At 62.1% G+C, this 57,040-nt stretch carries 48 protein-coding genes (2 of these 48 only partly in view); 25 read left to right on the top strand and 23 right to left on the bottom strand.

From position 1 onward, the window contains the following. From DWF74_RS03840 to DWF74_RS03830, 3 genes are all read right to left on the bottom strand, one after another. Positions 1 to 1,430 carry the 5' portion of a hypothetical protein gene (locus DWF74_RS03840; RefSeq protein ID WP_115580384.1) on the bottom strand. It extends 595 nt beyond the left edge of the window, so the window shows 1,430 of its 2,025 coding nt (coding positions 1-1,430); the start codon lies at positions 1,428 to 1,430; its stop codon lies off the left edge, out of view. 85 nt (positions 1,431 to 1,515) lie between these two features. Beyond that, positions 1,516 to 3,252, bottom strand: coding sequence for a thiamine pyrophosphate-binding protein (locus tag DWF74_RS03835; protein ID WP_115580383.1), 1,737 nt, complete (start codon positions 3,250 to 3,252; stop codon positions 1,516 to 1,518). Then, on the bottom strand, positions 3,239 to 4,996 hold the full coding sequence (locus tag DWF74_RS03830) for a flavin monoamine oxidase family protein (RefSeq protein ID WP_102864893.1): 1,758 nt from the start codon (positions 4,994 to 4,996) through the stop codon (positions 3,239 to 3,241). The genes DWF74_RS03835 and DWF74_RS03830 overlap by 14 nt, the downstream gene beginning before the upstream one ends. Before the next feature lie 250 nt (positions 4,997 to 5,246). Between DWF74_RS03830 and DWF74_RS03825 the strand changes: the two genes are divergently transcribed. The 7 genes from DWF74_RS03825 (at position 5,247) to DWF74_RS03795 (ending at position 12,205) form a co-directional block, all read left to right on the top strand. Beyond that, on the top strand, positions 5,247 to 6,149 hold the full coding sequence (locus DWF74_RS03825) for a LysR family transcriptional regulator (RefSeq protein WP_102864894.1): 903 nt from the start codon (positions 5,247 to 5,249) through the stop codon (positions 6,147 to 6,149). A gap of 161 nt (positions 6,150 to 6,310) precedes the next feature. Next, positions 6,311 to 7,423: a tartrate dehydrogenase gene (locus DWF74_RS03820; RefSeq protein ID WP_060839957.1), complete on the top strand. Its 1,113-nt coding sequence runs from the start codon at positions 6,311 to 6,313 to the stop codon at positions 7,421 to 7,423. 5 nt (positions 7,424 to 7,428) lie between these two features. Further along, complete coding sequence (locus DWF74_RS03815) at positions 7,429 to 8,877, top strand: aldehyde dehydrogenase family protein (protein WP_115580382.1); 1,449 nt, start codon at positions 7,429 to 7,431, stop codon at positions 8,875 to 8,877. Between the two features lie 48 nt (positions 8,878 to 8,925). After that, a complete protein-coding gene (locus DWF74_RS03810; protein WP_115580381.1) occupies positions 8,926 to 9,684 on the top strand; it encodes an SDR family oxidoreductase in 759 nt (252 codons plus the stop codon). A gap of 339 nt (positions 9,685 to 10,023) precedes the next feature. Then, the gene (locus DWF74_RS03805) at positions 10,024 to 10,998 is read left to right on the top strand and encodes a cyclase family protein (RefSeq protein ID WP_115580380.1); all 975 of its coding nucleotides are present in this window, start codon (positions 10,024 to 10,026) and stop codon (positions 10,996 to 10,998) included. Positions 10,999 to 11,079: 81 nt separating this feature from the next. Beyond that, the gene (locus DWF74_RS03800; RefSeq protein ID WP_102864898.1) at positions 11,080 to 11,592 is read left to right on the top strand and encodes a hypothetical protein; all 513 of its coding nucleotides are present in this window, start codon (positions 11,080 to 11,082) and stop codon (positions 11,590 to 11,592) included. An 82-nt stretch (positions 11,593 to 11,674) separates the two neighbouring features. Beyond that, positions 11,675 to 12,205, top strand: a complete 531-nt coding sequence (locus tag DWF74_RS03795) for a hypothetical protein (RefSeq protein ID WP_115580379.1) — start codon at positions 11,675 to 11,677, stop codon at positions 12,203 to 12,205. Here DWF74_RS03795 and DWF74_RS03790 read toward each other — a convergent pair. Continuing rightward, positions 12,198 to 12,770, bottom strand: a complete 573-nt coding sequence (locus DWF74_RS03790; RefSeq protein ID WP_016967597.1) for a LuxR C-terminal-related transcriptional regulator — start codon at positions 12,768 to 12,770, stop codon at positions 12,198 to 12,200. The two genes, DWF74_RS03795 and DWF74_RS03790, sit on opposite strands and share 8 nt — an antisense overlap. A 145-nt stretch (positions 12,771 to 12,915) precedes the next feature. On the opposite strand from DWF74_RS03790, the gene DWF74_RS03785 reads away from it, so the two are divergent. From DWF74_RS03785 to DWF74_RS03775, 3 genes are read left to right on the top strand one after another with little or no spacing between them, the layout of a single operon-like run. Then, a complete protein-coding gene (locus DWF74_RS03785) occupies positions 12,916 to 14,094 on the top strand; it encodes an acetyl-CoA acetyltransferase (protein WP_115580378.1) in 1,179 nt (392 codons plus the stop codon). A gap of 2 nt (positions 14,095 to 14,096) precedes the next feature. Then, positions 14,097 to 15,638 (top strand): class I adenylate-forming enzyme family protein, encoded by a 1,542-nt coding sequence (locus tag DWF74_RS03780; RefSeq protein WP_115580377.1) that lies wholly within the window; start codon positions 14,097 to 14,099, stop codon positions 15,636 to 15,638. A 43-nt stretch (positions 15,639 to 15,681) separates the two neighbouring features. Next, positions 15,682 to 17,022, top strand: coding sequence for an MFS transporter (locus DWF74_RS03775; RefSeq protein ID WP_115580376.1), 1,341 nt, complete (start codon positions 15,682 to 15,684; stop codon positions 17,020 to 17,022). 58 nt (positions 17,023 to 17,080) lie between these two features. On the opposite strand, the gene DWF74_RS03770 is transcribed toward DWF74_RS03775, so the two are convergent. The 4 genes from DWF74_RS03770 to DWF74_RS03755 all read right to left on the bottom strand — a co-directional run bounded on the left by DWF74_RS03770 (position 17,081) and on the right by DWF74_RS03755 (position 22,098). Next, on the bottom strand, positions 17,081 to 18,250 hold the full coding sequence (locus DWF74_RS03770) for a hypothetical protein (RefSeq protein ID WP_115580375.1): 1,170 nt from the start codon (positions 18,248 to 18,250) through the stop codon (positions 17,081 to 17,083). Positions 18,251 to 18,379: 129 nt separating this feature from the next. Next, positions 18,380 to 19,795 carry an amino acid permease gene (locus DWF74_RS03765; protein ID WP_115580374.1) on the bottom strand — a complete coding sequence of 472 codons (1,416 nt, stop codon included), beginning with the start codon at positions 19,793 to 19,795 and terminating at the stop codon, positions 18,380 to 18,382. A gap of 155 nt (positions 19,796 to 19,950) precedes the next feature. Then, on the bottom strand, positions 19,951 to 21,012 hold the full coding sequence (locus tag DWF74_RS03760) for an ornithine cyclodeaminase (RefSeq protein WP_115580373.1): 1,062 nt from the start codon (positions 21,010 to 21,012) through the stop codon (positions 19,951 to 19,953). A gap of 57 nt (positions 21,013 to 21,069) precedes the next feature. Continuing rightward, positions 21,070 to 22,098, bottom strand: coding sequence for a histone deacetylase family protein (locus DWF74_RS03755; protein ID WP_205413478.1), 1,029 nt, complete (start codon positions 22,096 to 22,098; stop codon positions 21,070 to 21,072). A 133-nt stretch (positions 22,099 to 22,231) separates the two neighbouring features. Between DWF74_RS03755 and DWF74_RS03750 the strand changes: the two genes are divergently transcribed. After that, entirely contained in the window at positions 22,232 to 22,720 is a 489-nt protein-coding gene (locus DWF74_RS03750; RefSeq protein ID WP_170004083.1) for an Lrp/AsnC family transcriptional regulator, read from the top strand. Positions 22,721 to 22,777: 57 nt separating this feature from the next. On the opposite strand, the gene DWF74_RS03745 is transcribed toward DWF74_RS03750, so the two are convergent. Then, positions 22,778 to 23,023, bottom strand: coding sequence for a hypothetical protein (locus tag DWF74_RS03745; protein ID WP_115580371.1), 246 nt, complete (start codon positions 23,021 to 23,023; stop codon positions 22,778 to 22,780). Positions 23,024 to 23,274: 251 nt separating this feature from the next. Here DWF74_RS03745 and DWF74_RS03740 point away from each other — a divergent pair, with 251 nt between their 5' ends. After that, a complete protein-coding gene (locus DWF74_RS03740; RefSeq protein WP_115580370.1) occupies positions 23,275 to 24,894 on the top strand; it encodes a serine hydrolase domain-containing protein in 1,620 nt (539 codons plus the stop codon). A 119-nt stretch (positions 24,895 to 25,013) separates the two neighbouring features. Here DWF74_RS03740 and DWF74_RS03735 read toward each other — a convergent pair whose 3' ends face one another. After that, positions 25,014 to 25,994, bottom strand: a complete 981-nt coding sequence (locus tag DWF74_RS03735; protein ID WP_115580369.1) for a PTS sugar transporter subunit IIA — start codon at positions 25,992 to 25,994, stop codon at positions 25,014 to 25,016. A gap of 12 nt (positions 25,995 to 26,006) precedes the next feature. Between DWF74_RS03735 and DWF74_RS03730 the strand changes: the two genes are divergently transcribed. Continuing rightward, entirely contained in the window at positions 26,007 to 26,255 is a 249-nt protein-coding gene (locus DWF74_RS03730; protein ID WP_115580368.1) for a hypothetical protein, read from the top strand. A 646-nt stretch (positions 26,256 to 26,901) separates the two neighbouring features. Here DWF74_RS03730 and DWF74_RS03725 read toward each other — a convergent pair. The 7 genes from DWF74_RS03725 to DWF74_RS03695 all read right to left on the bottom strand — a co-directional run bounded on the left by DWF74_RS03725 (position 26,902) and on the right by DWF74_RS03695 (position 38,879). Then, positions 26,902 to 27,405, bottom strand: a complete 504-nt coding sequence (locus tag DWF74_RS03725; protein ID WP_115580367.1) for a hypothetical protein — start codon at positions 27,403 to 27,405, stop codon at positions 26,902 to 26,904. Between the two features lie 3 nt (positions 27,406 to 27,408). After that, positions 27,409 to 32,310: an RHS repeat-associated core domain-containing protein gene (locus DWF74_RS03720; RefSeq protein WP_115580366.1), complete on the bottom strand. Its 4,902-nt coding sequence runs from the start codon at positions 32,308 to 32,310 to the stop codon at positions 27,409 to 27,411. A 2-nt stretch (positions 32,311 to 32,312) separates the two neighbouring features. After that, positions 32,313 to 33,422, bottom strand: a complete 1,110-nt coding sequence (locus DWF74_RS03715) for a DUF2169 family type VI secretion system accessory protein (protein WP_115580365.1) — start codon at positions 33,420 to 33,422, stop codon at positions 32,313 to 32,315. After that, entirely contained in the window at positions 33,422 to 35,617 is a 2,196-nt protein-coding gene (locus tag DWF74_RS03710; protein WP_115580364.1) for a type VI secretion system tip protein VgrG, read from the bottom strand. The genes DWF74_RS03715 and DWF74_RS03710 overlap by 1 nt, the downstream gene beginning before the upstream one ends. Before the next feature lie 259 nt (positions 35,618 to 35,876). Next, on the bottom strand, positions 35,877 to 36,941 hold the full coding sequence (locus tag DWF74_RS03705) for an NAD(P)/FAD-dependent oxidoreductase (RefSeq protein ID WP_240322024.1): 1,065 nt from the start codon (positions 36,939 to 36,941) through the stop codon (positions 35,877 to 35,879). Between the two features lie 139 nt (positions 36,942 to 37,080). Next, the gene (locus DWF74_RS03700) at positions 37,081 to 38,622 is read right to left on the bottom strand and encodes an MFS transporter (protein WP_115580362.1); all 1,542 of its coding nucleotides are present in this window, start codon (positions 38,620 to 38,622) and stop codon (positions 37,081 to 37,083) included. Then, positions 38,619 to 38,879, bottom strand: a complete 261-nt coding sequence (locus DWF74_RS03695; protein ID WP_115580361.1) for a hypothetical protein — start codon at positions 38,877 to 38,879, stop codon at positions 38,619 to 38,621. The genes DWF74_RS03700 and DWF74_RS03695 overlap by 4 nt, the downstream gene beginning before the upstream one ends. A 104-nt stretch (positions 38,880 to 38,983) precedes the next feature. Between DWF74_RS03695 and DWF74_RS03690 the strand changes: the two genes are divergently transcribed. The 3 genes from DWF74_RS03690 (at position 38,984) to DWF74_RS03680 (ending at position 42,228) form a co-directional block, all read left to right on the top strand. After that, positions 38,984 to 39,865, top strand: a complete 882-nt coding sequence (locus tag DWF74_RS03690) for a LysR family transcriptional regulator (RefSeq protein WP_205413477.1) — start codon at positions 38,984 to 38,986, stop codon at positions 39,863 to 39,865. A 76-nt stretch (positions 39,866 to 39,941) separates the two neighbouring features. Further along, entirely contained in the window at positions 39,942 to 40,319 is a 378-nt protein-coding gene (locus DWF74_RS03685) for a VOC family protein (protein WP_102864918.1), read from the top strand. A 346-nt stretch (positions 40,320 to 40,665) separates the two neighbouring features. Further along, positions 40,666 to 42,228, top strand: coding sequence for a TerC family protein (locus tag DWF74_RS03680; RefSeq protein WP_102864919.1), 1,563 nt, complete (start codon positions 40,666 to 40,668; stop codon positions 42,226 to 42,228). Between the two features lie 76 nt (positions 42,229 to 42,304). Here the strand turns inward: DWF74_RS03680 and wecB are convergent, their stop codons facing one another. Next, complete coding sequence (gene wecB, locus DWF74_RS03675; protein WP_115580359.1) at positions 42,305 to 43,456, bottom strand: non-hydrolyzing UDP-N-acetylglucosamine 2-epimerase; 1,152 nt, start codon at positions 43,454 to 43,456, stop codon at positions 42,305 to 42,307. A 295-nt stretch (positions 43,457 to 43,751) separates the two neighbouring features. On the opposite strand from wecB, the gene DWF74_RS03670 reads away from it, so the two are divergent. Then, the gene (locus DWF74_RS03670; protein ID WP_115580358.1) at positions 43,752 to 44,219 is read left to right on the top strand and encodes a DUF6368 family protein; all 468 of its coding nucleotides are present in this window, start codon (positions 43,752 to 43,754) and stop codon (positions 44,217 to 44,219) included. Between the two features lie 109 nt (positions 44,220 to 44,328). On the opposite strand, the gene DWF74_RS03665 is transcribed toward DWF74_RS03670, so the two are convergent. After that, complete coding sequence (locus DWF74_RS03665) at positions 44,329 to 44,901, bottom strand: type 1 glutamine amidotransferase family protein (protein ID WP_115580357.1); 573 nt, start codon at positions 44,899 to 44,901, stop codon at positions 44,329 to 44,331. A 354-nt stretch (positions 44,902 to 45,255) separates the two neighbouring features. Between DWF74_RS03665 and DWF74_RS03660 the strand changes: the two genes are divergently transcribed. The 4 genes from DWF74_RS03660 to DWF74_RS03645 all read left to right on the top strand — a co-directional run bounded on the left by DWF74_RS03660 (position 45,256) and on the right by DWF74_RS03645 (position 49,345). Next, the gene (locus DWF74_RS03660) at positions 45,256 to 46,080 is read left to right on the top strand and encodes a hypothetical protein (RefSeq protein WP_102864923.1); all 825 of its coding nucleotides are present in this window, start codon (positions 45,256 to 45,258) and stop codon (positions 46,078 to 46,080) included. 136 nt (positions 46,081 to 46,216) lie between these two features. Continuing rightward, the gene (locus DWF74_RS03655; RefSeq protein ID WP_146036434.1) at positions 46,217 to 46,999 is read left to right on the top strand and encodes a hypothetical protein; all 783 of its coding nucleotides are present in this window, start codon (positions 46,217 to 46,219) and stop codon (positions 46,997 to 46,999) included. 177 nt (positions 47,000 to 47,176) lie between these two features. Continuing rightward, entirely contained in the window at positions 47,177 to 48,610 is a 1,434-nt protein-coding gene (locus tag DWF74_RS03650) for an RtcB family protein (protein ID WP_115580356.1), read from the top strand. Positions 48,611 to 48,799: 189 nt separating this feature from the next. After that, on the top strand, positions 48,800 to 49,345 hold the full coding sequence (locus DWF74_RS03645) for a hypothetical protein (RefSeq protein WP_162884067.1): 546 nt from the start codon (positions 48,800 to 48,802) through the stop codon (positions 49,343 to 49,345). A 667-nt stretch (positions 49,346 to 50,012) separates the two neighbouring features. Here DWF74_RS03645 and DWF74_RS03640 read toward each other — a convergent pair. From DWF74_RS03640 to DWF74_RS03630, 3 genes are all read right to left on the bottom strand, one after another. Next, positions 50,013 to 50,285: a hypothetical protein gene (locus DWF74_RS03640; protein ID WP_115580354.1), complete on the bottom strand. Its 273-nt coding sequence runs from the start codon at positions 50,283 to 50,285 to the stop codon at positions 50,013 to 50,015. A gap of 410 nt (positions 50,286 to 50,695) precedes the next feature. Continuing rightward, positions 50,696 to 51,571, bottom strand: a complete 876-nt coding sequence (locus DWF74_RS03635; protein ID WP_115580353.1) for a DUF4435 domain-containing protein — start codon at positions 51,569 to 51,571, stop codon at positions 50,696 to 50,698. Beyond that, positions 51,568 to 52,830, bottom strand: a complete 1,263-nt coding sequence (locus DWF74_RS03630; protein WP_162884066.1) for an AAA family ATPase — start codon at positions 52,828 to 52,830, stop codon at positions 51,568 to 51,570. Before DWF74_RS03630 ends, DWF74_RS03635 begins: the two co-directional genes overlap by 4 nt. A 468-nt stretch (positions 52,831 to 53,298) precedes the next feature. On the opposite strand from DWF74_RS03630, the gene DWF74_RS03625 reads away from it, so the two are divergent. The 4 genes from DWF74_RS03625 (at position 53,299) to DWF74_RS03610 (ending at position 56,917) form a co-directional block, all read left to right on the top strand. Next, positions 53,299 to 53,688 (top strand): RidA family protein, encoded by a 390-nt coding sequence (locus DWF74_RS03625; RefSeq protein WP_102864930.1) that lies wholly within the window; start codon positions 53,299 to 53,301, stop codon positions 53,686 to 53,688. Between the two features lie 164 nt (positions 53,689 to 53,852). Further along, positions 53,853 to 54,617 (top strand): IclR family transcriptional regulator, encoded by a 765-nt coding sequence (locus DWF74_RS03620; RefSeq protein WP_102864931.1) that lies wholly within the window; start codon positions 53,853 to 53,855, stop codon positions 54,615 to 54,617. A gap of 47 nt (positions 54,618 to 54,664) precedes the next feature. Further along, positions 54,665 to 55,882 (top strand): amino acid deaminase, encoded by a 1,218-nt coding sequence (locus DWF74_RS03615; RefSeq protein ID WP_115580351.1) that lies wholly within the window; start codon positions 54,665 to 54,667, stop codon positions 55,880 to 55,882. Positions 55,883 to 55,999: 117 nt separating this feature from the next. Continuing rightward, a complete protein-coding gene (locus tag DWF74_RS03610; protein ID WP_115580350.1) occupies positions 56,000 to 56,917 on the top strand; it encodes a sugar kinase in 918 nt (305 codons plus the stop codon). Positions 56,918 to 57,002: 85 nt separating this feature from the next. On the opposite strand, the gene DWF74_RS03605 is transcribed toward DWF74_RS03610, so the two are convergent. Then, a protein-coding gene (locus DWF74_RS03605) for a peptidylprolyl isomerase (protein WP_011061856.1) crosses the window boundary here: on the bottom strand, positions 57,003 to 57,040 show its 3' end. It continues 238 nt past the right edge of the window; 38 of the gene's 276 nt are visible here — the last part of the coding sequence; the start codon falls outside the window, past its right edge — the gene reads right to left on this strand; the stop codon is at positions 57,003 to 57,005.

Raw genomic sequence — 57,040 nt, 5'->3', positions numbered from 1 at the left:
CTCAGTTGCCGGTACGCCAGGGCATAGGCCTTCATCAGCTGGGTGTAGGGCTTGGTCAAGTCCTGCCAGGGCTTGTCCGTTCCCTGGTTGGCCTCGCGGCAGGTCTGGTTGAGGGTGGCCAGGCCGGCGTCGATCTTCGGCTCGATCCGTGCCAGGGCGTCCCAGTCCTCGAAGCGCACGGCGAAGTAGTAGGGCACCGCGTAGAAGTAGTCGCTCTTGGTCTTGAGCTCTTCGGGGTACTGCTGGCAAAGGAAGGGCACGGCCGCGTAGCGGGTGGTGTTCTCCACCAGTTCCTCGGCCATGTTCATGGATTCGTTCTGCCGGCCTTCGATGGACAGTGTCCAGGTCAGGAAGTGGATGTTGTGCCCCAGGTAGTGCAAGGCATAGGGGCTTTGCGGCTGGACCTGATGGGCGTAAGCGCGGTCCACCGAGACGGCGGTGTAGTTGGCCACGCTGGCCAGGTTGTTGTTGCCGGTGCGCTGGTAGATGTGCGAGGCCATGTGCACCAGATGGCCGATGGCCGGGTTCTGGTCGCGGAAGCGATTGGCCATGGGCAGGCCGCTGTCGGGGAAGGGTGATTCCTCGATGGCGTGGATGTAGAAGTGATTGGCCCCGGTGTGCTGCTGGTCCTGGACCAGCACCCGGTTGAGCACTTGCAGGGCCTCGTAGGCGGCGTCGGTCGGCTTGACCTGATTGGATACGGCCTCGGTGCCGTCCCACCATTTCCACGGGTCGCGGCTGAGCAGGGCGTCGGCGTACAGGGTCGCGGCATCGAGGTCGTCAAAGTAGTCTTCCGACAGTTTTTTCATGGAGTCGGCGTAGCGCTTGTTGCCCTCATCGCCGAGGCTGACCTGGCCGTCCTTTTCGCTATACAGGCTCAGCAGCGCCTTGGCGTAGTCCACCTCGCGCTGCAGCTGACGCTGGCTGAAGGCGGCTTGTGCGGCGCTGTCCTTGAGCCGGGCGCTGGCGTGCTCCAGGGCGATCTGAACCGAGCGGTAGGCCAACTGGTTGCAACCGGTGGTGGCGACACTGTTGATGTTGGAGTTGGCCGACAGCGCGATGCCCCAATAGGGCATGGCCGAGCCTTCGTCGAAGCGGCTGGCCTGATAGAAGGCGCGGATCGCTGCCGAGAAATTGAAACCGTATTGCAGGGCCATGCCCTGGCTGTAGAAGGCCTGGACCTGCTCCGGCTGCTTGAGGCTGACCAGGGGGTAACGGGTGCCGCCCAGGCCCGAGAGCAGTTGGTCGCCCTCGGTGTCCTGGGGGCTGACGCATTTGTGCAGCACTTGCAGGTAGGGCGTGTCCGGCGGCACCGGGGTGAAGCCGCCACTGTGTTCATCGCTGCCGTGGTTCATGGTGTGGGCCAGGGCGCTGGCGCTGGCCAGCAGCAGGCCGGCGGCCAGGGTCGAGCGCAGGAAGGGGACGTCCATGCTGTGTTGCTCCTTGCAGGAATCGCTGGGTGGAGCCGGCTTGCCGAGGCGTGGGCGGGCAAGCCGGCTCCTGCAGCGCGAGGGTTCAGTCGTTGTCGTTGTCGTGGCTGTGACGGGCGACGAACGACGGGCCGTCCGGCTTGGCCAGGCGCTTGATCTGCGGTGCCAGGTCCTGCCGGGGAATCACCACCTGGATCAGCGCCGGGCGGTCCTTGATCTGCAGCAGTTGCGGCAGCAACTGTTCCAGCCCGGCCCGGGTCGAGACCTTGAAACCCTCGGCGCCAAACCCCTTGGCCAGGGCCAGGTAGTCCCAGGTCGGCAGGGTGTCGAACGGGGCGAACTGGCCGCCGGGTTCGAAGGCGTCGATATCGACGAAAGCCTGTTCGATGGCGTAGACCTCGTTGCTCATGACGAACACCAGGGCGTTGATCCGGTTGCGTGCCAGGGTCGACAGCGACTGGCAGATCATCATGAAGCCGCCGTCGCCGGCCACCACGATCGGCCGCCGACCGCTGCCCATGGCCACCCCCAGGGCGCAGCCGGTTTCGTGGCCCAGGGAACCCCAGATGGCATCGGCGACAAAGCTGTCCCGAGGCAGGCCGTTGATGTTGCTGGCGGCATACAGGGCCGAGCTTTCACCGAGGATCAGGCTGCTGCCCGGCCACAGGTTCTGTTGCCGGGCAAAACCGTCGAGGATCTCCAGGAACAGGTCATAACCCAGTGCATCGTCGGGTGCGCCCTGTTGCAGTTGCGGCGGGCGCGCGGGTTCCGGAGCGTGGTTGCGCAGGGGGTAGTCGCTGTCCAGGCCCAGGGCCCCCAGCAGCCGTTGCACGTACTCCGGCAGCGGTACGTGGGGGTAGTACTGCAGGCCGGTGCGGGCCAGTTGGCTGTTGACCAGGATGATCCGGCTGAAGTCCTGGTTCAGCAGTTGCAGGTAGTCGTCGGTGAAGATCACCCCCAGGGCGAGGATGCAGTCCACGTCCCGCATGAAGGCCTGGGTCCACAGGCGCGAAGCGGTGCCGGCGTAGGTGCCGATGAACTGCGGGTGACTTTCGTCGACCACGGTCTTGGCTTCCAGGCTGGTGGTGAAGGGCAGGCCGCTGGCCTCGATCAGGCGCATTACCTGCTCCTGCAGGCCGTAGCGGGCCACCTCGATGCCGAGCATGATCAGCGGCGAGCGGGCGCTGCCCAGGCGCAGCAGGCTGGCCTCGATGGCGGCGCGCATCGAGTCCTCGTCGCAGCGGGCGGGCAGCGGTTGCAGTTCGCCCTGAGGGCGCGGGCAAGGTTCGCCCCAGACGTTCTGCCAGGCTTCCAGGTAGATCGGCCGGCGCTCGCTGATGGCCTTGACCAGCGCCTCGTCGATCAGCGCCGGGGCGCGCAGGCTGTCGTCAAGAATCAGGCTGGCCACGGTCACCGGCTCGAAGACCTTGCGGCCCACGTCCAGATCACCGGTGGAGTGGTGGAACAGCACGTCCTGGGACCAGATCAGGTCGCGGTTCTGCGCCGACGGGCTGGCGCTGATCAGCACCAGCGGATTGCGTTCGACATAGGCGCCGGCAATGGCATTCAGAGCACTGAAGGTGCCGACGCTGTATTGCAGCGATACCGCGCCGATCCCGGTGTAACGGGCATAGCCGTCGGCCGCGTAGGCGGCGGCCATCTCGTTGACTTCGCCCACCGCGTCGATGCCGTCGAAGTCGTCCAGGGCCGACATGAAGTGCGAGACGTAGTCCCCCGGCACCTGGAACACCTTGGTCAGGCCCAGTTGCTGCAGGCGGGTCAGCAGGTAGTCGGCGACGCTGAAGGGGTCATTGCTGGCCATGGGCGATCCCCTCGTAGGCGAACTGGGTGACGCCGTCCAGGGTCTTGGCGCAGTTCTGGCAGGGCAGCGGCTGGTCGCCGGGCAGGGTGCAGCCGTCCGGGGTCGGCACCGGCAGCAGGGCATAGTCCTTGGGCAGCCAGTTGGGGCGCTTGAGGCCAAAGAAATCCTGCAGGGTCGACTCGGCCACGGTCAGCGCGCCTTCCACCCAGCCCTGGCCCATGGAGTAGGCCTCGCCGACGATATGGATCTGCTGGTCGGCCACCGGCTTGCGCATGCGGCACAGGATCTGGTCGATCCGGTAGTTGGCCTTCCATTCGTGCCAGCCGCCGCCATAGGGATCGGCATCCCAGGCATGGTAGACCGCCGAGTAGGGGCGTGGCAGCTCCACCTGGTCATGCAGTTGAGTGACTTGCATCTGCGCCACCCGGACCATTTCGTCGCTGACCTGGAACTCGCTTTTGGGCACCACTGCTGCGGCTTGCAACTGCCCGGCGAGGCTGGCCGGTACATGGCCGACAAAGGGCGCACCGCCTTCGAGGCCTTTCCAGAAGGGCACGGTGCCGATGTCGTTGTAGGAGGCCATCAACAGCGAGTTGAGATTCGGCTGGCCGCCGGGCTGTTCGCACTCGGTACCCATGTAGTAGACCTGGCGCACCGGCAGGTCGGTGACCGAGCGCCCGGCCACCAGCCCGAGGCTGCGCCACCAGGGCTGTTCGTAGGCCAGAAACAGCTTGAACGCCGACTGCATCAGCACCGAGCCGAGGTTCTCCTTGAGCCAGGGATCGTCGAACAGCGGCGCATCGATCAGCTCCAGGGCACGACGGGGCATGGCCAGGATGATCTGCTTCGCCTTGACCACCTGGCTGCCGTCGATGTCCCGGGTGCTGCCCTGTTCGGTGACGGTGCTCTGGAAATGCAGGCGATAGGGGAAGTCGCGGTCCTTGGCGTAGCTGATCTGCACCAGGCGCTGGTTCATCTGCACCCGTTGCGCACCGGGCAAGATTCCCGGCAGCTTGCGGAACTTGGCCTCGAGGGTCAGGGGCAGGCTCTGGAAACCCTTGGTCAGGGTGAGGAACTCGGTGTCGTCGCTGTATTCGGTGGCGGGCAACTGGGTGACCGCGCTGGCGTTGGCGACGTTGGCGTCGTAGCCGCCGGCGTCCTTCATGAACTGGTAGCCCTCATTGCTCATGACCCGGTACAGCAGGTCCCAGAAGCCGTAGCGCCAGATTTCCTTGCCGAACACCTTGACCTGCATCTGCTGGCACAGGCTGAGCTGGTCGAAGCCCGGGTAGACGTAGTTCATCACCTTGACTTGCAGGTCCTCGGGGCCGAAGCCGCGCTCGGACCAGGCCAGGTCGTAGGGGATCTTGTGTGGCGCTTCCTTGAAGTCGCGATAACGAAAGCGCTTGCCCCGCAGGTAGAACAGGTTGTTCAGCGAGCCCACCGGGGGCGGCGCGCCCATGGGGAATTTCTGGCTTGGCAAGCGCAACTGCTTGACCAGGCTGTCCACCAGCACATGGCCGGTGGGGCCGGGGATATAGCGCATGCCGCCGACTTCCGCGACCACGTTGGGCAGCCCCGGCAGGTTGATGCTGAACAGCCGGCCGCCGATCCGGTCGCCGTATTCGAACAGGCCGATACGCAGTTTTTCACCTTGTTCATGCTGCAGGCGCCAGGCGCTGTAGGTGCCGGACACACCCCCACCGACCACCGCGACATCGAGTTCGAGTTCTTGAGGTTTCATGCTGAAGTCCTTTTCGCTGGGAGGCGGACAGGGAGGTCCGTCGCGACCAGTATTGTCCAGTTTTGGCGAAATGCCAGTTTGCCATTAGTGCATGTTTCGGCCCGTGTGTACGGGGCTTTTACGATGATTGTCGGACAATATGCGGGCCTGCTGGCGGGGCGCTCTGGGAGGGGCTTGAAGCGTCGCAGCAGCGTTGGACAGGGCGGCGCCAACTGCGTAGTTTTCACACACTGCGCACAAGGACTCCGCCATGTCTCCGGACCTGACTTCCATCGAGCTGTTTCTCAAGGCCCTGACCCTGGGCAACCTGTCCCGGGCCGCCGAGCAGTCGCACCTGTCGCTGTCGGCCGCCAGCCGGCGTCTGTCGCTGCTGGAGCAACACTTCAAGGTGGCGCTGCTGACCCGCACCTCCACCGGGGTGCAACCGACGGCGGCGGGGCAGGCGCTGGCCGAACATGCCCGCAGCCTCCTGCGGGCGGTGGATGTGATGCACGCTGACCTGGCCGACTTTGCCAAGGGCGCCACCGGCCGGGTCAGCCTGTACGCCAACAGCTCGGCGATGAGCCAGGAACTGCCCCGGCAATTGACCCAGTGGAGCGAGCTGCACCCGGGGATTCGCGTGGACATCCGCGAAGAGCGCAGCCGCGAGATTCTTCTGGCGGTGCGCGACGGCATCGCGGATGTGGGCATCGTCACCACCTTGCCCCAGGCCCGGGACCTGCACTTCAAGCCCTATTGCCGTGACCGTCTGTGCCTGATCGTGCCCCAGGCTCATCCGTTCAAGATGAGCCATGCGCGCTTCCAGGACTTGCTGGGCTACGACTTCGTCGGCCTGGAAGACAACGCCGCCATCACCCCATTGATCACCGAGGCTGCGGCCGCGGTGAGCATGCCCTTGCGCCTGCGGGTGCAGGTGCGCAGCTTCGAGGCGGTGTGCCGGCTGATCGCCGCCGGGCAGGGCGTGGGGGTGCTACCCCAGGGCGCGGTGCAGATCTTTCGCAAGGAGATGGCCTTGCGTTTTATCGAAATCGACGATGCCTGGGCCGATCGTCAGATGTTCCTCTGCCGACGCCGGGAGCAACCGTCCCTGGCCAGCCGCGAGCTGTTCGACTACCTGGCTGACTGCGATCGCAGCGCGGCGCCGCCGCCCTAGTCGCGGCCCCCTGGCTGCCTGGCGCCGCGAGCCTTCGAATTTTGCGAAGGCGGTTTCCACAATGAGCAATTCCCCTGGGCGCTTCCCCATGCCCAGAATGGGCTCGCCCGTACGCTTGACCTGCCTCGATAACAACAACACGTCAGACCAGGAGAGACGGCTTGTCCAGGATCAATCCCGCTGTAAAACCTCCCCATCGCATCGCGGTGATCGCCGGTGACGGCATCGGCCGCGAGGTGGTTCCCGAAGGCTTGCGCGTGCTGGAAGCCGTCAGCCGGCGCTTCGGCATCGCCTTGCAGTTCGATCATTTCAATTGGTGCAGCGAGCACTACCAGGCCCACGGCAGCATGATGCCCGAGGACTGGGCCGAGCAGATCGGCGACCACGAGGCGATCTTCTTCGGCGCCGTCGGCGCGCCGGATATCGTCCCTGACCATATTGCAGTCTGGGATTCGCTGCTGAAGATCCGCCGCCAGTTCGATCAATACGTGAATATCCGTCCGGTGCGGCTGATGCCCGGGGTGCCGTGCCCGCTGGCCGGGCGGGTGCCGGGGGATATTGATTTCATCGTGGTGCGGGAAAACACCGAAGGCGAATACTCCAGCGTCGGCGGGCGGATGTGGGAGGGCACCCCGCGGGAGATTGCCTTGCAGGAGTCGGTGTTCTCCCGTCACGGCGTGGACCGGGTGGTGAAGTACGCCTTCGAGCTGGCCAGCCGCCGGCCCCGGCGCAACCTGGTGGCGGCCACCAAGTCCAATGGCATCGCCATCACCATGCCGTTCTGGGACGAGCGGGTGGAGGCGCTGGCCAAGGCCTACCCCGAGGTCGACACGCGCAAGTTCCACATCGACATCCTCTGCGCGCATTTCGTCCAGCACCCGGACTGGTTCGATGTGGTGGTGGCTTCCAATCTGTTCGGCGACATCCTCTCCGACCTGGGCCCGGCCTGCACCGGCACCATCGGCATCGCGCCCTCGGCCAACCTCAACCCGGAGCGTCTGTACCCTTCGCTGTTCGAGCCGGTGCATGGCTCGGCGCCGGATATCGCCGGGCTGGGGGTGGCCAACCCGATTGGTCAGATCTGGTCGGCGGCGCTGATGATCGAGCACCTGGGGCAGGGGGATGAGCTTTACCAGCGAGCCGCGGCGGCGATTGTCCAGAGCATCGAGACGGTGCTCGCCGAAGGCCCGCGCACCCGGGAAATGGGTGGCAACGCCAGCACCGTGGAAGTCGGGCGGGCGATTGCCGAGTGTCTGGCTGGCAACAGGAGCTGATGAAAATGAGCCTCGAACACTACATCGACAACCAATGGCAAGCCTCGTCCTGGGCCGAGGACATTCCGGTACTCGACCCCAGCACCGGCATCGCCTACGCGCGTATCGCCCGGGGCACCGCCGAGGACATCGACCTGGCGGTGCAGGCCGCGCAACGGGCCCTGGGTGACAACTTCGATGGGCCTTGGGGCGGCCTGTCGGCCCTGGAGCGCGGGCGCTTGCTGGCGCGCCTGGGCCAGGCGGTGCTGGAGCACCACGAAGAGCTGGCGCAGATCGAGGCCCGGGACACCGGCAAGGCGCTGAAGGTGGCCCGGGCCGACGCCACGGCCCTGGCGCGCTACTTCGAGTACTACGCCGGGGCCGCCGACAAGCTTCACGGCGACACCTTGCCCTACCAGGCCGGCTACACCGTGCTCACGGTTCGCGAGCCCCATGGCGTCACCGGGCACATCATTCCCTGGAACTACCCGATGCAGATCTTCGGCCGCAGTGTCGGTGCCGCCCTGGCGGCGGGCAACGCCTGCGTGGTCAAGCCCGCCGAGGACGCCAGCCTGTCGCTGCTGCGCCTGGCGGAACTGGCGGCCCAGGTGGGGTTTCCGGCGGGCACGATCAACGTGGTCAGCGGCTACGGCCACGAAGCCGGCGCGGCGTTGTGCGCTCATCCCGGCATTGCGCATATCTCCTTTACCGGTTCCACCGGCACCGGCGCCCGGGTGGCCAAGGCGGCGGCCGAACGGCATTGCCCGGTGACCCTGGAACTGGGGGGCAAGTCGCCGCAGATCGTCTTTGCCGACGCCGATGTGGAGCGCGCGCTGCCGGTGCTGATCAACGCCATCGTGCAGAACTGCGGGCAGACCTGTTCCGCCGGCAGCCGCCTGCTGGTGCAGCGCAGCCTCTATGAACCGCTGCTGGAACGCCTGGCCCAGTGCTTTGGCCAACTGCGCGCCGGGCCCTCGGAGCTGGACCTGGACATGGGCCCGCTGATCAATCAGAAGCAGCTGCGCCAGGTGCGCGAATTCGTCCGCGAAGCCGAGGCCGCCGGCATCCCGGTGGCGGCGCGCGGGCAGGTGGTGGCCGAGGCCGGCAGCGGCGGCTACTTCCACGAGGCGGTGCTGTTTCGCGATGTGCCGCCAGACAGCCGCCTGGCCCGAGAGGAGGTGTTCGGCCCGGTGCTGGCGGTGCTGCCCTTCGAGGACGAGGCCGAAGCCATTCGCCTGGCCAACGACAGCGCCTTCGGCCTGGTGGCCGGGGTCTGGACCCGGGACGGTGCGCGGCAGTTGCGCATGGCCCACAAGCTGCGCTGCGGCCAGGTGTTCATCAACAACTACGGCGCCGGTGGCGGTGTCGAACTGCCCTTCGGCGGGGTCAAGGCCAGTGGGTATGGCCGGGAGAAGGGCTTCGAGGCACTGCTGGGTTTCACCACCTTGAAGACCATCGCCATTCGCCACGACTGACGGCCGCCACGACGGCGGCCCATAACAACAAAAACAGGAGTCACTTCCATGCGTCTAGCCAACAAGACTGCCATCGTCACCGGCGCCGGTTCCGGCTTTGGTGAGGGGATCGCCAAGACCTTCGCCCAGCAGGGCGCCCGGGTCATCGTCGCCGACATGAACGCCACGGGCGGCCAGCGGGTAGTGGACGAGATCCGCGCCGCCGGCGGTCAGGCCCACTTCATCGAGGTCAACGTGGCCCAGGACGCCAGCGTTGGCGCCTTGCTGCGCAACACCCTGGAGCACTACGGCGGCCTGGACATCGTGGTCAACAACGCCGGCACCACCCACCGCAACCGGCCGATGCTGGAAGTCGACGAGGCCGAGTTCGACCGGGTGTTTGCGGTCAACGTGAAAAGCATCTATCTGAGCGCCAAGCACTTCGTGCCGCATTTTCGCGGCCAGGGCGGCGGGGTGTTCATCAACATTGCCTCCACCGCGGCGATCCGGCCGCGCCCGGGGCTGGTCTGGTACAACGGCAGCAAGGGCGCGGTGGTAGTGATGAGCAAGACCATGGCCGCCGAGCTCGGGCCGGACAACATCCGTGTCAACTGCGTCAACCCGGTGGTCGGCGCCACGGCCCTGCTCAGTGAGTTCATGGGCGTGCCGGACACCCCGGAAAACCGCCAGAAATTCATGGCCACCATTCCCCTGGGGCGCTTCTCCACCCCCCAGGACGTGGCCAACGCCTGCCTGTACCTGGCCTCTGATGAAGCGGCGTTCATCACCGGCACCTGCCTGGAAGTGGATGGTGGACGTTGCGTCTGATGATCTGTAAAACCCTCCAGGCCCGCGGGTAATCCGTGCTTTGTGTAGCCGCTGCCGCAGGCTGCGAACGGCCCGCAGGGCCGCACAGTTCCAGCGGGCGCCGGGGCTTGACGGTTGATCGCCAGGCAAGGCCCTGCGGGCCTTTTCGCAGCCTCGCCGTGGCTCGGCAGCGGCTACAGCCAGTGTCAATCCGGGCTGGTGTAGCCGCTGCCGCAGGCTGCGAACGGCCCGCAGGGCCGCACAGTTCCAGAGGGCGCCTGGGCTTGACGGTTGATCACCCAAGCAAGGCCCTGCGGGCATTTTCGCCCGCTTCAACCCAATCAATGGAGTGCATTCGACATGTGTGGGATCGATAACGACAAGCACCACCCCAATACCAAGCAGCTGCTTGAAGGCCTGCCAAAGAACTGGGGCAAGTGGGGCCCGGACGACGAGGTCGGTGCCCTCAACTACCTGCAACAGGCCGAGGTGCTGCGCGGTGTCGCCGCGGTGCGCCAGGGCAAGACCTTCACCCTGCAGGTGCAGATCGGCCACCCCGGCGGCGACCCGATGTGGCCGGCGCGCAACCCCTCGATGCGCTTCAACACCCTGGACCGCAGCCACTATCAGGCCGGCAAGCAGCCGTCGATGACCGGCGGTGCCGAGTACTGCGACGACGTGATCTTCATGCAACTGCAGGGCTCGACCCAGTACGACGCCTTGGGCCACGCCTGGTACGACAACCAGTTGTGGAACGGCTACGACGCCAGCAGCACCGTCGGCGGCATGGCCAAGGCCAGCGTGCTGCCGATTGCCGAGCGCGGCGTGGTGGGCCGCGCAGTGCTGATCGACATGGCCCGGCACCGCGGCAAGAAGTACCTGGGCCGCGGCGAGACCTTCAATCACCTGGATCTGCTGGCCGCCGCCAAGGCCCAGGGCGTGGCCATCGAGAAGCGCGACATCCTGATCATCCGCACCGGCTCCATGGGCGCCTTCTACGAGTACGGCAAGACCGAGTTCTTCAAGGACCTGGTGGAGCCCGGGCTGACCTACAGCCGCGAACTGGTGGACTGGTTCAACCAGATGGAGATCCCCAACCTGGTCACCGACACCATCGCCAACGAAGTGATCACCGACCCGGTGTCCGGTGTGCAGATCCCGCTGCACTGCGCGCTGATGCGCAACCTGGGGATCGCCTTCACCGAGATCGTGCTGCTCGAAGACCTGGCCGAGGATTGCGCCGCCGACGGCCAGTGGACCTTCCTCTACACCGCTGCGCCGTTGAAGATCGTCGGCGGCAGCGGGGCACCGGTGAACCCCATCGTCATCAAGTAGGCGGCGCTTGCTGGTGGAGAGGCGGGCGCAGGGTTTATCCTGCGCGCCCTCACCAAGACCGATAGGGATCATCGACCGATCATGCATGACGATTCGCACTCGCCGGACTGCAGCTGCTGCCTGGATCACGCCAATGCCCATCAGGGCGTACTCGATACCCTGGAGTTGATGGCCGACCACCCCGAGGCCAGCGAGGACGACATCGTCCAACTGCTGCAGGCGCGTGGCTACTCGGCCATCGCCGCGGAAAAACTCAACGCCTTCGTGCCATCGGCCCTGGCCTGGATCGTGCTCAAGCGCCTGGGGGTGAAACACCTGCCCAACCACTTCATCGCCCTGGATGAGGAGGGTGAGGAGGTCCGGGTTCCGGTGGCCGACCAGCATTACTTCACCGCCGCGCTGACCTTGGCCTACAACACCTTCGAAAACGGCTGGAGCGAGGTGCTGCCGCGCAAGACCTACGAAATGGTGGCTGGCCGCAGCGCCGAAATGGCCATGGCCAACGAGGCGCTGTATGCCGGGGAGTCCCTGCAGGGGTCCACCCTGGAGCCCGTGCAACTGCTGCGTCTGGATGCCCGGGCGGCGCTTGAGTAAGCGCCCGGACACTGGCGGGCCGCAGGTCATGGGGTTACCCTGCGGCTGTTTTTTTTGAGACCGATATGGACCTTCGCCTCCCGTGACCGATACCTGCCCGCCCAACTGCGCGCATTGCGCCGAATACCCCGACCACCAGACCGCCCACCAGGCCGTGGTCGAAGCCCTGCAAGTGATGGGCGCCCACCCCAAGGCCAGCGAAGACGAGATCGTGCAGATGCTCCAGGCCCGTGGCTACTCGGCCATCGTCGCCGAGAAGCTCAACGCCTTCGTGCCCTCGGCCCTGAGCTGGCCGCTGCTCAAGCGCCTGGGGGTGGAGACCTTCGTCGGTCACTTCGTCGCCTACGACGACAATGACCAGGAGGTGCAGATCCCGGTTTCCAGCCAGCACTATTTCACCGCCGCGCTGATGCTGGCCTACAACACGCTCGAAGCCGGCTGGAGCGAGGAGTTGCCCCACGGCACCTTTGTCAGCGTGACGCAACACAGCGCCGAGATGAACGCGGCGAACAAGGTGCTGAACCAGGGCGGCAGCCTGGAGGGCGGGACGATCGGGCCCTTGAAGTTGCTGCGGCTGAGCGCCAGCGAGGTGCTGGGGCAAGCCCCTAGCTGATGTAGATGATCTTCGACACCAGCTCGGCGCTGTTCTTGGCCTGCAGCTTCTTCATCAGGCGGGCGCGGTGTACCTCCACCGTGCGGTGGGAAATCGCCAGTTTGCGCGCCACTTCCTTGCAGGTCAGGCCGTTGACGATGTGCAGCGATATCTCGCGCTCGCGTGGGGTCAGGCGCACGGTTGGCGCCAGTTGCCGGTCCAGGCGTTCGAAGTGCCAGATCATCAGCCCGAACGGATCGTCCGGGGTCAGGGAAAAGCCGTGGGCCCGGGCCCAGAACACCTCGCCATTGCGGTGCTGCATGAAGCGTTCGTCGGTATAGGACGCGCCCTGGCCGTTGCGCAGCCAGTGTTCGCTGCGTTCGCCAATGCTCTGGTAATCGGCCTGGGAGGGGTACAGCAACAGGGTCAGGTGATCCAGCAGCTGTTCGCGCTCATAGCCGAACAGGCGCAGGAAGGCCTGGTTGCAATCGAGCATGCGCCGATGCCCGGTGATCAACTGCGGTGCGGGGGAAACCTGGAAGGCCAGGCGCTCTAGGTCCTGGAGCTGCTGGGCATATACGGTCATGGGGCATCCTGCCTCGTGGAAGTCGGTGCGCCGCTCTGGCGAGCGGGGTACTACTTACTGCTGTACGTAGTTGCCCCAACTAGCGTCTGATTTCGGCGCTCGCCATTGTAGGGAATGCCCGCTTCAAGCACAGAAGAAAATCACCATGACCCATGCTTCCGTATCCATTGTTGCTGCTGCCCACATGTCTTTCGGCCGTCTGCAGGGCTCGACCCTCGAGGACCTGATTGTCCAGGTCACTCGTGAAGCCCTGGCGGATGCCGCGATTGACGCCGCCGAGATCGACGCCCTGTTCCTCGGACACTTCAACTCAGGCCTGGTGCCGGACGGTTTTCCGGCCTCGCTGATGCTGCAGGCCGATCCGCAATTGCGCTTCAAACCGGCCACCCGCTGCGAGAACGCCTGCGCCTCGGGCTCGGCGGCGATTCAGGCCGGGGTCAACGCGATCCGCAGCGGCGCCGCTGAACTGGTGCTGGTGGTGGGGGCGGAAAAGATGACCGGCAACTCCACCGCCGAGGTCACCCAAGCCCTGGCCGGAGCCGGTTACCAGAATGATCCGCAGGAGGCCGGCCTGAGCTTTGCGCAGCTGTTTGCCCGGGTCGCGCAGCAGTACACCGAGCGCTACCACAGCCCGCTGGCCTCGATGGCGGCGATTGCGGTGAAGAACCACAGCAATGCCATGGCCAACCCGCTGGCGCAGATGCATCGGCCGATGGACTTCGAGCATTGCAACAATGTGTCCCAGAGCAATCCGCTGATTGCGCCGTCGCTGCGCCTCACCGACTGCTCGCTGATCAGCGACGGCGCGGCGGCCATTGTCCTGGCGTCACCGCAGCGCGCCCGCTCGTTCCGGCGCGAGGTGGCGATCCGCTCCCTGAGCCAGGTCAATGACCTGCTGCCGATGGCCAGTCGCGACATCCTCGCCTTCGACGGCCCGCAGCGGGCCATCCACGGCGCCTTGCGCGAGGCCGGGGTGAGCCTGGGGGACATGAACTTCGCCGAGGTCCACGACTGCTTCACCATCGCCGAGCTGTTGATCTACGAGGCCATGGGCCTGGCGCCCAAGGGCGAAGGCCATCGGGCGCTGGACGAGGGCATCGTGCGCCAGGGCGGTCGTTTGCCGGTCAACCTGTCCGGTGGGCTCAAGGCCAAGGGCCACCCGGTGGGCGCCACCGGGGTCTCGATGCATGCCCTGGGCTTTCGCCAATTGATCGGCGAGCCCATTGGCCTGGGCGTGCCCCGTGCCGAGTTCGGCTTGCTGTTCAACATGGGCGGGATGGCGGTAGCCAACTACGCCTCGGTCCTGCAAGCGGTCAGGACCTGAGCATGAACATCGCTCATTGGCTGCTGGATGCGGCTCAACGCTGGCCCCAGCGTCCAGCGCTGTTCGCGGGCTGTCGCCAGGTGGCCGACTATCAGGACTTCGCAACCCGGGTCCGGGCTCGGGCCCTGCACCTGCGTCAAGGTCACGGCATCGCCCCGGGGGAGCGGGTGGCGTTGCTGATGAAGAACAGTTGCGACTACCTGGAACTGCTCTACGCCATCTGGTGGAGCGGGGCGGTGGCGGTGCCGGTCAACAGCAAGCTGCATCCGCGGGAGGCGGCTTGGATTGTCGGCAACGCCGGGGCTCGGGCGATCTATACCGACAGCGGGCGGACTTTCGAGCTTAAGGACTTGCCGGACAACTGCCGCGAGTTGCCCGGTTACGCCAGCCCCGCGCCGGCGCCAGCCCCGGGCCACGAGCTGCTGGAGCCCTGTCCGCGCAGGGACGATGATCTGGCCTGGCTGTTCTACACCTCGGGCACCACCGGCCGCTCCAAGGGGGTGATGCTGTCCCATGGCAACCTGATGGCCATGTCGCTGTGCTACCCGCTGGATGTGGACCCGGTGCAGGCCACTGATGCGGTGGTCTATGCCGCGCCGATGTCGCACGGGGCCGGGCTCTACAACTTCATTCACGTGCGCTGCGGGGCCCGGCATGTGGTGCCGGAGTCACGGGGGTTCGACGCGCAGGAGCTGTTCGGGTTGGCGCAGGAACTGGGGCAGGTCAGCCTGTTTGCCGCCCCGACCATGGTCAAGCGCATGGTCGAGCAGGCCCGGCAGCAAGGCTATGACGGCGCGGGGATCAAGACCCTTGTCTACGGTGGGGCCCCCATGTACCTGGCGGACCTGGGCCAGGCCCTGGAGACCTTCGGCCCGCGGTTGGTGCAGATCTACGGCCAGGGCGAGTGCCCGATGACCATCAGCGCCCTGTCCCGGGAGCTGATCGCCGACCGCGAGCATCCCGACTGGCCCGCAATCGCGGCCTCGGTGGGGCGGCCGCAGTCCTGTGTGGAGGTGCGGATAGTCGATGCCGATGGACAGCGCCTGGGCCCCGGCGAACCCGGGGAAATCGCTGTGCGCGGGGCCCCGGTGATGCACGGCTACTGGGACAACCCATTAGCCACTCAGGCGGCCCTGGTGGACGGCTGGTTGCTCACCGGCGATATCGGCTTTCTCGACAGTCGCGGGATGCTGACCCTCACGGACCGCTCCAAGGATGTGATCATTTCCGGCGGCAGCAATATCTACCCACGGGAAGTGGAAGAGGTGCTGATGCAGCATCCCGGGGTGTTCGAGGTCTGCGTGGTGGGGCAGGCGGATGCCGAGTGGGGCGAATCGGTGGTGGCTTTCGTGGTGCTGCGCTGCCCTGGCGGCCTCGATGCTCAGGCACTCAACCAATGGTTCGTGACCCGCATGGCCTCGTTCAAGAAGCCCAGGAAATACCTGTTTTGCCGCGAGCTGCCCAAGAACAGCTACGGCAAGATTCTCAAGACCCGCTTGCGCCAGTGGTTGCAGGACCCCACAGGGTCCATCGCCGACCTCTGAAAGATTTTTTCCATGGACAGCAATACGACAGGAGTCTCCCAACATGGACATGACCTCTTGCAATCCCCAGCGCCAGCGGCGCCGGGCCTTTATCGGCGCGACCTCGGGCCACTTGATTGAGTGGTACGACTACGGCGTCTATGGGTTCCTGGCGCTGTACATCGGCAAGGCGTTCTTCGTCTCCGATGACCCCACCAGCAGCCTCTTGGCGAGCTTTGCGGCCTTTGCCCTGAGCTTTTTCATCCGTCCCCTGGGCGGGCTGTTCTTCGGCCCCCTGGCGGACAAGATCGGTCGGCGCAAGACCCTGATCACCGTACTGATGCTGATGGCCGGTTCCACCTGCCTGCTGGGCCTGCTGCCGACCTACGCCAGCATCGGCATCGCCGCGCCGATCCTCCTGGTGCTGATCCGCTGCGTGCAGGGGTTTTCCGCCGGAGGCGAGATCGGCACCATCACCAGCTTCATTTCCGAATACGCCGGGCCCGGGCGCCGGGGCTTTGCCACCTGCTGGCTGATGGTCACCGCGGTGCTCGGCCTGTTGCTGGGCGGCGCCGTGGCCAATGGCATGACCTGGGCCCTGGGGGCCGAGTTGATGCAGGACTGGGGCTGGCGAATTCCGTTCCTGATCGCCGGACCCCTGGGGTTCATCTCGCTGTACATCCGCCTGAAGCTCGAAGACAGCCCGGAGTTCCTGGCCCTGGTGCACGCTGGAGAGACCTCCAAGGCACCGCTGCGGGAGGTCTGGCAGTGGAAGCGCTCGATTGCCCTGGTGTTCTTCATCATCACCCTGCACAGCTCGATCTTTTACCTGGTGCTGACCTTCGCCTCGACCTACATGTCCAACACCCTCAAGTTCGACAGCGGCACTACCTTGCTTTACGTGTTCGTCGCCAGCCTCTCGGCGGCCCTGGTCATGCCCCTGGGCGGCGCCTTCACCGACCGCTACGGACGCAAGCCGTTCCTGATGGTGATCGGCACCCTGGCCACCCTGGCCATGTACTGGTTCTTCAAGACCGCGCCCAACGCCACCCCGGCCACGCTGTTCTGGCCGCTGATGGCGGTGGCGATCCTGTTCGGACTCTACGCCTCCTCGACCTACGCCCTGATGAGCGAACTGCTGCCGACCCGCATCCGCTCCACCGGAATTGCCGTGGCCTACAACATTCCCGTGGCAGTGTTCGGTGGCAGTGCACCGTTGATCTCCACCTGGCTGATCAAGCTCACCGGCGACATCACCTCGCCCTGGTATTTCTACGTGGCCACCGGGGTGGTGTCGTTGATTGCCCTGGTGGTGCTGCGCAAGGAGGACTTTGTCGCCTGCGCTCCCGGCTCGCACACCCCAGGCAGCCTGGCACCCCCGTTGCTGGTCAACCCGGCGCCCTGAGCCAGCAGGCCGTCTGCGGCCTGGGGGTTCAGCAGGTGGGGGGCAGCTGGTGCGGGATTCAGGAGCCCTGGGGTTTCCAGCATGCCGCCGGTGGCGCGGCACCGGCACAGGCGCGGTTTTGGCCATACAGCGGTTTTGCCGGCTTGCGGGTTACCGCGCTGTTGCGGGTCCTGATGCAGGTGCGGGTATAGCGGTGCATCTGGTTCAGCGCCAGGTTGCGCAGCCCCTTGGGGCAGATCAACAGGGCCTCGCCGAAAGAGAAGAGTTGAAAGCCCTGAACTTCCAGGCGCTGCTTCGAGGTCAGGCGGGTGTTCCACATCAGTGGGTCCAGGTCATGCAGTTCGAGGTCATCGTGCAGCACGAATCGTTCGACTCCGTCCTGACGCACATCCAGGCTGCCGGCGGCCTTGTAGGTGATCTGGCTCATGGCCCCGGGCAGCACCAGAAGAAAGGCTGCGGCCAGGAGCAGGGTGCACATCAGGGCATAGAAGACCCGTTTGTAGGGACTACCGGCCTTGCAGTAGAAGAACACGATGGGCAGCAAGGAGAAGAGCAGCCCCAGGAAGTTCAACAAGGCTGGTAAGTGTGGCGAGTCATTGGACACTTCGTTGCTGTAGGCATTGATGATCAGCAGGCTGGTGAAGATCCCCGAGATCACCGTGCCCAGCAGGCAGAGTGTCAGGGTCACGAACAGGCCACCCCAGGTGCCCCTGCCCGCAACGGGGTGTTTCTCCAGACTGCTGTGGATCACGCGTTTGAACGCGGGGCGTGACATCACCAGCCCTGTCACCAGTACCACCACCGCCACCAGTATCAGCGACGCCAGTGCCTCACCCAGATGCACGTAGTAGCTGAGCACGATCAGAGTCAGGAAGCCTGCCAGGACCGGCAAGGTCAGCCATACCACCACATCGTTCATGTGTTCTGGAGTGTTGCGAAACACATCGTTTGCCAGCCCGAACAGCAGGGTGGTGACCGTAAGCAGCAGCAAGTAGATCAGCATGAGAAACAGCACCATGACCAGCCAGACCACCAGCGCCGATCTGGCATCGATGGAGGCCATGAACAGGTCGGTGCGGCCGATGGCCCGGGTGTACATGTACAGGCTGAACAGCCCCAGCGCGGCGGCGCTCAGGCCGATGACGGTGCCGATCTGGCTCCAGTAGTTGAGGACGCGTTTGAGGTTTTTCCTGAACACCTCTTCAAAGGTGGGTCCTGCGACTTGCATGTGGGCACTCCCTGGCAACGGCGATGGCGGCGGGAGTAGAACAAGACGAGGGGGCTCTGTCGATGCTTTTGCACGCAGGACCGGGCTCCGACAGTGCCGCTCCCTGGCCCAGTCTTTCAGGCTCGCGCCTCAGCGATATTGCGCCGCCGCTTGCAGCGGTGTCCGCCCCTTGCGCCCGGCCGTCAGGCGATAGGCAATGGCCAGCCAGACGAACCACGCCGGCATCACGCACAGGGCCATGCGGGTATCCGGGCGCAGGGCCAGCAAGGCCAGGACGAACAGCAGGAACGCCAGGGCGAACCAGGCCATGGGCACGCCGCCGGGCATCTTGTACTGGGAACCGGCGTGCAGTTCAGGGTGCTTTTTGCGGTAGGCGATGTAGGACGCGAGGATGGTCGACCAGGTGAAGATCACCAGGATCGCCGACACCGTCGACACCAGGGTGAAGGCGGTCATCACCTCCGGAACCACGTACAGCAACAGCACCCCCAGCAGCATCAGCAGGCTGGTGAAGGCCAGGCTGATCACCGGAACGCTATGCCCTGACAGGCGTTTGAACAAGCGTGGTGCGTTGCCCTGGTCCGCCAGGCCGAAGAGCATGCGACTGGCGGAGAACACGCCGCTGTTGGCCGAGGAAGCCGCGGAGGTCAGCACCACGAAATTGACGATGCCCGCCGCAGCCGGAAAGCCGGCGATCAGGAACAACTCCACGAACGGGCTCTTGCTCGGCGACACCTGCTGCCAGGAGGTCACGGCGATGATGCATGCCAGGGCCAGCACATAGAACAGGATGATGCGCAGCGGAATCGCGTTGATGGCCCGGGGCAGGGTCCGGCGCGGGTCGCGGGTCTCCGCCGCTGCGGTGCCGATCAGCTCGGTGCCGGCAAAGGAGAAGATCGCCATCTGGAAACCGGCGAAGAAGCCCAGCAGGCCGTTGGGAAAGGCGGCCTGGCGTTCCAGCAGGTGGTTCAGGGAGGCGCTCACCCCGGACGGCGAGACAAAGGCGGTGGCGATCAGCACCAGGCTCACCGCGATCAGGGTGACCACGGCGATGATCTTGATGATGGCGAACCAGAACTCCACCTCGCCGAACAGTTTCACCGTCAGCACGTTGAGGGCGAACAGGGTCAGCATCATGGCGATGGCGGGAACCCAGGCCGGCACATCGGGGAACCAGTACTGGAAGAAGCCGCCCACCACCACGGCATCGCCCACCACCGCGACACTCCAGCTCAGCCAGTAGGACCAGCCGAGGAAGAACGCCGCCTGGGGCCCCAGGTAGGCACCGGCGAAATCGGCAAAGCTCTTGAAGTTCAGGTTCGACAGCAGCAGCTCGCCCATGGCGCGCATCACCAGGTACACGAACAGGCCGATGATCATGTAGATCAGGATGATCGAGGTGCCGGACATGGCGATGATCTTGCCCGAGCCCATGAACAGCCCGGTGCCGATGGCGCCGCCCATGGCCATGAGCTGGATATGACGGTTATGCAGGGTGCGTTGCAGCGTCGGGTACTCGGAGGCCCCGAAGGTATCTGGATTCATCACAAAACCTCTTGATTTTATAGTTGTCGAGTTTTGGCAGTGGAAGGTTGTTGGGGGCTGCGGTCTGTGATTGTTGTGGTGCAGCCGGGTCAGGTATTGCCCGTGAACAGGGGCACGAGGCCGGTTCCCTGTTCATGGGCCACAGGAGTGCTCTTTCAGCCGGCGGTGATCCGTCGTGGTGCCGTCGCCAGGGAGGCGGGGCGCTGTTGCAGCAACTGGTACAGGTCCTTGATATTGGCCGGCGTGGGCACCAGCTGAATCTGCTCGCCGATGCCGTGCTGGCGTGCCAGGTCATGCAGGTAGCGCAGGGACGCGAAGTCTTCCAGGGCGAAACCCACCGAGTCGAACACCGTGACCTGGGCCTCATGCTCGCGGCCCGGCGCCAGGCCCTGGGCAATGCGGAAGTACTCGGTGACCGGGAAGTGCGCCGGCATCTGCTGGATATCGCCCTCGATGCGGGTCTGGGGTTCGAACTCGACGATCACCCGGGCGTTGCGCAGGATGTCCGCGTGCAGCTCGGTCTTGCCCGGGCAATCGCCGCCCACGGCGTTGAGGTGCATGCCTGGCTCGATCAGTTCGGGGGTGAGGATGGTGGCGTAGGCCTTGTCCGCGGTGACCGTGGTCACGATGTCCGCGCCCTTGACCGCATCGGCCACCGAGTCGGCGATGCGCACCTCGAGCCCTGGCCAGGCCTGCAGGTTGTGCTTGAGCTTGTGGGACGCTTCAACGTCGATGTCGAAGATCCGCAGCTCGCTGATGCCGAGCATTTCATGGAAGGCGATGGCCTGGAATTCACTCTGGGCGCCGTTGCCGATGAGTGCCATGCTGCGGGCGTCCTTGCGGGCCAGGGATTGCGCCACCAGCGCTGAAGTGGCGGCGGTGCGCACCGCGGTGGTCAGGGTCAGTTCGCTGAGCAGCACCGGGTAGCCGCTGTCGACCTGGGCCAGCACGCCGAAAGCCATCACCGTCAGCAGGTGCCGGGCGGGATTGCCGGGGTGGCCATTGACGTACTTGAACGCGTACTGCTGGCCATCGTCGGCGGGCATCAGCTCGATGACGCCAGTGGCGGAGTGATTGGCGGTGCGCGGGGATTTCTCGAAGGCTTGCCAGCGCTGGTAGTCGGCCTGGATGTAGCCGGCCATTTCCCGGATCGCCCGGCCTATGCCCAGGCGCGAATACAGGTCCGCTGCGTGATCCACATCGATGAACAAGGTCATGTCTTTTCCCTCTCGGTCAGAACGTTGAAAACTGCTGGGCAGTGCGACGCTGGTGCCTTAGCGGTTGGCATGGCCGTGGAGCACATTGACCGCGTTGATGCCGATCTCATCCACCATGTAGCCGCCCTCCATGACGAACAACGTGGGTACGCCCACGCCGGCGATGACCTGGCCCATGCCGAGGAAATCCTCGCTTTCCAGAAGGAAGTGGCTGATGGGATCGTCCTTGAAGGTGTCGACGCCCAGGGACACCACCAGCAGCTCCGGGGAGAACTCGCGAAGCCGGGCGCAGGCCTGGATCAGTGCTTCCCGGTAACGCTGCCAGGTGGTGCCTCGGGGCAGGGGGACGTTCAGGTTGCAGCCTTCGCCGGCGCCGGCCCCACGCTCCGCGGCGAACCCCGAGTAGTAGGGGTAGGAGACCGCCGGATCGCCGTGCAGCGAGACGAACAGGACGTCATCACGCTCGTAGAAAATGTTCTGGGTGCCGTTGCCGTGGTGGAAGTCCACGTCCAGCACCGCCACGCGTTTCGCGCCCCGGGTCACGGCGTGTTGCGTGGCAATGGCGGCGTTGTTCAGGTAGCAGTAGCCCCCCATGTATTCCCGTGCCGCGTGATGGCCCGGCGGACGGCACAGGGCAAAGGCACTGTCCTGGCCTTCGTCGATCAGCGCCAGGCCGGTGAGGGCAATATCGGCGCTGGTGCGCACGGCATTCCAGGTGGTGGCGGTGATGGGCGAGCCGGCATCCATGGCGAAGAAGCCCAGCTTGCCGTCGATGAACTCCGGCACCTGCTGGTTGGCCAGGTCGCGTACCGGCCACACCAGGGGCAGGGCGTCGTGGCTGCGGCCGGTGGCGCGCCATTCGCTCCAGGCGCTTTCCAGGAAGGTCACGTAGCGTTCGCTGTGGGCGGCGACGTAGCAGGAGCGGTCGAAACGGCGGGGGACGATGATGTCGCCAAGCCCCACGTGCCTGACCCGGTCGCGGACCGTATCGGCCCGGCTGGGTTGCTCGAAGGAGGGCTTGAGCACCCCATCCTTCAACTCGGTGCCGTGGTGCAGGCGGTGGGATTCGCTGAAGACGGTAAGCATGCTGAACGCATCCATTGTTGTTGTCCGGTGCAAATAGTTTGTTCCGGCATGGCTGCGACTTCTTTGCTTTTTGTTCTGATGGAATTAGAGTTTTGGGTAATATTTTTCCATTGAGTGGCTACTTGTGAAAAAAATGACTCGAAGGGTGTCCCTGGACGAAACCGACCTGGCGATCCTCGCCCTGTTGCAGCAGGACGCGAGCATTTCCAACGCCGAACTCAGCGAGCGCCTGTCCCTGAGCCTCACCCCCTGCTGGCGCCGGCGCAAACGCATGGAAGAGGAGGGGGTGATCAAGGATTACCAGGCCAACCTCGATCGGCGCCTGCTGGGGCTGGACATCATGGCCTTCGTGCATGTGCGTTTTGCCACCCACTCCGACCAGACTCCGGATGACTTCGAGGCGGTGATCATGCGGTTGCCCGAGGTCCAGGCCTGCCACAAGATCACCGGTGACGCCGACTACCTGTTGCAGGTGCTGGCCCAGGACCTGGACAGCTACAGCGATTTTGTCGAGCAGGTGCTCAGGCGCCAGCCGGGCATCGCCTCGATCCAGTCGAGCCTGGCGCTGCGGGAGATCAAGGCCACCAGTCGCCTGGCAATTGCCCCGGCACCGGCCCGTTGAGTCGAACCCCGGTTACTGGAATTCTCCGCTGATCAGGTGGCCGTCTTCTAGGCGACTTCACGGCTGTCGGGCTTTGTGCGCCGCCTGCAAGGTCCGGCGCACGCCTTCGGCATAGGACGTCTTGGCGATGGGCCCGATCAAGCCTGGCAGGGCCGGGGAAACCTTGAAACGGCCGCTTTCGAAATCCTCGAAAGAGAACAGCGAGGCGTTCAGGCCAGCGGCCAGCACTGCCTCGTACTCGTCCAGGTAGTGCTCATCCGGGCGTTTGGGGTCGAACGGGTCGCTGCGATACAGCAGGTGCATGGCAGGTTCCATCAAGTGAAAGTGGGGCCGGGTCGAGGGACGCGGTGAGGATGGCGTTCGAACGGTGGATGATAACGGCATTTTTGCAGGCTTTGTTCCTGGGCCAGCAGCGCCTCACATCCCTGCACGTTTATTCACAGAAAATCACTGACTGCAGACAGATTCCAACGTTTGCCATGAGGATACTGGTGCGCCTTGCGAGGAGCCTCCCAAGGAGCCTGAAGGATCGACGTGACCAGAGGAAAACCCCCATGCGTTCCATGCTTGCAACCTTGCTGATCAGCACCTTGGGCGCGATGCCCCTGGCCCATGCCACCGAGCCTCTGGCGTTTCACGAGGTGTTCGACGACATCAAGCCTGACCAGCCCGGTTGCGCCGCCGGGGTGATGCGCGGCGCCAAAACGATCTGGAGCGCAGGGTACGGCGCTGCCGACCTGGCCACGGGCCGGGCGATCCAGGCCGATACCCTGTTCAACCTGGCCTCGGTGTCCAAGCAGTTCACCGGTTTTGCCATCCTTGAGCTCGAAGCTCAAGGTCGCCTGGATCTGAATGACTCGATCCGGCGCTTTGTGCCGGAGCTGCCGGCCTATGCCGAGGGCATCCAGATCCGTCATCTGCTGCACCACACCTCGGGCCTGCAGGACTACATGCTGCTGGCGGAGTTGGCGGGGATTCCCCTGACCCAGCGCTTCACCCAGCAACAGGCCCTGGATCTGCTGTTCAAGCAGAACGCCCTGATGTTTCCCCCCGGCAGCGAATTCAGCTACAGCAACAGCGGTTATGTACTGCTGTCGAGCATCGCCGAGCGAGCCGCCGGCATGCCCCTCAAGGACTACAGTCGAGCCCATCTGTTCGAGCCCCTGGGCATGAGTCGCTCGAGCATTGTCGATCAGTACCCGGTGCAGTTGCCGAACCTGGCCCAGGGCTATGAACAGGGCGAGCCGTCCAAGGGCCCCGAAGCCGTGGACGCCCGCTGGGAACAGACCGGCGACGGTCAGGTGCACAGCACTGTGGCAGACCTGATGCTGTGGTTGCGCAACCTGTCCACGGGGCGGGTCGGGGGCTCGGCGCTGGTGGAGAAGATGCGCCAGACCGAGCCCTTCAACGACGGTGACCCGAGCTATTACGGCATGGGCCTGGCCAACCGCAGTTATCGGGGCCTGCAAGAGGTGTCCCACAGCGGCAGTTGGGCCGGTTTCAGCACCGATGTGGCCTGGTACCCGAAGCTGGATGTGGCCACTGTGGTCCTGTGCAACAGCACGGAAGGGGAGGCGTCGGAGCGCGGGCATCGCTTGCTGGATGTCCTGCTGGGCCCGTCCTGGTTGCCCCGGGACACGGGCATTCCGGCGCCGCCGCCAAGCATCAAGGCGGTGCCCAAGGCGTTCTTGAATACCTTGGTGGCCGGCACCTACCTGGATGATCGCGGTCATCAGTTCCAGCTGCAACGCACCGGCAAGGGGTTTGTCCTGGACACCTTTCATGAGGTCCTGCCGTTGCTCCGCCAGAGCGATCAACTGATGGTGGCGGACAACGACGGCATCCCGATCTATCTCGCGGCGGCACCGGGGGCACGGATCGTCGGCAACAACCCGGCCTCGACCTACGTCCTGGCCCCGGCTTGGAAACCCGAGGATATTCGTCGTTATGTCGGCCTCTACGCGCTGCAAACCAGCCCCGGACAGCTCAAGGTCTACCCTCGGCAAGGCAAGCTCTACGTACGTATCGGCCAGCACAGCTATCCTTTGCAGCCGCTGACGACGGAGCGCTTTCGCGCCGGTGAACTGGGGGTGATCAGCTTTGCCGAGGAGGGTACCGAGTTGACCAGCAGCGTGGCGCGCAATCTGCGCTTCAGGAAGGTGACGGGGCAATAGCCTCGGGCCGCATGTTGGTAACGGACAGTCGGGGTCCTCTTGCAGCCTTTTGAGGCGAGCATTTTAGACCTGGAAGCCCCACCACCTGCCCGGCACCTCGGACCAGGACCTTTGGGGGACTACCAGTGGTCAACCAGTTGCTTGACCTGCGACGCATCGTGGCACCGCAGCAGCGCTTGGCGAAAGCGTGGATTGGAGAACAACCGGGCAGTGTCCGCCAGCAGTTCCAGGTGTTGCTGATCGGCGGGGGCGGGCACCAGCAGCACGAGGATATCGCTCACCGGCTGCTGGTCGGGGGCGGCAAAGGCCATGGCGGTCTGCGGCCGCAGGTACAGCGCATGGATGCTGTCGAGCTCGGCGAGCCGCGCATGGGGCACGGCCACACCGTCGCCGATGGCGGTACTGGCGGCCAGTTCCCGGCGCCACAGACTGGCCGTGACCCAATCGCCGGGCAGTTGCCGAGTCTCTTGAAGATGCTGGCCAACCTGATCGAACAGGCGCTGTTTGTTCGAGATATTGACGTCGAGGAGGATGTCCTCGACCTGCAGATAGCGGGCAAGCTTGCTCATGGGCTTCTCCGGTCGTTTCAGGCTTGGCTCAAGGAGAATTGAAGCGCATTTGCCTGGCTGGGTCAGTGGCGGCCGGGCAGTCTTTACGAACTCTTTAGGTGGGGGCTGGCGGGTGGCAAGGGAGTGGCCGAGGAGGGTGGAGTTCTTGTGGGGGATCTGTTCAAAGACGATGGCGCCGTTGGTGTAGATGGGCGCGGCTTTGCGCGGTTGTTCACCGCTCCACAGGTATTCCTCGCCGATGATGTGTTGTTCGCTGTGGGCGTAGTGTGTGCCGCGTTTGTTGCTGCGGCTGAAGTTGAACTTGCGCGTGCGACGGCCAAAGGCGTCGTACTCGTAGCGCCAGTGTTCGTTGTTGGGGGTGTAGAGGTCGGTGAGGCGATTGTCGCTGTTCCAGCGGTATTGCCAGCGCTGGGGGCGGAAGCCGTGGCGGTCGACGATTTTTTCGGCCAGGCGGCCGCAGGCGTCGTAGCGGTAGCGGTTGGCCCCGGACTTGACCACGCGCCCGCCTTTTTGCTCGGCCTTGACGCCCATGCCCTTTGCGCTGTGGATCTGCCCTTCGCTGAGCAGGTTCAGGGCGTTGTCGTAGAGCCATTGCTGCGGTTGGCCCTGGCCCAGGTGGGCGGCGATCAGTTGCTGGTTGGCGTTGTAGCGGTATTGGCTCTGGCCCCAGCGGTTGTCGTCGATCTGGATCGGGTTGAAGGCTTTGTCGTAGCGGTAGTGGCGTTCGACAAAGGAGGTCGCTGCTGCGCCGGCCTTTTGCTCGGTCAGCAGGCTGAGGCTGTTGTAGGTTGAAGTCGGTGATGGCGCTGCGCTGGGCCTTGCACATGTTTGAATCGATAGTTATAAAATTATTTATATGGTGTAAAAAAATAATAATACAAAAATTAATTCTTGTTTTTAATAATCTCCGTCTTTGATGCAGATTTTATAGCTGTAAGTTGAAGTCATATTTTTATCTCTCAGGTCAATTGATTCACTTGTCCAGCTCTGTCAGGTTGATGGGGGTATGTTAGAGGGAGTGGTTGTATAGCGTTTTAAGGGGGAATGGATGTGTTCATTTTATTTCATGAAAACTTTAGAGTAAGGTCGTGCTAGTGGGCTTTCTCTTCTATATTGTCTAGTGGAGATAGAGTCATGCTCTCCATAATTTCGTTATGTTTGCAGATTGATTTGCATAAATTTTTAGGGGGTAGAACTCTGCTGTTTTTCTGTGCAAGACTGTTTTGCTATTTGTTTTTTGTATTTAATAAAGTCGTATTTTTTTTGGTTTAATAGGGCGGGCTTCGATTATTCATTGTGTATCTTAAAGGTGTTAATTGGTTTTTCTTTGCTTGCGTTGACATTATTAATGTCGCTAGGGTGAGTTGGTTTCGAATAATGTTATCTCGGTGCACCTTTAGGAATGTTATGTATGATCTCGTAATCAACGGTTTTTAATTCACTGAGACTTAATTTTCCATGGTATCTCTATTGTTTTTCCTAGCTTTTCTTTAAATAATCTTGAAATGTGTAGGAATATTTTCTCCCACTCATTCACGTAGTTTGTTTTTTTTGTTTTTACCTTGAAGCTAGGTACTGGCTTATCTCCTTTGCCTTTGCTGATTTCATTGCCTTCTGTATATGAGAGATCGATTAGGGTTTCATCAATTATATAGTGTAAGTAAATGTCGCGACCTTGCTCGCAGAACCAGATATAATCTTTTCCAAGCCATCCTGACTTTGCTCTTTGAATCGATTCAATAATATCTTCGAAGCTGACTGTCAAGTCAGGGTATATGTCAAGGCGTATCTTGTGGTTGCTGTCTAGCTCTAAAGTAATCTCGCCATCAATGTATTGCCTTAATTCTTCCAGGTGGTATTGGAATGGGGTTAATTCTTCATCGATAAATTCATCAGCTTCGCCTGGTATTTTTTTGTTTTTTATTTCTAAAGTAATATTCATGATTTAATCGCCAAGTACGTAAGGGTAGGCGGTAGTAGGGCCTTTTCTTTCGCTTATTATAACTCTGACTATATTTGTTGTTTTTGTTGTTCCGTCTGGGTAGTAAACGTTCGATTGTTTTGATACGTGTACGTCATGAACTCCGGGTGTTGTTGGGGCTTTTTCAAATGCTTCTTCAATCATCCGGTTGTCAATAAAATGCCCCTGCGGCTTTGGATCTTTAGGGTTTTTGGCTCGGTCCATTAACTCCTGGGCTTTTCTTTGCGAGCCATGTTCACTTCTAGCATGTCCATATCTCTTCGAGCTTTTGCCTGCGCCGTGATCTGGCTTATCAATACAATCTCCAGCCAAACCCAGCGGGTCAACCCAACTATTAGGGTTATGCACATACCCCTGCGGCCGAACCCCACCCGCAAGCCCGATCGGATCCGGACTCAAATACTGCGCCGTCTCCGGATCGTAGTACCGGTGCCGATTGTAGTGCAGCCCACTCTCTTCGTCGTAGTACTGGCCCGGAAAGCGAATCGGGCAGGTGGTCTTGTTGATCGGCACCACATTGCTGCTGGCGAACTCGTCATTCGCGGCTTGCCACAGTCGCGCTTGCCCCCAGACGCTGGGGCTGTTGCTCCAGCCCAGTTGGCCGCTTTCGTCCAGTAACTCTCGGGGCGTGCCGAGGTGGTCGGTGACGATGTACCAGAGTTTTTCGCCTTGTTGCTGCGCCAGCGGGGTGATGCCGCCCGGGGCGTAGCTCCAGCGGGTGGCGTGTTCGAAGGCGACGGTGCCGTCGGCGTAGATGGGCGCTGCTTCGAGCAGTTGTTCGCCGCTCCACAGGTATTCCTCGCCGATGATGTGTTGTTCGCTGTGGGCGTAGTGTGTGCCGCGTTTGTTGCTGCGGCTGAAGTTGAACTTGCGCGTGCGGCGACCAAAGGCGTCGTACTCGTAGCGCCAGTGTTCGTTGTTGGGGGTGTAGAGGTCGGTGAGGCGATTGTCGCTGTTCCAGCGGTATTGCCAGCGCTGGGGGCGGAAGCCGTGGCGGTCGACGATTTTTTCGGCCAGGCGGCCGCAGGCGTCGTAGCGGTAGCGGTTGGCCCCGGACTTGACCACGCGCCCGCCTTTTTGCTCGGCCTTGACGCCCATGCCCTTTGCGCTGTGGATCTGCCCTTCGCTGAGCAGGTTCAGGGCGTTGTCGTAGAGCCATTGCTGCGGTTGGCCCTGGCCCAGGTGGGCGGCGATCAGTTGCTGGTTGGCGTTGTAGCGGTATTGGCTCTGGCCCCAGCGGTTGTCGTCGATCTGGATCGGGTTGAAGGCTTTGTCGTAGCGGTAGTGGCGTTCGACAAAATAGCTTGCGGCTGCGCCGGCCTTTTGCTCGGTCAGCAGGCTGAGGCTGTTGTAGTGCTGGTGCAGGTTGAAGCCGGCGCTGCTGCTGCGCTGGACGTCGCGGCCCAGGGCGTCGCGGCTGATCTGCAGCGGTGCATGGCCGGCGATCAGCAGTTGCGCCAGGCCGCCATTGCGGTCGTGCTGCCACTGCACCTGGGGCAGGGCGGCGAAGGCTTCCTGGGCGTTGGCCTGTTCGGCGATGGCACCGGCCTGCTGGCCGACGGGCAGGCCGCTGGCGGGGTCGTACTGGTGTTCGATCAGGCGGCCATTGATGCGTTCGCTGAGCAAGCGGCCCACGGCGTCGCGTTGGTATTCGATACGGGCGCCCGGGCTGTTGACGCCGATCAGGTGTCCGACGTCGTTGTAGTTGAACTCGGTCTGTTCGCTCAGTTCGCCGTTGGCCCGGTAGTGAGCGATGCTCAGCAGGCGCGCACTGGCGATGTCGTAGTGGTAGGCCACGCGGGCGCCGTCGGCGCAGTGTTTTTCGCTGAGCCAACCAACGGCGTTGTAGCAATAGCGGGTGAGGGTGCCGGCGAAGTCGCGTTCGGCGATCAAGCGCCCGGCCTTGTCGTAGGCGTATTGATACACGTCGCCGACGCCATTGGTCAGGCGGGTCAAGCGGGTGAGTCTGTCGTAGTCCAGGGTCAGGCTTTGCCCGCCGGGGTAGGTGAGCTTCTCCAGCAGGTCGAAGGCGCCGTAGGCGTAGCGGGTGCGATGGCCTTCGCCGTCGATGAAGCGGGCCAGTCGGTGTTCGCTGTCGTAAGCCCAGTGTTGTTCGGTGCCATCAGCCAGGGTCACGGCGCTGAGGGAGCCACGGGGATGGGCGTGCTGGCTGTGGTAGGCATAACGGGTGATATGCCCCAATGCGTCTTGCTGTTGGAGAGGGCGGCCCAGGGTGTCCAGCTGTACGCGGCTGATCTGGCCGTCCGGTTGCTGGATTTCGCTCAGGCGCTGTTTGCGGTCGTAGCGGTAAAGGGTCTGGGTGCCCTCCGGCCAGGTCTGGCTCAGCAACTCGCCATGGGCCCCGTGTTGGTAAGTGGTGGTACGCCCATCGGGGTCTTTGACGCTGCTGAGGTTGCCCTGGGCGTCGTACGCCATTTGCCAGGTGACACCGTCGGCGGCGACGTAGCACGTCAGCAGGCCTTGGGCGTTGTAGTCAAAGGTGTGCCGGGTGCCGTCCGGGTTGATTTGGGTCAGCAGCTCGCCGAAGTCGCTGTAGCGGTAGGTGGTGGTGCGACCCAGAGGGTCGGTGGTGGCGACCTTGTTGGTGTATTCGTCCCACTCGGTGAGCCATTCATGGCCCAGCGCATCGATTTTGCGCACCACCAGGAAGTCGCTGTTGTAGTAGTGCCGGCTGCATCCGCCTTCAGCGTCGTGGTAGTCCGTGCAGCGGTTGGCCTCGTGGTACTCGAAGCGATCGGTGTAGTGCCCGCTGTCGGCATGGGTGCGAATGACTCGCCCTTTGGCGTCGTAGGCAATGTGGAAATGGGTTTTGTCGGTGTCGTGCCACTGGGTCATGTGCCCGGCGTTGTTGTAGGCGTGATAAAGGGTGCCGAATTGATGGCTGGCGCAGTCGGTCAGCATGTTGTGTTGCGCATAGCGACAACTGAGCAAGCGGCGCGGGTGTTGTTCGCCGTCGTGCAGGGTGATGCCTGTCAGCAGGCCTGTGCTGCTGAGCTCGATGTGCAACTGATAGCCGTCGCTGTGCTCGATACGCTGCAACCGCTGCTGTGGATCGTAGATAAAGCGGATGCGGTTGCCGTTGCCGTCTTCGATAGCGGTCAGGGGGCGAGTGTGGTTCGGGCTGTGGGCAAAGCTCAGGGTCTGCTGGGTCGCGCGGTCATACAGGCGCAAGGTGCCGGAACGTTGGCCGCTGAGCAGGTAGCGACCGTTGCGCCGGTTGTGGGCCTGGACTTCGTCGTCCGGCGCCTCGTAGTCCAGGGTGCTGCCATCGACGGTGTGATAGGTAATGCGCAGGCGATCGAGCACCAGGTGCTGGGACCAGTCGTCGGCCCATTTAAACCCCAGTAACCCATGAAAACTGGCCCGCGAGCGATACAAGCGCGAGAGTTTCAGCGGGATGCTGCCGGGGATATCCAGCACCGGCCAGGTTTGCAGGTAGTCACCGGTGGCGACATCCACCGGTTCGCCTTCCAGGCTGCATTTGCTGGTTTCGCAGTTCTTGCCGCTGTCGGAGGTTCTTCCGGTTTTTACCTCTTCTGCGCTGCCGTGCGCGGCGCCCTGGGGGCGGACATGAACGCCGTCGCCGCCGTGGGCCACGGTTTCTGTGCGGTTGGCGTTCTTCAGTGCCTTGGCCGCCTTGGCCGCCTCTGCCGCTTTGCCTGCCTTGAACAGCGTCCAGGGCAAGGTCAGGATCTCCACGCCCGCCCGGGTCACGGCCTCGATGTGATTGCCCTTGGACCAGGCATCGGTGACCGGTTTGACCAAGGCAGAACCCACGGCTTTGGCACCGTTGCTGATGCTTGTTCCGACAGTCCCAGGGGTGATATTGCCCAGGCGCATGTTCTCCGCGAGGATCTGCGCATCCAAGGCACGGCCGCGCAGACCATCGGCGGTGTAGTTGCTCTGCAGGTTCTTGGCTTGCAGCTTGGCCCCGGTGTAGGCCAGTTCACCCAAGCCCATGACGGTGTCCTTGGCAAACCCGGTCACGCCACGGGTGACTTGCGCATCGGCGTCCGCCACCGCCGGAAAGTAATGGGCAATCAGCGGACCCATGGGCGTCGAGCCCAGCACCGCCCCTTGCTTGATGCTGGCGATGCCTTCATCGGCGCTTTTGTTCCAGCCGTCAAAATCGATGTACTTATCCAGCCCATCGATGTCGAGCTGCTGCTTCAGGGCTTCGCGCTCGGCCTCCAGTGCTTGCAGGCGTTCGCTGGTGCGTTCTCCGGGAGGGGCCAGGTCACTCGTCTCGCTGGCAACCGCAGTGGCCGACTGGGCCGTCGTCACAATCTTGCCCAGGGTGCCGCCTACACCGGCGGCGTTGCAGTTGACCAGGCAGGCGCTGTCATGCCGGGCCAGCGGCAGGCCATTGACCTTGACGTTGCCGTGGCCCTCCAGCAGCTTGACGTTGCCCGCGCCCAGCGAGGTACCGGCCACCACGTGGGCGCCGGCATCGGCCTGGACCTGATTGAAGAGGTCCCCCAGCCGATAGACCTTGGTGCCACGGGCCTTGACGTCGCTGGAAGCCAGCAGCGGTTTGTCCAATGTCGCGAACGAGTCGAAAGCCACCACCACCGGTCCGACCCAGCAGAAGTCCGGCACACTGCACACGGCTTGCCATTCACTGCTGTCATGGGCGACGTGGCGCTTGCTGCCCCCTTTGGCGGTGGCGGCCGCGTCCCTATCCACCGGCGCCGACTCGGCGGCTACCGCTTGAGTGGCGGCGGCTTTTTGCGCGTCCAGCTCAGCTTTCAGCTGCTGCAACTCACTGAGCCTGCGCTCATCCATCAAGCGTTGTTCCGCTGCCGCATCATCGGCGCTGTCGGAGATCGTCAATCTGTCCGTCATGTTCAAGCCTTCCCTGGCAACGCGGCGGTGCCTACCAGCGCCATGGTTATCTGGCTGATACCCGCCGTCACGGGCAGGCGCCAGAGCAGCACGGCCTGGCGCTGGTCCAGGTCAAGGCGCAGGGTGTCGAGCACCGGCACGCTGACGAAGGGCTCAGCGTCCGTGCTTTCACACACCACCAGTGGTGCAACTCCGGGCAACCGCATGAGGTAGTCGCCTTCGCTCAGGCAGCCCTTGAGCCGCACGCTCTCATCACCGGTCAGATAGGGCACGGCCACCTGATCGGCCGGGGCGCTCTGGTAAAAGCGTGGGTCGAAGTCGTCCGGCAACAGGGGATAGCGTTCAGCGAGCCATTGCGCGTCCAGCGTGCCTTGCAAGTCCACGCGCGGCTGCCACCAGCGCGCCAGCGCGGTCAGGCCCATGGGCTGCAAACGCTGCGAGGGGGCTTTGTAGGGATGTGCTGGGTCTTCAATCTGAGGGGCTGGCAGGCTGTCCAACTGCGCGATCTGTGCTTCGATGCGTTGGCGCACCGAAGCCTCCAGGGTGTTCAATTCAGCCGCGCTCGGCAGCCAGCCACAACCGGCGGTGTTGCTGGGGTAGCTGACGCTGGGAATCGGTGTCTGCCCGGGTGACGGCTCGGGGTCGTAGAAGCAGCCGCCAAACGCCAGGCGGTAATCCAGCGTGACCTTTTCCACTTTATCGGGGGCACCGAGCGTCCAGCCCATCAGCCCTTTGTGCACGGTGCGCGGACCATGGACCTGCAAGCTCTTGCGCACCGCTCCGACCTGCACCTCGACCGGCCAGTTCGTGCGCCACTGCCCCTCAGCACTGTGCACGCTGCCTTGCAGCAGCACATCAGTGCCGGGCTTGCCCAACAGCAGATCGCCTTCTTCGGCGATCACCGCCTGCAAGGGAAAAGTGGCTATCGGTCCATCGAAGCGATCGCCGAGGACAATCGCGCTCTGATCTGCACTCAAGGGCATGGCCAAGCCCTGCGCAAAATCAAAGGTGCCGCGAATCACCAGGATGTCCGTGGGCACGCCCGCCGGGGTGGTTTTTTCATACAGTAGGTGTGGCAGCCCGGTGTGGTTCTCGATGTGGATGACGCCCATCACCAGCTACCGTCGATCAAGAGCGGCATGGCATCGGTCACATCCAGGCCTTTGAGCTGGGTGGTTTCGGCGTCCACCGGCAGGTTCGGCGCCGGTTGTGCGGTGCCGCTGTTGAGGTGCACGTCTGCGGGGGCATCGGCGTTGACCGTGTTGCCTGCCACCAGATGAATGTCCGGTCCGTCGAGGTAGATCCCGGCATCGGTGATCACCACTTTCGAGCGTCCGACCTGCAAGGTGATGCTTTCACCGTCCAGCTTGATGCTCGATCCTGGTCCGCCGGCCTCCGGCGCAGGCTCCTCACCCGCAGGCGGTGCGGCACTTTGCACGCTGCCATCGCCGACCTTGAGGCTGTAGGACGTGCCCACCACCGTGCTCTGGCTACGGCCCACCTGGGTGCTCTGGTTGATCCCCACCAGGGTGTTCATGTGCAGGCCGACGTTCTGGCTGTAGACCGTGCCGATGTTCATCATCTTGGCCAGCCCGACGTTTTGCAGAGAGGCCAGGTTGATGGTCTCGGTCTTGAAGCAGTCGACATTGATCGACCAGTTGCGCTTGATGCGATCACGTTCGTGGCGGTCGATGGTCTTGGTGCGATCACGTCCGACCCAGTGGGTTTCGTCGTGTTCGACTTCGATGTTCTGATCCCTCTCCGCGTGGACGTAGATCTCTTCGGCGCCCTTTTTGTCTTCGATGCGCAACTCGTTGGAGCCATTGCCGCCCAGGCTGCTGCGGGTCTTGAACACGCTGCGGGTCTTGTTCGCCGGCAACGGATAAGGCACGGGGGTGTGCTGGTTCGGTACGCAGCCGGTCACCAGGGGCTGTTCGGGATCACCGCCGATAAAGCTCACCAGCACTTCCATGCCGATCCGCGGGATGATCACGTGGCCAAAGCCTTCACCGGCCCAACTGGTGGCCACCCGCACCCAGCAGCTGGAGAACTCGTTGCGCTCGCCTTCGCGGTCCCAATGAAATTGAATCTTTATCCGTGAGAATTCGTCACACCAGATTTCCTCACCGGCAGGGCCGGTCACCAGCGCGGTCTGGCTGCTCAGGCGGGGCTTGGGTGCGGGCTCTTGCGGCCGAAAGAAGGTGTCCCAGGGGATGGCGCTGAAGCGGTTGCGGTAACCCTGGGTAAAGCCGCCGTGGCGGTCGTCGCTGGTGACCGACTCTTCCAGCACCTGCGGTTGTCGACCCTCATGCTCAACGCTGACCAGCAGCCACATCTGGTTGTATTCACCGCGCGGATGCTCGCTAAGGGTGACCAGATGGCCGCAGCGAAAGCTCGACAGATCACTCTGCCCCTTGGCCAGCTGGTAATCGGCGCGATGGCCTTCAAGGGCGATCTGGCTCAGTTGCTGGCCCACCGCGCCTGCGCTGTAGCGGCCCGGATAGCGATAGTCCTCAAGGATTGGTAGCGCCTCGCTCTGTGCGCAGCTGTGCAGGGTGCTGGGCACCGGATCGAGCGGGGCGCCGCTGGAGGCGCTGCGCGGGTCGGGCTTTTTCAGGTTGTAGTCGCGGCGCACCACCTGGCTGGTGCGGGTGCTGAAACGCACCGCGAAATGGCTGACCACCGGGTCTTCGGCGGCCAGGCCACTGCCTTGCTGATAGCGCGCGGTGGCGAGGATCGGGTAGTCGGTCTGGTTGTCGGAAAATACCAGCAGGTGCTGGTCGAGGCTGTGTTCGTGGTGCCAATGAATGCCGTCTTCGAAGCACAGGCGTTGCACAAACTGGAAATCCGTCTCCCCGTATTGCACGCAATACACCCTGGGTACTGAAGGCTTGGGAGCAATGTTGAAGCGGTATTGGTCGGCGAGGATGCCGTGTTCCTTGAGCACCTTGGCAATGATCTGCGGCACCGTCAGGTTCTGGTAGACCCTTTGGTTGTGGCGGTGCTGCAACTGATAAAGGTGAGGACGCAGGATCAGGTGATAGCGGGTCATGCGCTTGCCGCTGTCGCCGATTTCGATGTCGTCGATCAGGCCGTGGATGCCTTCACCCTTGAGGCCGAACTGCAGGCACGCCGGTTGGTTGAGCAGGCTTTCCAGATCGACGTTGGGGTTGTCCGAAACCAGCTCGATATGGATCGCATACAGCTCGCTGATGGCTTCGCGACCCTTGAAGGCCAGTACCTTGAAATCGTGGCGAACGGCAGGGATGGACAGCACGAAATGCGCAGTGTCGGCCGGCGCGAACATAGGCTCATCCTTAAGCGTGAGAGAGGCCAGACCCGCGCCGTACCTGGCCCGGGTGCAAAGTGGCGCTCAACCTAGCAAAGGGTGCGCAAAAACTAATATGAGATGAGTCTGGAAAGTCGCTTGAAATTTCCGGACCTGACTTTGCTGTCCGCAACCAGGAGTCAGGGATGGTTGAGCCACTCAGGTCATGACCCGGCTCAAGCTCACGGGTGGCTTGATTCGAAGAACGGGCGCCCGATGACGAGCCCGCTGAACCCCGTCAGCCCAGACGTGCCGGGCGGCACGAGGCAAGCTCGGCAGAGCATTGGCCCAGCAGCAACTCCTGGCTGACCAGGCGGCCGACGGTGGGCGCCAGGGTCACCCCGGCATGCATCACCGCCAGGTACAGGCCCAGGTACTGCTGGCTCGGGCCAATGATCGGCAACTGATCACAGGGCATTGGGCGTAGACCGACCTCAACGCTGCGCAGGGCTATCTTCTCGGCGCCGCGGAACAGGCGGCGGATCGTGGCCATGGCTTGCTGCGCTATGGCCTCGGGCCCTTGAGGACCGCTGTCGTCGATGTAGTCTTCCGCCGCCAGCAGGCTGCCGTCCGCCGCTTCGCGAATCTCCAGCAGGCTGTTGGAAACCAGGGTCTTGACCAGGCCGCGCGGGGCATCGAAGCGGATCAGGATCGACGGCGAGGCCTGCACCGGCAGCTGGATTCCCAGGGGCGCCAACAGGGCAGGGGTGGCGCAGCCCGCTGCCAGGACGATGTGCTCGGCTAGGTAAGGCCCGGCCGCAGTGGTGATGCCGAGCACGCGCCGGCCCTCCACCAGCAACCCCTGTACCGGCGTCTGGGTCAGCACCCGGGCGCCGTGGGCCCGGGCCCCTTCGAGCAGCGTCTGGGTGGTGGCTACCGGGTCGAGGCTGCCTTCGCCGGGGGCGTACCGGGCTCGTTGCGGTAGTTCCTGCAGATTGGGTTCAAGCGCCCCGATCCGGTCACGGTCGATCCAATGGGCGGACGACATCGGCCCCTGGGTATCGGTGTCTGTCGAGTCCGGGCCGGTTTCGGCATAAGTCAGTGCTCCGGTCCATTGAATCTGCAACTGGGGCAACTCCTGCTGCAGGCGTCGATAGTCCGCCAGCGCCAGGGAGCGCAGCGGCCGAGCGGCTGCCGGGAACTCGCCGTGGGGGTTGATCCAGGCAAAGGAATGGCGGGTGACCCCGGAGCCGGGACTGGCTTGCTCGACCACCGTGACCTGCGCGCCCTGTCTGGCCAGGTGGTAGGCGATGGATGCACCGACAATGCCGGCACCGACCACAATTACGTTTGTAGGCTTCACACTGACCTCGTCTGCTGAAGGCCGTACCTTAGCCGGCCATTTATTGTTCAAGCCATGTGTTTATTGTTCTGAAATTGCAAGCAGCGGGCCGCTGCCCATCTGGGCGGCGGCCCAGAGAGCCGATCGGCATCCCCATGCCTCATTGGGTTTTCAGCACCAGGCCTTGGGCTTGGGGCAGGGGGTTGCGCATCAACCGGCCCACCACCAGGGCCCCAAGCAGGGCGAGAATGCCTGCCACCGTCAGTACCAGCCCGAAGCCGCCGACAAAGGCTTGCTGGGCCAGGGGTTCAATCAGGGCGCGGGTGCTTTCCGGCAGGCTCGCCAAGGCACCCTGCATATCCCCGGCCACCACCCGCGAGGCGATGTCCGGCGCCTGGACCAGCCAAGGCCCGGGCACCTGGCTGAGGCTGCCTTGCAGTCGTTGCAGGGTATGGCTGGCCAACAGCGCACCGAACACGCCGATGGCCAGCATGATGGCGCTGAAGCGCATGGTGGTGCTCATGCCCGAGGCCATGCCGGTGCGTTCCCGGGGCACGCAGGCCATGATGTTTTTCTGCGTGTCGCCGTTGAGCAGGCCGGCCCCGGCACCAGTCACGGCAATCGCCGCCGCGAAGCTCAGGTAGCCCCCGGCATGCACCGCCCAGGCACTGAGCAGGTTGCCGCAGCCCACCAGGGTCAGTCCGGCGGCCATCAGGGCGGCAGGGCTGTAGCGCCCGGCGAGACGGGCACCGATGCGTGGGCAGATCAGCATGGTCAGGGCAAAGGGCAGCATGCCCAGGCCTGAGGCAATGGCGGAGAAGCCCAGACCGTTCTGCAGGTAGAAGGGCAGCAGGGTCATCATCACCTGGGCACAGCCGGCGTAGGCGAACATGCCCAGCAGGGCGCCGATGAACCGCGGATGGCGAAACAGTTGCAGGTCGACCATGGGCCGGCGTTGCAGGCGCTCGATCAGCACGAACAGCCCCAGCAGCGCCACTCCGGCCAACAGGCGGGTGGAGGTGGCTGGGTGGCTCCAGCCGATGCGGTTGGCTTCGATCAGGCCCCAGATCAGGCACAGCAGGCTGGCGCTGAAGGCCAGGCTGCCCCAGGGGTCCAGGCGCGCCGCCTGGGTATCCCGGGATTCCGGCACGTTGCGCAGCACGCTCCACAGCAGCAGGGCGCCTACCGGCAGGTTGAAGTAGAAGATCCAGCGCCAGCCGAAGTACTCGGTGATCAAGCCGCCGACCGTGGGCGCGGCGGTCATGGCCATGCCCATGCAGGCTCCCCAGAAGGCCCAGGCCTTGGCTCGTTCCGCTTCGTCATGGAAGGTATGGCCGATGGAGGCCAGGGCCGAGGTTAGAAGCAGCGCCGCGCCCACGCCCTTGAGGGCCCGAGCGAGGTCCAGCAGCAGGGCGTTGGGGGCGGCGCCGCAGCCCAGGGAGGCGAGGATGAACAGGCCCAGGCCGCAGAGCAGGGTCCTCTTGCGTCCGAAGCGGTCCGCCAGGCTGCCCGCCGGCAGCAGCAGGGCGGCGAAGGCCAGCATGTAGGCACTGACCACCCATTCGATATCGGCGAAGTTGGCCTCCAGGTCGCGGGCGATGCTCGGCAGGGCCACGGCGACGATGTTGGTGTCCAGGACGATCAGCGAGCAGACCCCGGAAGCAGTCAGCAGGGTCAGACGGGGATTGATGAGGTGGCTCATGACGCTGTCCGCCGACTGAGGATGGACAGTGCTTTCAGTTCGATGCTCGCCACCACCGGTACCCCGTCATCGAGGATGACCACTGCACAGGAGCAGCCTCTGGCCTGGGTGGTTTGCTGGCCGTCCTTGAGCGGGATTGGGGGGCTGTTCAAAGGCAGGATTGCTTTGTGGGCAACGTTGGCTTGGATCTCTGCGGCCACGGCGCTCTGCAGGCAGCAGCAGGCGATCATTGCCAGAATCAGGGGTTTGACGCGCATGGCAAAGGCTCTCTACTGTGAAGGTCCGCTCAGCTTATCCCGGCCTTTGTGGGTCTTTGTTAGCTGCTGGCGGTCAGTTCGTTACCTTTGAGCTAATGCCCTTTATGGAAATTCGTCACTTTCGCTACTTTCTGGCGGTGGCCCGGCAGCGCAATTTTACCCGCGCGGCCGAGCAACTGGGGATTGCCCCGCCGACCTTGAGCCGACAGATCCAGGACATGGAGAAGACCCTCGGTACGCGGCTGTTTTTGCGACAGCAGCGCGAGGTCAGTCTGACCGAGGCCGGTGCCACTTTGCTCCTGGAGGCCGAAGCCACGGTGCGCCAGTTCGAGTTCGCCCAGCGCAACGCCCAGCGTGCCGGGCGCGGAGAGATCGGCCATATCGAGCTGGGCTATGTGGCCTCGGCGGTGTATTCCGGGTTGTTGCAGAAGCAGGTGCAGAGCTTCAGCCGCGACTGCCCGGACGTCAGCCTGAATGTGCGCGAGTGTCCGATGGCAACCCTGCCGGCGCGGATTGCCGACGGACGTCTGGACGTCGGCTACATTCGTTCGCCCATGACCCTGCCCGACGGCGTGGAGGCCATTCGCCTGGACGCCGAGGGGTTTGTCCTGGCGCTGTCCGCCGAGTCCTGGCTGTGCCGGCTGCCGCAGATCGCCTCCGAGCACCTGCTCAATGAAACCTTCATCCTTCCTGAGCAGATCAGCGGCACCTTGCAAGTGGCGGCCCAGGGGGCCTATGCCCCCAAGCTCGGTGCCCAGCCCGGCGGCCTGGTGGCGGTGCTGGCCCTGGTTTCCCTGGGGCAGGGCGTGGCGGTGGTGCCGGAATCGGTGGTGGGGCATTTGAGCCTGCCCCATGTGGTGTACCGGCCGATCGGCGGCAGTTCGGCGGCGTCCTGGCTGTCGCTGATTTACCGGCGTTTCGAGCAGGCGCCGGCGGTAGTGCGCTACATCGACCAGGTCAAGCGCGAGTACCGGCGTTCGGCCTGATACGGCATGTTCAGCACTGCGCCCGGCGAGCATAATCCGCCGGGCTATTTCTCTTCCTTCAGGAGCTGCGTCCTTGATGATCGACCACCTTGACCACCTGGTACTGACTACCATCGATCCTCTGGCCGCCGAGGACTTTTACGTTCGGGTGCTAGGTATGCAACTGCAAACCTTTGCCGGCGGGCGCAAGGCCTTCAAGTACGGCCAGCAGAAGATCAACCTGCATGTACGTGGCCAGGAGTTCGAACCCAAGGCCCACCTGCCGGTACCGGGAGCGCTGGACCTGTGCTTTATCGCCAGCGTGCCCCTGGAGCAGGTGATTGCCCATCTGCGCCGAGTCAACTGGCCGATCATCGAAGGCCCGGTGGCGCGCACCGGAGCCACGGGACCGATCCGCTCGGTGTACCTGCGGGACCCGGACTTGAACCTCATCGAGATTGCCGAGCGGGTGTAGGCGGTTTGAGGGGGTGTCCCGGCTAAACTTTTGTAATGATTTCCCGCTGGGGAAAAGTGCCGCTGCCCCTGTAACCTCCAAGTCCGTTTTTTCACTCAGGACTTGCATGAACACGCTCTCGGAGCCCCCCAGTCGGCGCTCTTTCTTCGCTTTGCCCCATGACTTCTCGCGCCATCCGGCCCCATTGAGACGCAGACGCTCAGGCAGTCATTCTCCCGGCCGTACATCCCCGGCCTTTGCCACTTCCCGTACTGACCAGCCCGTCACCCAGGTTGCACCTGTCCTGCACCTTGGTGCTTCGTCGCGCCTGGCCGTTTGAATTTTCTGGAGAACTTGAGTCGTCGTTATGGAATGGATCGCAGACCCCACGGCCTGGCTTGGCCTTTTGACCCTGATTGTCCTGGAGCTGGTGCTGGGCATCGACAACCTGGTGTTTATCGCCATCCTCGCGGACAAGCTGCCGCCGGAGCAGCGTGACCGCGCCCGCTTGATCGGCCTGTCCCTGGCACTGCTGATGCGTCTGGGCCTGCTGGCCAGCATTTCCTGGATGGTGACCCTGACCCAGCCGCTGTTCGAGGTGTTCGACAAGAGCTTTTCCGGCCGCGATCTGATCATGCTGTTCGGTGGTGTGTTCCTGTTGTTCAAGGCCACCATGGAGTTGCATGAGCGCCTGGAGGGGCATGTCAGCCAGCGGGCCGGCAGTGCAACCTACGCCTTGTTCTGGCCGATCGTGGCGCAGATTGTGGTGCTCGATGCGGTGTTCTCCCTGGACGCGGTAATTACCGCCGTGGGCATGGTGGAGCATCTGTCGGTGATGATGATCGCGGTGGTGGTTTCCATTGGTGTGATGATCGTCGCCAGCAAGCCGCTGACCCGTTTCGTCAACGAACACCCGACAGTGATCATGCTGTGCCTGGGCTTTTTGATGATGATCGGCTTCAGCCTGACCGCCGAAGGCCTGGGCTTCCATATTCCCAAGGGCTACCTGTACGCGGCCATCGGCTTCTCGATTCTGATCGAGGTGTTCAACCAGATCGCCCGGGCCCGCCGCAAGAAGTCCATGCAGGGCCTGCGCCCGATGCGTGAGCGCACGGCCTATGCGGTGATGCGCCTGCTGGGTGGCCGCAAGCTGGCAGCGGAAGAAGTGGGTGAGGAAATTGCCGATTTGCTGGAAGACGGTGATGCGCCGAGCAGCGAGCTGTTCGACCGCCGCGAACGGGTGATGATCAGCGGCGTACTGCAGTTGGCGGAGCGGCCGATCCGTACGCTGATGACGGTGCGCGCCGAGGTCGACTCCATCGACCTCACGGACAGCCCGGAGAGCATCCGGACCAAGTTGATGCACTCGTCCTATTCGCGCCTGCCGCTGATTCGCGATGGTGCGGTGGATGAGCCGCTGGGCTTCGTGCACAAGAAGGAGTTGCTCAAGGAATACCTGGCCGGCAACGAGCCGAACCTTGAGCACCTGGCGCGCAAGACCATCAACCTGCTGGACAGTTTTTCGATCCTCAACGCCCTGGAACAGATGCGCAAGGCGTCGACCCACATCGCCTTCGTGATCAACGAGTTTGGCGACTTCATGGGCATCCTGACCATGACCGACATTCTCGAATCCATTGCCGGCGAGCTGCCGGATGCCAGCGAGGTCGAAGGGCCGGATGTGGTGGAAGACGAGGGTAGGTTCCTGGTCAATGGCGCCCTGAACCTGCCCCAGGTGCGCCAGCGTACCGGCTTTGGCGCCGAGCCTACCGAGGACTACCAGACCCTGGCCGGGCTGGTGATGAGCCTGCTGGACCGTCTGCCGGTCAAGGGCGACCGCCTGGAATGGGAGGGTTGGAATATTCAGGTGATGGCGGTGGAAGAGCGTCGCGTGACCCAGGTCCAGCTGTCTCGGCAGGTGCCTGCCTGACGGGAGAAGTCCTGGAGTTGGCGCTGCAAGGTGCTATGCCGTTGCGCGGCGTGAGCGCAGAGGTTCAGGCCCAGGTTCATGCCCTGTCACGCAGGGCTTTTGCCTCCAGCCAGGTGTATAGGTGGCGAGCGATGCGTTCACTGGCATGGCCGTCGCCATAGGGGCTGTGTACTCGGCTCATGCGGGCATAGAGCTCGGCATCGTCCAGCAGTTCGCTGGCATGGTGCACGATGCGTTCGCGGTCGGTGCCCACCAGCAACGCGGTACCGCCCTCCAGCACCGCCGGCCTTTCGGTGACGTCCCGCAGTACCAGTAGCGGCTTGCCGATGGCCGGTGCTTCTTCCTGGATGCCGCCGGAGTCGCTGAGGATGAGGTGCGAGCGCCCCATCAGCCAGACGAAATGCTGATAGTCCTGAGGCGCTATCAGGTAGATGTTGGGCGTGTCCGAGAGCACGCCATGGACCGCGCTCTGCACCTGTGGATTGAGGTGCACGGGGTACACGAACTGCACGTCCGGGTAGTGCCGGGCCAAGGTCGCCACGGCTTCGCAGATATTGCGCAAACCGTCGCCGAAGTTCTCCCGGCGATGGCCGGTTATCAGTACCATGCGCCGCTGGTGTTCCAGCACCGCCAGGGGCGAATCGGCGGCGGGGCGCCACTGGGTCTGTTGCTGGTGATGCCGCATCCACAGCAGCGCATCGACCACCGTGTTGCCGGTGACCTCGATGGTGTCGGCGGGCACGTTTTCCCGCAGCAGGTTGGTCCGGGCCTCGACGGTCGGAGCGAAGTGCAGGTCGGCGATAATCCCGGTCAGGCGCCGGTTGGCTTCCTCGGGCCAGGGCGCCCTGAGGTTGCCGGTACGCAGCCCGGCTTCGACATGGCCGATGGGCAACTGGCGGTGGAAAGCGGCGAGGGCGGCGATAAAGCTGGTGGTGGTATCGCCATGCACCAGGACGATGTCCGGTTGCAGGCGTTCGAAGGCGGTATCCAGATGGATCAGCAGTTGCTGCGAGAGGCCGTTGAGGGACTGGCCCTGGGTCATCACTTCCAGGTCTTTGTCGACTTGCAGCTCGAAGGAGTCCAGTACCTGTTTGAGCATGTCCCGGTGCTGACCGGTGGAGCAAATGTGCAGTTGCAGACCTGGCCAGTGTTTTAGCACCCTGGCCAGTGGCGCCATCTTGATTGCTTCTGGGCGTGTACCGAAAACCATCACGACTTTAAAAGGCATGTTCCCCTCCTTGGGTGCGATGCGATCGGAACGAAGGTTGAATCAAAGCAGCGGGAACTGCGCTTGTCCAGCCAGGGCGTGTGGGACACATGCCTGGAGCTGGTGCTGGCGGCCAATGGCTCCAGGCGTTGAGTCGCATCTATGTGGCACAGGTTTTTGTACACGTCTGTTGCTGTCTGTATGCTCTCGGTCCGGCGAATGAAGTGATCTGCTCCGGGGCATCGGAGCGGATGCAATCCACCCTGTCTTGCCGCTCCCTATCATGCGGAGGCGGTCCGCTGGAGAAAATCAATCAATGTCCGGGCCGACTGTCAGGGTGCTGTTGCCGCGCAAGATCGATGGCTTGGTCGAAAGCCTGGTGCGCGCTTGCTTGGCCGAGGTTGCAGATAACCCCTGGGCGGGTAGGGGGGCGTTTTTTATTGAAGGCAGTCCCATGCTTTGCGCGCTGGGGGCCGATTATCCAGAGGAGCTGGCGGAATATGCCGGGCTGGCCGGGGAGCTTGGATGGCTCCCTGAAGGCATCCTGAGCCTGGCGGCCATGGATAAAGATCAGTTGGATCACCAACGACTAGGACAGGCGGCGCTGGCGTTGGTCCGTCGTCTGGATGGCGTGGTGGCCTTCTGCGCCAGTATCCATACCTACACTCGGGATGCCGAATTTCTGGCGGGGCTGGCGATCATCGAGCATGAGGGTGAGAGCATTTTCAGCGCCGCGGACTTTGCGGCTTGGTTGGGCCACCGGGATTTTCGACTGGTGAAATAGTCCACGGCCCCACTGCCACTTCGCCACCACCCGTCCTGGGCGCTGGCTTGACAGCGAAGGCGGCCGTGAGATCGCTTTCGCCGGCAAGCCGGCTCCTGCAAGGGAGAGGTCAGATCTTCTGCTGGTGCTCGGCGGCATGCATGCCGAGGTAGGCGGTCAGGTTGTCGTCGCTGATGCCCAGGGTGCCGAGAATCTGCGCCATGAAGCTCACCGGGGCGCTGCCCGGGGCGGTGATCACGCGCTGGTCCGCCACGGCGTGTGGCACATCCTCATAGTGCGCGGCGCCGGCATAACCCACCGCCAGCAGGTTGGCCGCCGAATTGGAGGTGTGCTTCACCGCGTCCAGCACCCCGGCCCGAGCCAATTCGCGGGTGCCGTCGCAAATGCCGGCGATCACAAGGTGGCGTGCCTGGGCGGCGCGCAGCAGGTCGCCGATGTCCGGCGCCTTGTCGCTTTGCCAGACGCTCCCGCCGCAAACCATCAGCAGATCCACTTCATCCAGACGAATGTCTTCCAGCGCCAGGTCCGGGGTTACTCGCAGGCCGCCCATGGAGGTCACGATAGCGCTCTTGGGGGAAGCGTAACGGCAGTCGAAGCCATAGTAGCCACGGCCGGTGGCGTTGATCAGGGCGGTTTCCCAGTCGGCGAAGTTGTCGCAGATGATAGTGATGGCGCGGGTCATGGAGCTTCCTTGCTTGGGGCGATGAGCGGGTGGGGAGCGCCAGGGTAACCCGTTTTTGCCGGGTGCCTGGAGAAGCTTTTACAGCTCTGGCGACAATCGCCGGCAATTGTCGTTGGCCTTCAACCAGCGAGCTGCCTTAGGCTCTGTACGAAAAGTTTTGAGACAAAGGTCAGGCAAGGCGAAAACGGTCGAGGAAGCGGAGTTTACGGGGTGTAAATGAGCATTCCGAGACCGTTTTCAACGCAGCGTCACCGAGTATCAAGGCTTTTCGTACAAAGCCTAGGATCCAGCACCTTGATTTCATTGAGCGCAGTGCAGGGCGGTTCGTCAGTGAACCCATCAAAGGAACTGAACATGTACAACTTTCTGAACGGAACCCCGGCTCAGTGCGGGTTGTTGACCGGCCTTCTTCTGGCGCTGTCCGGTTGCCAATCGGACTTGCCTGGTACCCCGCTGTCCAAGGACGAGCAGCAACGACAGCTGGAGACGCAGTTCTATGCCAACGCGGTGCAGCAGGTGCTGTACCGCGAAAGCCTCAGGGCCAATGCCGAACAACTGATGGGCAGCGTGGAGCTGGTCATGCAGTTCGATCGGCAGAATCAGGTCATCGGTTGTGCGGCGCAGAGCAGCCCCTTGCCTGAAGCGCGGGCCTATCCCTACAACCCGAAACTGGGCGAGATGCTCGAGGGCGTCTGCTGGAACACCGTGTTCCCTCTGGCGCCCGCCGCCGCCTTTGAGCCTGATGGCGTGCTGGAGGTCAAAGGGACGTTGATGTTCCCTCGCTTGACCCTGGAAGGCGAGCAATTGAAGGAGTTTGCCTTCGATACCGCTCAATACGCCAAAGGCCATTTCTTCTGGACGCACACCCTGGCCCAGTTGCCGGTGGACAGCGTCGGAGTGGCCAGTTTTGAGGTCAAGGCCGATCCCCGGGGCCGGGTGCAGGAATGCTGGGTGAACCTGCGGGCGGTGCGCTACCGACCCGAGTCATTCAAGCCCGACAATCAATTGCGCAATCGCGTCACCCAACTGTGTGAGCAGTTGGACCTGCGGCAGATGCCGGGTTTTGCGGCCGAGCAGGGTCAGGCGCGGCCGATCCATGCCAGCGTGTTTTACACGCCGTGGAAAGGCGGGCCGAACAAGGCCGCGCAGCGTGTGCAGGCAAGCGGCGCTGAACCTTGAGTCTGGCTGGTGCGCATTGGTGATGCAGATTTTACTAAAGCTTCGGCTATTGGTTCGTTCAGTGATTGAGCCGACCCTTTCCGGGGCGCGGGGCGTGGCCATTGCGCCCGGTCATTGATCAATGAGTTCCCTATTCATGTCATTAGCATTCTTGCGCACCTCGACCCTGGCCTTGCTGACTCCGGCCGTGCTGACCCTGGGCGCCTGCCAGAGCAAGACTCCGGAGCAGAGCGCCGCCCAGGCCCTGGAAACCCAGAAAAGCCTGGAATTCTCTGTCGCCATCAGCGAAGTGCTGAGGCGCAACATCATGGCCGCCAACCTTCAGGGCCTGAGCGGCGCGGTGGAGTTGCGGATCAAGCTCAATCGGCAGAACGAAGTGCTCGACTGCACGGTACGCCCCGGCAGCGGTGATGTTTCCCAGGTCCTGGCCACCCCAACCCTGCTGCACCTGGCCCGACAGGTGTGCTGGAACACCCTGTTTCCTGCCGCCGCGCCTGAGGCCTTTGGCGATGGGAACGTCATCAAGGCGATTGCCAACCTGGAGTTTCCGCACCCCAGCCAATTGCCCAAGCGTGAGCGTCAGGCGTATCGGCTGAGTTCCAGCCTCTATCAGCAAAGCCGGTTCTTCTGGGAGCAGGCCGTCGTCGGGTCGGGCATCGACAGCATCGGCGTGGCCAGTTTCCACTACAGCGCCAATGCCCAGGGGCAGGTCCGGGAATGTCTGGTAAACCTGGAGCACAGCGCGTTCCGGCCGGAAGCGTTCAAGGCCGACGCCACCCTGCGCCAACGCTTGACCCAGCGCTGCCAGCAGCTGGATCTGCGGCAGATGCCGGGCTTTGTCAGTCAGCCCGACGGCCTGAGCCGCGGTGAGGTGCTGGTGGAATACATGCCGTGGCGCGGCGGCCCGGCACCGCACTGACGCCACGCCGTCCGGCAGGCACCTCCCCAGGTGCCTGGGCAAAGAATTTCCCCCGGGCTATTTACATCCACGCCGTCATTCCCCATTATCCGCGCCGTCTAAGTTTCGCTGCTGACCAGACAATTCCAGCCACCAAAAGGGTGGTTGTTTTGTTGCGTCCAAGAAAAGCAGTTGAAAATGACCAAGACTCCTCTGAAAAGAATTCAGCACAAGCTCGCCCGTTCCGGGGTGGCCATCGAACGCCTGAATTCCAATTCCCTCTCCATCTCTTCGATCAATGACGCCGGGCTCAAGGTGGATCTGTTGCTGCCCGAAAGCTTTGCCATCGAAGAAAAAGCCGTCCTGCAACTGATGGATTTCGCCAAGGTGGCTCACCCCCATGGCGGCGAAGTGAAGTGCGCCTGCGCCACGCCGGACTTCCACACCGGCAGCCCGATCCCGGTGGGCAGCGTGATTGTCACCAGTCACGACATGGTGGTGCCGCAGGCCATCGGCACCGACATCAATTGCGGCATGCGCCTGCACAAGCTGGGGCTGAACTACGAGCAGTTCATGGCGCAGAAAGCCAAGTGGACCGCCCTGGTGCGCGGCGATCTGCTGGAGGGCACGCGCAACATTCCCACCAGCCCAATGGCCATGACCGCGCTGTTTCAGGCCGGGCTCGGGGATTTCTGGGCCCAGGTGCAGCAGCAGGACCCGATCGGGCTGTTTGCCGGGGCGGACTTCGCCCAGCTGCAACGTGAGCTGTCGGGTTTGCATGAGTCGTCGTTCGCCCGTGGCAGCGCCGACTACGCGCCGGAAGCCTTGCAGGACCGCTTGCGCAAAATCCTCCGCGACCCGGGCCTGGGTTCCCTGGGCGGCGGCAACCACTTTGTCGAGATCCAGGTGGTCACCGAACTGGTGGATCGTCAGGCCTGCTTTGCTCAGGGCCTGTCGGTGGGGCAGGTGGTGATGATGATCCACACCGGCTCGCGCGACGTGGGCTTCTATGTCGGGCGGCGCTGGATGGACAAGGCCAAGGCCCTGTGGCCGGCGGGGATCAAGCACCCTGATTCGAAGATCTTCGCCCTGTTTGGCGAGATGGCCGACGAGTACCTGCTGGCCATGCACAGCGCTGCCCACTACGCCGACGCCAACCGCGCGCTGATCGCCGAGATGGTGCGCCAGCGCACCCGGCAAGTGTTTGGTGCGGGCATCGAAGCACCGCTGATTGTCGATGTGCCGCACAACATCGTGCTGCGCGAAGAAGAGGGCAACGTGCATCGCAAAGGCGCGACACCGGCCTATGCCGGCCAGCCGCTGCTGATCCCGGGGAGCATGGGGCATGACTCCTACCTGCTCACCGGGCTGGGCAATGAGCGCTGGCTGCGTTCGGCCAGCCACGGCGCCGGGCGCTCGATGTCGCGCAGCGAGATTGTGTTCAAGGCCAAGAAGGACAAGGCATTCCTCGGCTTGCAGGGCGTGGAGTGCATCACCACCAAGGAAGAGCGGATGATCGAAGAGGCGCCAGGGGCCTACAAGGAAATTGGCCAGGTGATCCAGTCCCAGGTGGAAGAGGGCACGGTGTCGGTGATGGCGCGGTTTTCGCCGATTCTGACCTTCAAGGCGTAAGCGCGCTGGGCGGGTGCGGGCGGGGATGGTTTTCGGGTTTGCCGTGCAACGGTGCGGCCGATACATTGTCGCCCCTCCCGGCCTGTTCGCTCCGAGCGGTGCCGTTGCAGTTGTCTGCGGTCGCAAAAGCCCTGGATGCGGTAGCGCTGGGGTGTTTGCCTGTTTGTGATCAACCTTCGGTGCTTAAGCATGAATCAAGATGAAAACCTGAAGCACGATGCGCTAGCGCCATTGACCGCTGCCAGCGAGTTTGTCGTCGACAAGCAGCCCCTTGCCGAACTGCTTGCGGTGCTTGCCCAGTGTGGCGAGGTGGTGTCCTGCTTCTTCAAGCCTGATCCCACCATCAAGGTGTTGGGTGAGAGGCCGCGACTGACGGAGTTTCTCGAACGTTTCAGCGGCCTCGCCAGCTCGACGGCCATCGGGCAGGTCGAGCCTGAGTTCGGGCCCTGTTCCATGCTCAATCGATACGAGTTCGAGGGCTCGTTGCTGGCGGCGCTGCTGCGGGGCGGGTGTCATCCGTCCAGCCGTGGAGGGTCCGTGGAGAATACTCGGAAGGTGGTGTTCGAAGCGCTGGATGCTGTGTTTCCGGCGCCGTTTTCCGAGCTGGTGGTGTATCGGTTCGATAGTCCTGATTGGTGTGAGTTGACCAGGGATTCGACTATTTCTTCTGCCTATGTCGCCTGCCAGGGGGCGCGGAATCTGTGGTGGGTGTTGTGTGTTGCTGATGTTGACTGATGGCTTTTGGGCTTTAGGTTGGCTGTGTGGGAGATGTACACCCACATGGGTAACGGAAAAGTTCAGGCACATGGGTGACACCAAGGGTGCGGCTCGCTGGAGCTGGCTTGCCAGCGAAGACGGCCAGGAGGGCGCCGGTGGGTTTGGCGTAGTAGGTGCTTGTTGCTGCGGTAACTCCTGGTCCTCTGCTATGGCCACAACCTTTGTGGCGAGGGAGCTTGCTCCCGCTCGAGCGCGCAGCGGTCGTAATCCCTGATATCGCGGATTTGGGGTATATCCGTTGCTGCTGTGGGTTTCGTCCTTACGGTGAGGGGCGCGTACATATCCGTTGCTGCGGGTGCCGCTGCTGACGGTTTCGCTTTTACAGGCGAGGGACTGTGTACATATCCATTGCTGCGGTTGCGGCCACTGGCGGTTTCGCCCTTACGGCGAGTCCCTTTTTACAGTCGCCTAAAAAGGAACCAAAAACGCTTGCCCCTCCACTCGGTGCCTCGCCTAGGCTCGGCATGCCCTCTCTCCGGCATTGATCCGTGGGCCGCGGCGGCTAACCCGGCGTCCTGCCGGGTTACCCACGGCTCACTGCCTGCGTTCGGCCATCGTGGTTAACGGGGCCCCCAGGATCAAAAGCCAAAGCAAAGCAGAGCGAGAGCCTTGGCTGTGCCTTGGGTTAGGGCTCCGGTAGTTGCAGCGCTTGTTGTTCCGCCATTTGCAACACATCGCAGCCGTCCTGCAACAGCAGGGTCGCCACGCTGGAGAAGCGCTTCAGGTCGAGGTGATCGGCATTGCGGCTGGTCATGTCGGTAACGCTGTCCAGCATGTCCCGGGCGGCGCGGATGCGCAGGCCGGCGTAAGTCAGCAGGTCGAGCAGCGGCGCTTGTGGGTTGATGAAGGCGATGGGGTGGTCGGTGGTACTGGAGGAAGTGAACGGTTGGTAATCCATATCAGTGACGCTCCATAACTTAGGTAGCTACCACCAATCGCGGCCAAGCGAAGCAGGGTGGCAACTGTACGCGGGTTGGCCGACCGGGCCTAAGCATCCCGGCACACCCGAAGGTGTCCCACGCACAGTCGCCATAACACGAACGTGCGAGCGCAAAAAAAGCGCTTGCCTTGTTATGGGGAGCGCCTGTGCGCTTAGGATGCTGACGGCCAAGTCAGGTCGCTGAATTGGCAGCGACGGGCTGGACTATAAGTTGGATGACTAGGCAATGCAAGTTGCGTGTAATGCTCGGTGTTAGTGAGTGATAATTGGCATTGTATTCACAGTGTTCAATGATGTTTGTTAGGAGTTTGGAGTTGTGGTGTGAGGGGTAATAGGAAATTACCGTTTCTAAGTTTTAATAGGGGTGTTTATAGTATGCTGGACATTATCTTTTCATAGTGTTCTTTTATTTGAGGGACTTCACCTAGATCTGCCGTTTTAATCGCTTCGGCGATCATTTTGTCTGCAAAATGTCTTGGTACGTTCTTGCATCCAGTGATTTCTTTATAATATTCACAGAATATAGAGTAGCAAAACATGGATATCATTTTTCCGTAACAGTCTGTGGCCGGTAAGATTCGCTCTTTTCCTAAATATCGAAGAGGTGCGGTTCTTCTGCTTTTTATTTCTTTTATTAATTTTTTTAGTTGTTCTTTTTTTATCTTGTAGTCTGGTGAGTTTGAAGTGTCCACTAAAGACCAGAAACGCTCTCTGTCGACTCCCTTTATTCTTACGAGTCCACAAAGAAGGTCGATGATCACTACACGGTTTATGCTTTTTAGAAAGTTGCTGTATCTGAGTTTGATGTTTTGGATGTGCTTTTCTGGAATTTTGCCATCAGGATGCACTGAGTTTAGTATTGATATTAATAGTTCTGATCTACAAGCATCGTTCTCCCAGCTATAGCCGTGAGTGTAAAGGATTCGGTGGTGTTTAATGAGATCGCCTCTATGTGAGTCGTAATCTCGATCGAATACAGCGATTGAGTTACTGACAGAGTTTTCTGCAATTTTCTCTGCGTATGGGCGCACAAATTCTTTTGAGCCTAAGGATTTTATTTTGATTTTTATATTTGGAAGAAATCGTAAAAAAACACTTTTCCAGAAAACTGAGTCAATAGACCAAGTGCATTCATCGTCTTTTTTAAAGTCTGAGGGAGTACCACCTTCCGAATAAACTAAAAAGTCGACGTCACAGAATGCGTGAAAGTTAGATAGTCCGGAGTTTGTTCTTGAAAATATCATTTTATGCAGCGCTCCATATTGATTAAGCTGGTTTGATGTTCACCAACTACGTCGGGCGAGTGCGTTGCAAAAATAATTTGTGCAGATGGATTTAGACTTTTTATATTTTTTGCAAGAGATTCCTGCCATGCAACATGAAGGGAGATTTCAGGCTCGTCAGCCATGTATATAAATGTATTGCCTTCTTGTAGTAGTGCTTCACCTAAGATAATAAGTATTTGTTTTTCTCCAGATGATAGTTCGCTCGGGGTTAGAGTTTTCCCTGAGGTTGTGGTAATTACTATTTCGTTGCGTTCATTGATGTGCAGGGTTTTTCTCTGCATCAGATTGTTAAGGAGGTATATAAATAAATCTTTTGGGGCTAATAATTTCCTTTTGTTTGATGTGATGTCCTCCCAGAAATCGACTGTGCTTTCAATTCTGTGAAGTGAGAATAAAGCTAGTATTTCAGTACTGGTTAGGCTTTGATCTAGTTCCATTTTTTTTCGCAGTCTTTCTAGGATTGCAAAGTGTGTGTCAACTTTTTTTGAGTAGTTTTTCTTGTCTACACGAAATTCGGAAAATATTTGGATGAGCGCTGATTTTTCACTTTCAAGTTTTGATTCGAAAGGGGTAGGGAGTTGCTTTTGTTCATCTTTTACTAAGAGAGATAAAAAAACTTGTTCTTGAAATTTTTCATGTAGCAAGTTTACTTTTTTACTTAAGGCTGAAAGGTAGCGTACTAACCTGTTGGAGAAATCTTCTAGTCTGGAGTCTAGTGGGTCGGAGGGTATTTCATTTTCTACATTGTTTATGCGTTGTACGGATAGCCATGTTAACGAAGTCATCTCTTGTAGGTGGCTCGTTAATGTTTTTCCTGCGGCATTTTTTCCTGCTAGTTTTGTTCTGAGGAAGTAGGTGCCTCTTAAAGCGTTTTCATAAGCATCTGTTTCACTGAGAATATAGGAGTATGGTTTTTCTGAAGAGGTTTCAAATATTTTGTAATCACAATGGAAGAAAGGTGTCTCCCTGCTTTTGGAAACTTCAATGTATGGCTTCTTTCTAGAGCCTGGTTCTTTTAATGTGATTCGAATTTGGTAGAAGTCAAGTGTGGATAGGTAGTGTCTATCCGCCAGGAGTACTCCTGCAATCAATTTCAAAGCGGTGGATTTTCCTGAGCCATTGGGGCCTATTATGAAGTTGTAAGAGTCGTTTGTTTTTATGTGAACTTCGTGATCGCCCCAGAACCCATTAATGTAAACGCTTTCGATAATGTTCATTGATGCTATTAAGTCCATTTTAATAGTTGGTTGGATTTTTTTTGATGGCACATGGCCTATACTAGATGCTAGTCCTTAGCTTGTCTTCCCTACTTTCGTTAGATGTGCGTGAGGTTTATGAGTCTGAAATGGTCTCTACTTTCATCTCTGCGATTCCCATCCCCGATGTCATGTGTTTTTCGACTCTATCATTTTGATTTTATTAGTATTTAGCTTTGACTTGTTGGTCTCGCAATTCTTATGGCACACTCCTAGTCATTCCGCTATTTGAAATTCAATTCCGCTATAACGGATTTGTTGGCGGCGGATGTTGCATCCTTTGAGGTGTTGCTTAGGTGAAAATGGAGAGTTGAAAGCCTAGGCGCGAGTACTAAGCGGTAGTTGTTGGCAGACCAGTCTTTTCTTCTGGTCGGGTTTCTGATTAACACAAAGTTCTCAACTTTTCATTTTCAACCAGGAGAATCGCTCATGAGCATCACCCGTTACGGCACCGGCAGCACCGCAGGCGGTGGCCAGCCGCGTCCTTTCGCTCGCGCCGTCGAAGCCGATGGCTGGCTGCACGTGTCCGGCCAGGTGCCGGCGCTGGATGGCGAGATCATTCACGGTGGGATCGTCGAGCAGACGCATCAGACCATGCGCAATCTAGTGGCCATTCTCGAAGAGGCCGGGTACGGCCTGGAGGATGTGGTGCGGGTTGGCGTGTGGCTGGAAGACCCGCGGGATTTCTGGAGTTTCAACAAGGTGTTCGGTGAGTACTTCAAGCCCGAACACGCGCCGGCCCGGGCCTGTGTGCAGGCCAGCATGATGGTGGACTGCAAGGTCGAGATCGATTGTGTGGCCTACAAGAAGAAGCCTTGAGTGCGCTTCTGTAGCCGCTGTCGAGCCTGGGCGAGGCTGCGATCGACCGCAACGCGGGCGCTGGGTGATGAGATCGCTGCGGCCCCTGCGACGGCGTGTCGCTCAGGGCGTTCGCAGCCTGCGGCAGCGGCTACAGGGATTGTGTTTTGCATAGGGGTGGGTAGATGAGTGAAGACAGCATCAAGCGCCGGGCCAAGGGCCTGGATCGGGCCTTCGATATTCTCGATTTCCTCAAGGAGATCGGCCAGCCGCTGCGGCCCAACGATATCGCCAAGGGCATTGGCAGTCCCAAGTCCACGGTCTATGAGTTGGTGGCGTCCTTGCTGGAGCGGCGGGTGCTGGAGCCGGTAGGCAAGGACGGTCATGTGTACCTGGGCCGCCAGCTGTATTTTCTCGGGCAGGCTCATTTGCGCCATTTCGATCTGAGCCGCGAGGCTGATCAGGCGTTGCAGGAAATTGTCAGCCAGACCCGGGAAACCGCGCAGATGTGCCTGCTCAACGGGCGCAAATACACCGTGGCGCTGATGAAGGAGGGCGAGCGGAATTTCCGCATTACCTCGGACATTGGCGAGAACGCGCCGATCCCCTGGACCGCCTCCGGGCGGTTGCTGCTGGGGCATATGAGCGATGAGCAGATCGTCGAGATGATCGATGACCAGGACTTCATGCTGCCTAATGGTGAGCGCCTGCCGCTGGCGACCTTCCTCAAGGAAATCCGTCAGGCCACCGAGGAGGGGTTCTTTTCCTTCGACAGCGTCGCCGACACCTTCACCCATTGTTTTGCCGCGCCGGTGCGCGATGAGCGCGGGGTGTGCATCTGCACCCTGTGCATCGTCGCGCCGAGGGCCGATGCGCAGAGCCATTACCAGGAATACCGCCGGGTGCTGATCGATAGCGCCAACCGCCTGGCCCGGCGTATCAACGATTGATGACAGTGTCGCGGCTGTGCGCAGCCGCCTTGATAAGGAGTGCCAACATGTCTTCCGCTTTGAATCTGCCCCTGGTGGAAAAGGGCGCCGCTGCTATCGGCGCGAGTCTGCTGAGCGACGTCAGCCTGCCGGCCCTGGTGCTGCACCGCGAGGCGCTGGAACACAACATTCGCTGGATGCAGAAGTTTGTCAGTGACAGCGGCGCCGAGCTGGCGCCCCACGGCAAGACCAGCATGATGCCCGCGCTGTTTCAGCGGCAGTTGGACGCCGGCGCCTGGGGCATCACCCTGGCCACGGCAGTACAGACTCGCGCCGCCTACGCCCATGGCGCGCGCCGGGTGTTGATGGCCAACCAACTGGTGGGGGCGCCGAACATGGCGCTGATCGCCGAGCTGTTGGCGGATGCCGATTTCGATTTCTATTGCATGGTGGATCACCCGGACAACGTGGCCGATCTGGGGGCGTTTTTCGCCCAGCGCGGCGTCACCCTCAAGGTGATGATCGAGTACGGCGTGGTGGGCGGTCGTTGCGGTTGCCGCAGCGAGCAGGAAGTACTGGCCCTGGCCAAGGCGATCCAGGCGCAGCCAGCTTTGGCGTTGTGCGGTATCGAAGGTTACGAAGGGGTGATCCACGGCGACCAGGCCATCAGTGGCATTCGGCAGTTTGCCGATTCCCTGGTGCGTCTGGCGGTGGATCTGCACAACGATGGTTTGTTTGTCATCGAGCGGCCGATCATCACGGCTTCGGGTTCGGCCTGGTACGACCTGATCGCCGAGTCCTTCGAGACCCACAACGCCAAGGGGCGTTTCCTCAGCGTGCTGCGTCCGGGCAGTTATGTCGCCCATGACCACGGTATCTACAAAGAGGCTCAGTGCTGTGTGTTGGATCGACGCAGTGATCTGCACGAAGGCCTGCGTCCGGCGATGGAAGTCTGGGCCCATGTGCAGTCGCTGCCGGAGCCGGGCTTTGCGGTGGTGGCCCTGGGCAAGCGCGATGTCGCCTATGACGCTGGCTTGCCGGTGCCGCTGCGACGTTACCGCGCTGGAGCCGAGGCCGGTGCCAGTGATGATGTGGGGGCGTGCAAGGTGACGGCGGTGATGGATCAGCACGCGTTTCTCACCGTGGCGCCGGGAGTGGAGCTGCGTATTGGCGACATCATTTCCTTTGGTACATCGCACCCGTGCCTGACCTTCGACAAGTGGCGCACCGGTTTGCTGGTGGATGAGCGCCTGCAGGTGATCGAGAGTCTGGAAACCTGCTTCTGAACGTAGTAGCCGGCTCGCCGACGAACAGACCCTGGGTTAGGGCGCAACTCTGAGGACGCTTTCGTTGGCAAGCCAGGTTCTACTAGCTGGTGTGTGCTTTGAGGGGAGGTCAAGAACATGAACGGGAAGCAGCGCATTGCCGCCATTGGCGAATGCATGATCGAGCTGCAACAGCGTCACGACGGCAGTCTGCTACAGAGCTTTGGTGGCGATACCTTGAACACTGCGGTGTATCTGTGCCGGGAGCTCGGGCAGCAGGCGCAGGTGGATTACGTGACCGCCCTGGGCTACGACAGCTTCAGCGATGCCATGTGCCAGAGCTGGGCGCAGGAGGGTATCGGCCTGGGAAAGGTTCAGCGCCTGCCCGGGCGTTTGCCGGGGTTGTATTGCATTCAGACCGATGCCCGGGGGGAGCGGCGTTTTCTGTATTGGCGCAATGAGGCGGCGGTACGGGACTGCTTCAACACCGCGGCGGCGGGGCCGATCCTGGCGGACTTGTGCGATTACGATGTGTTGTATTTCAGCGGCATCACCCTGGCGGTGCTCGGGGAGGTGGGACGCAAAAAGCTGATTGACCTGCTGGTGGAAGCGCGCATCCGTCGGGCGCAGATCGTGTTTGACAACAACTATCGGCCAAGGCTCTGGGCCTCGGTGGAGCAGGCGCGAGTGGCCTATCTGCAGGTACTGGAGCATGTGGATCTGGCGCTGTTGACCCTGGAGGACGAGCAGGCGCTGTTTGGCCATGACTATGCCCATGGCGTGTTTGCGGCCTACCCGAACATTGCCGAGGTGGTGATCAAGCGCGGGGCGGATTCGTGCCTGGTGCGTTGCGGCGGCGAGAGTCATGAGATACCGGCGCTGCCAGTGGCGCAGGTGGTGGACACCACGGCGGCGGGAGACTCCTTCAGCGCGGCTTATCTGGCCTGTCGTTTGCGCGGCGGCAGCCCGGTGCAGGCCGCAGAGGCCGGGCATCGATTGGCGAGTCGGGTGATTCAGCATCCCGGGGCGTTGCTTCCCCGGGAGCCCGCGTTGTAGGAGCCGGCTGGCCGACGAACAGGCCTTTGCCGGTTGCGGGCGCTTGGGCTGGCACGCCGGCTCCCACAGAACGGGGCTTGAGTGGTCAGTCGCGGAAGAACACCTGCACCAGGTGATAGCCGA

Origin of the sequence: Pseudomonas protegens, assembly GCF_003363755.1 — a bacterium.
In the GTDB taxonomy this organism is placed as follows: domain Bacteria; phylum Pseudomonadota; class Gammaproteobacteria; order Pseudomonadales; family Pseudomonadaceae; genus Aquipseudomonas; species Aquipseudomonas danubii.
This window is presented reverse-complemented; position numbering and strand designations above follow the sequence as displayed.

Excerpts from the sequence above, each read along its gene's own strand:
- DWF74_RS03835 (WP_115580383.1), bottom strand. The coding sequence starts at position 3,252 with ATGGCCAGCAATGACCCCTTCAGCGTCGCCGACTACCTGCTGACCCGC.
- DWF74_RS03830 (WP_102864893.1), bottom strand. The coding sequence starts at position 4,996 with ATGAAACCTCAAGAACTCGAACTCGATGTCGCGGTGGTCGGTGGGGGT.
- DWF74_RS03825 (WP_102864894.1), top strand. The coding sequence starts at position 5,247 with ATGTCTCCGGACCTGACTTCCATCGAGCTGTTTCTCAAGGCCCTGACC.
- DWF74_RS03815 (WP_115580382.1), top strand. The coding sequence starts at position 7,429 with ATGAGCCTCGAACACTACATCGACAACCAATGGCAAGCCTCGTCCTGG.
- DWF74_RS03810 (WP_115580381.1), top strand. The coding sequence starts at position 8,926 with ATGCGTCTAGCCAACAAGACTGCCATCGTCACCGGCGCCGGTTCCGGC.
- DWF74_RS03805 (WP_115580380.1), top strand. The coding sequence starts at position 10,024 with ATGTGTGGGATCGATAACGACAAGCACCACCCCAATACCAAGCAGCTG.
- DWF74_RS03800 (WP_102864898.1), top strand. The coding sequence starts at position 11,080 with ATGCATGACGATTCGCACTCGCCGGACTGCAGCTGCTGCCTGGATCAC.
- DWF74_RS03790 (WP_016967597.1), bottom strand. The coding sequence starts at position 12,770 with ATGACCGTATATGCCCAGCAGCTCCAGGACCTAGAGCGCCTGGCCTTC.
- DWF74_RS03785 (WP_115580378.1), top strand. The coding sequence starts at position 12,916 with ATGACCCATGCTTCCGTATCCATTGTTGCTGCTGCCCACATGTCTTTC.
- DWF74_RS03780 (WP_115580377.1), top strand. The coding sequence starts at position 14,097 with ATGAACATCGCTCATTGGCTGCTGGATGCGGCTCAACGCTGGCCCCAG.
- DWF74_RS03775 (WP_115580376.1), top strand. The coding sequence starts at position 15,682 with ATGGACATGACCTCTTGCAATCCCCAGCGCCAGCGGCGCCGGGCCTTT.
- DWF74_RS03770 (WP_115580375.1), bottom strand. The coding sequence starts at position 18,250 with ATGCAAGTCGCAGGACCCACCTTTGAAGAGGTGTTCAGGAAAAACCTC.
- DWF74_RS03765 (WP_115580374.1), bottom strand. The coding sequence starts at position 19,795 with ATGAATCCAGATACCTTCGGGGCCTCCGAGTACCCGACGCTGCAACGC.
- DWF74_RS03760 (WP_115580373.1), bottom strand. The coding sequence starts at position 21,012 with ATGACCTTGTTCATCGATGTGGATCACGCAGCGGACCTGTATTCGCGC.
- DWF74_RS03755 (WP_205413478.1), bottom strand. The coding sequence starts at position 22,098 with ATGCTTACCGTCTTCAGCGAATCCCACCGCCTGCACCACGGCACCGAG.
- DWF74_RS03750 (WP_170004083.1), top strand. The coding sequence starts at position 22,232 with ATGACTCGAAGGGTGTCCCTGGACGAAACCGACCTGGCGATCCTCGCC.
- DWF74_RS03745 (WP_115580371.1), bottom strand. The coding sequence starts at position 23,023 with ATGCACCTGCTGTATCGCAGCGACCCGTTCGACCCCAAACGCCCGGAT.
- DWF74_RS03740 (WP_115580370.1), top strand. The coding sequence starts at position 23,275 with ATGCGTTCCATGCTTGCAACCTTGCTGATCAGCACCTTGGGCGCGATG.
- DWF74_RS03735 (WP_115580369.1), bottom strand. The coding sequence starts at position 25,994 with ATGGGCGTCAAGGCCGAGCAAAAAGGCGGGCGCGTGGTCAAGTCCGGG.
- DWF74_RS03725 (WP_115580367.1), bottom strand. The coding sequence starts at position 27,405 with ATGAATATTACTTTAGAAATAAAAAACAAAAAAATACCAGGCGAAGCT.
- DWF74_RS03720 (WP_115580366.1), bottom strand. The coding sequence starts at position 32,310 with ATGACGGACAGATTGACGATCTCCGACAGCGCCGATGATGCGGCAGCG.
- DWF74_RS03715 (WP_115580365.1), bottom strand. The coding sequence starts at position 33,422 with ATGGGCGTCATCCACATCGAGAACCACACCGGGCTGCCACACCTACTG.
- DWF74_RS03710 (WP_115580364.1), bottom strand. The coding sequence starts at position 35,617 with ATGTTCGCGCCGGCCGACACTGCGCATTTCGTGCTGTCCATCCCTGCC.
- DWF74_RS03700 (WP_115580362.1), bottom strand. The coding sequence starts at position 38,622 with ATGAGCCACCTCATCAATCCCCGTCTGACCCTGCTGACTGCTTCCGGG.
- DWF74_RS03695 (WP_115580361.1), bottom strand. The coding sequence starts at position 38,879 with ATGCGCGTCAAACCCCTGATTCTGGCAATGATCGCCTGCTGCTGCCTG.
- DWF74_RS03690 (WP_205413477.1), top strand. The coding sequence starts at position 38,984 with ATGGAAATTCGTCACTTTCGCTACTTTCTGGCGGTGGCCCGGCAGCGC.
- DWF74_RS03685 (WP_102864918.1), top strand. The coding sequence starts at position 39,942 with ATGATCGACCACCTTGACCACCTGGTACTGACTACCATCGATCCTCTG.
- DWF74_RS03680 (WP_102864919.1), top strand. The coding sequence starts at position 40,666 with ATGGAATGGATCGCAGACCCCACGGCCTGGCTTGGCCTTTTGACCCTG.
- wecB (WP_115580359.1), bottom strand. The coding sequence starts at position 43,456 with ATGCCTTTTAAAGTCGTGATGGTTTTCGGTACACGCCCAGAAGCAATC.
- DWF74_RS03670 (WP_115580358.1), top strand. The coding sequence starts at position 43,752 with ATGTCCGGGCCGACTGTCAGGGTGCTGTTGCCGCGCAAGATCGATGGC.
- DWF74_RS03665 (WP_115580357.1), bottom strand. The coding sequence starts at position 44,901 with ATGACCCGCGCCATCACTATCATCTGCGACAACTTCGCCGACTGGGAA.
- DWF74_RS03660 (WP_102864923.1), top strand. The coding sequence starts at position 45,256 with ATGTACAACTTTCTGAACGGAACCCCGGCTCAGTGCGGGTTGTTGACC.
- DWF74_RS03655 (WP_146036434.1), top strand. The coding sequence starts at position 46,217 with ATGTCATTAGCATTCTTGCGCACCTCGACCCTGGCCTTGCTGACTCCG.
- DWF74_RS03650 (WP_115580356.1), top strand. The coding sequence starts at position 47,177 with ATGACCAAGACTCCTCTGAAAAGAATTCAGCACAAGCTCGCCCGTTCC.
- DWF74_RS03645 (WP_162884067.1), top strand. The coding sequence starts at position 48,800 with ATGAATCAAGATGAAAACCTGAAGCACGATGCGCTAGCGCCATTGACC.
- DWF74_RS03640 (WP_115580354.1), bottom strand. The coding sequence starts at position 50,285 with ATGGATTACCAACCGTTCACTTCCTCCAGTACCACCGACCACCCCATC.
- DWF74_RS03635 (WP_115580353.1), bottom strand. The coding sequence starts at position 51,571 with ATGATATTTTCAAGAACAAACTCCGGACTATCTAACTTTCACGCATTC.
- DWF74_RS03630 (WP_162884066.1), bottom strand. The coding sequence starts at position 52,830 with ATGAACATTATCGAAAGCGTTTACATTAATGGGTTCTGGGGCGATCAC.
- DWF74_RS03625 (WP_102864930.1), top strand. The coding sequence starts at position 53,299 with ATGAGCATCACCCGTTACGGCACCGGCAGCACCGCAGGCGGTGGCCAG.
- DWF74_RS03620 (WP_102864931.1), top strand. The coding sequence starts at position 53,853 with ATGAGTGAAGACAGCATCAAGCGCCGGGCCAAGGGCCTGGATCGGGCC.
- DWF74_RS03615 (WP_115580351.1), top strand. The coding sequence starts at position 54,665 with ATGTCTTCCGCTTTGAATCTGCCCCTGGTGGAAAAGGGCGCCGCTGCT.
- DWF74_RS03610 (WP_115580350.1), top strand. The coding sequence starts at position 56,000 with ATGAACGGGAAGCAGCGCATTGCCGCCATTGGCGAATGCATGATCGAG.